A 57,671-nucleotide genomic window follows, 5' to 3' on the forward strand; every position below is an offset into this window, starting at 1 on the left:
CGGCTCCGGCGCCGAGACGAGCCAGAGTGCCGATCACCGCCTGGTTGGAGTTGGCCTTCAGCGCGTAGCAGACCAGTGCCCGTTCGTCGCCGAGCGCCTCCTTGAACACCCGGAAGTGGCGGGCGATCGTGGCCGAAGAATAGATATAGACGGGCGTCCCCACCGCCGCGGCAATGGCGGGCACTGCGACGTCCTCGGCGTGGAGCACGCCGCCGCGATAGTTGAAGTGATGCAACCGGACCCCCTCAGATGAGACCGTCGAGTACGAAAGGCTTGTCGGGCACCGCCTGTTTGGCGGCGGGCTGAACCGCCCCCGGGTCGCTGGTCGAGGAAACCACCGCCTCGGCCGTCGATCTGGGCGCCTCAAGCGACCCTTTTCGGCCGCAGCCGGCGAGCGCGAGCCCAATCATCAGCGATACAATCCCGAGACGCAGCACCATCATGTCCTCGATCCGTTTGCCCCGAAGCAGTTCTCAAGCCACCCTCAGCCGAGGAGCGCCGTCCAGCGCTTCACTTCCGCCCGCACATTGTCGGGCGCCGTGCCACCGTGCGACGTGCGACTGCGGACGGAGTTCTCGACGGTCAGCACATCGTAGACCGCTTCCGTGATGCCGTCATGCACCGTTTTCATGTCGGCGAGCGGGATGTCCGCCAGTTCGATGCCGCGCTCGGCGGCGACCGCCACCAGACGGCCCGTGACGTGATGGGCATCGCGGAACGGCAGACCGAGCACGCGCACCAGCCAGTCGGCGAGATCGGTCGCCGTCGAAAAGCCGGAGCCGGCGGCGGCGGCCATGCGGGCAACGTTCGGCACGAGGTCGTCGACCATGCCGGTCATGGCTGCAAGGACTAGTGACAGGTTCTCGAAGCAGTCGAACGCCTGTTCCTTGTCCTCCTGCATGTCCTTCTGGTAGGCGAGCGGCAGCCCCTTCATGATGATGAGCAGCGCGTTCATGTCACCGATGATCCGCCCAGCCTTGGCGCGCACCAGTTCGGCGGCATCCGGATTGCGCTTCTGCGGCATGATCGACGAGCCCGTCGAGAAGGCGTCCGACAGGCGCACGAAGCCGAACTGGGCCGACGACCAGATGACGATCTCCTCGGCGAGGCGTGACAGATGGACGGCGATGATCGATGCCGCCGACATCGCCTCAAGGGCGAAGTCGCGATCGGACACGCTATCGAGCGAGTTGGCCGTCGGGCGATCGAATCCGAGGCTCGTCGCCGTCATGTGGCGATCGATCGGGAACGAGGTTCCGGCCAGCGCCGCCGAGCCGAGCGGGCACTCGTTGAGGCGCCGACGCGCGTCCTGGACGCGGCCGCGATCGCGCGCCAGCATCTCGACATAGGCCATCAGGTGGTGGCCGAAGGTGACCGGCTGAGCCGACTGGAGATGCGTGAAGCCGGGCATCACCGTGTCGGCGTACTCGCCAGCGCGCTTGACCAGCGCCCGCATCAGGTCGGCGAGCTGGCCGTCGACGTGGTCGAGCGTATCGCGTACCCAGAGACGGAAACCCGTCGCCACCTGGTCGTTGCGCGACCGGGCCGTATGAAGACGGCCCGCAGCCGCGCCGATCATCTCCTTGAGACGCGACTCCACGTTCATGTGGATGTCCTCGAGGGCTCGCGAGAAGGTGAAGGTGCCGCCGTCGATTTCCGCCTTGATCGCATCGAGACCTTCGGCGATCTTGCCGGCGTCGTCCTTGGATATGATGCCGCGGGCGGCGAGCATTTCGGCGTGCGCCTTGGAGCCGGCGATGTCCTGGGCGTAGAGCTTCCGGTCGAAGTCGATGGAGGCGTTGATTTCCTCCATGATCGCGGACGGTCCAGCCGAGAACCGGCCGCCCCACATGCGGTTGCTCATTGCGTACACTCCAGGAACGAGGATCGGTCGATGCCGCTCAAGCCTTCCCGCCCCGTCTTCGCCGTGATTGCGATCGTCGCGGTGGCCGCCGGCCTTGCTGCGGTATACGTGACGGAGAGGGGCGCTGTCGAGAGTGGCGGCCGCTGCGCCGCGGCGGCGCCGAGGGCAGCAGCGCTGAAGCCGTTTGCCACCGGCGATCTTGCCGCCCTGCTGCCGGCCGACACCCCGTCCGACCTGTCCGATCTCGTCCTGCGCGCGCCCGATGACGGCGAACGCCGTCTGGCCGACTTCGCCGGTCAGACGCTGGTCCTGAACATGTGGGCGACATGGTGCGTGCCCTGCCGCACGGAGATGCCGCATCTCCAGGCGCTTCAGGAGAAGCGCGGTGGACCAGACTTCTCGGTGGTGGCGTTGAACGTCGATGTGGGCGGCCCGGACAAGCCGACGAGATTCCTGAGCGACATCGGAGCCACGTCGCTTGTCGATCTGCGCGATCCGGAGATGCGGACCTTCAACGACCTGAAGTCGCGAGGACTGGTGTTGGGTCTGCCAACCACATTCGTCGTGGATGGAAACGGCTGCGCGCTCGCCTCGCTGGCAGGTCCCGCCAAGTGGGACTCGCCGGCCGCGCTGGCACTGGTCGACGCTGTTGCGGAAACGAACGCAGGCCAGTCCGACACGCCATAGAGCCTGACTCGAAACTCGCTGGGGCGAGGCAGATGGCGATGATTTCGAGAACCGGAGCGGAGCGAACATGAGGTTCGTGAGCACCGGAAGCGCAGGAATTGAAGCTCAGGCATCCGCCCGAAAAGTTGCAGACTTTTCGGGCCAAGCGGATGCCCGGAGATGCCCGCCCCAGTAGAGTTTCGGGTCAGGCTCTCAGGCGTGGCTGCGACCAATGAGGCCGAGACGCGGCAGAAAGCGTTCGAACCACTCGGCGAAGCGCTCGAGGTGGTCGACGTCATGCCCTTCGACACGACTGACGATGGCCTTGCGGCGTTCGGTTGTGCTCATCGCCCGGAAACGAGCCACCGCCCGCTGGTGAGAGGCTTCCACGATACGGACGACCACGGCATGGTCTCCGTCCATCCAGGAAAACAGGAACGATTCCGGCTTTGCGAGGGTTGTCAGCACGTTTTCAATCCCGTCTTGATCGGGAGTTCGTAGCGCGGCCTAGGGCACCCGACCACTCCGGTTCCGAGGATCGAACCAATATGGTTAACGGAGCATTAACATCGTTTCACTGCAAGCGCGGCGTTATTAATTCGCATCGGAAAACATAACGAAAAAAGGTATTTACGCCAATGTTATAGTTAATTTTAACAGGAAACCGTCTTTTCGAAATTTGTGGATAAATTGTTAACGCCCTGCGCGTCAGCTTGAAATAGGAAACCTACGGCTTTCCGGGACAAGGCCTATTCTAAGGGAAAACACCAATGATCGGCACCTCAAGCGCGCTGCGACGGTGGCGTGAATCCCGATAGCGCCAGAGGGTTATCGGTCATCGCCTTGCGGTCGGGCGTGTCGGGAGCGAGAATTCCGGCGAAGGCGTCGAACAGACGCTTCACCTCTTCCTCGGCAAGATCACGGGTGATGAAGACGAGCCGTGTCCGTCGGTCGGCATCCGGCCAGGACGGAAGGCGCACCGGCGGGTGGAACAACTCCTGAACGGCATGGACCACCAGGGGATGATCGGGATCCTCGGCAAGCCGCACCACGCCCTTGAGCCGCAACAGCTTCGGACCATGAGCGGCGCGCAGGAGCTCGAGGAACATCTCGAGCGCGCCGGCCGGAAGCGCCCCATCGGACACCAGCGAAAAGGCTGAGACGCCGTCGTGCCGGCTACCCTCCGCGTGATGGTCATGCCCGTCGTGATGATGCCCATCATGATGATGGTGATGGCTCGGGTGATCGCAGTCATCACCGGAACACGCGTGGTCATGATGGTGATGATGATCGCCCCTACCGTCAAAGGCCTCAGCGTTGAGCCAGCGTCGGACGTCGGCCGTCTTGGTGGCGGGATCGTAGAGGCCGCAGCCGAGCACATCGGCCGGAGCGGCTGTGGCGGCGTCAACGAGTGGCGCGCCGGGGTTGAGCGCCGCCAGTCGCTGTCTCAAGGCAGTAAGGCGCGCCGCGCCCTCGGGAAGATCGGCCTTGGCGATGACCAACCGATCGGCAACGGCGACCTGCTTCACCGCCTCCTCGTGCTCGTCGAGCGTTCGGCTGCCATTGACCGCGTCGACCACGGTGATGACCCCGTCGATGGCGTAACGCAGCGACAGATAAGGATGGGCGGTCAGCGTGGCGAGCACCGGAACCGGGTCGGCAAGGCCGGTCGTCTCGATGACGATACGGCTCAGCGTCTCGATGCGACCGTTGTCGAGCCCGCGCAGGAAGTTTTCGAGCGTCGTCACCAGTTCGCCGCGCACGGTGCAGCAAAGGCAGCCCGACGACAGCTCGACGATGCCATCGTCGGCCGCCTCGACCAAGAGATGATCGATGCCGATCTCTCCGAACTCGTTGATGATGAAGCCGGTGCCTGCCAGTGCCGGGTCACGGACCAGCCGGTTGAGAAGGGAAGTCTTTCCAGCGCCGAGAAAGCCGGTGACGACAGTAACGGGAATGACGGGCTTGGGCCCGCGCTGACGATCGGCTTCCGACACGGCGTGAATTCCTCTTCTGGGAGCGTCAACGGGCGGGTTTGGGCAGCGGCAAGGGCACATCGACCGTCGCGACCGCCGGCTCCACCGGATCGGGCATGTCGCTGGCGCCGCCGAGGCTGATGGGGATCGGATCCATCACCTTGAAGCGCGGCACGAGATAGCTTGCCGGCTGATCGTCGCCATCGCCGAGATCCTCTCCGACTGGCTCCTTCGAGCCCTTCTTTCGCTTGGGACAGGCGAGCTCGCGAATATCGGCAACCGTCGTCGCCACAGGGCCGCGAGGCGCAAGCCGGTCCAGCGTCACCGACGCCGCCGCGGCGGGTGTTCGGAACGAAGCCTCAAGCAGGCTGGCCGCCAGTTCGTCGCGCTCCCGCGCCGTCTTGCCGCCAAGCACGATGGCGAGGATCTGTCGACCGTTTCGGGTCGCCGTCGCCACCACATTGAAGCCCGCCGAGCAGATGAAACCGGTCTTCATGCCGTCGGCTCCGGGATAGCGCTCAAGCAGGTTGTTGTGGTTCTTGATGATCTTGCCGCCGAGCGACAGTGCCGTCGTCCGGTAGAGCTCGCGATAGCCCGAGAAGTCCTTGAGCAGAACCCGGGCAAGCAGCGCGTAATCTCGTGCCGTGGTCCACTGGTTGGGGTCAGGCAGACCATTGGCATTGGAAAAGCGCGTGTTGACCATGCCGACCGACCGCGCCGCGGCGTTCATGCGGGCGACGAAGCCTTGCAGGCTGCCCCCGACCCGTTCGGCCAGCGCATAGGAAACGTCATTGGCTGACTTCACCATGATGATGCGGAGCGCGGTGTCGACGGTCAGCACGGTGCCCGGCTTGAATCCCATCTTGGACGGCTGCTCGCGCGTCGAGGCCGGCGTCATCACGACCCCCGAATCGCCTCTGATCTCGCCGGCCCTGATGGCCGACAGCGTCACGTAGACGGTCATCAGCTTGGTGATCGAGGCGGGGTACCACGGATCGAAGCTCTGGTTCTCGGCCAGCACCGCGCCGGTGGCGAGGTCGACGGCGAGATAGGGCGCCGCAGCCGCGCCTCCAGTCAGATTCAGGAGCAGCGGCAGCGCAACGGCGAGACGGAAAATGCGGCGGGCGCGGCCACACGGGTCGAAAATCGTCGGCAAGGCTTTCTTCCCGGAAAACAGTCGTCAACGGACGGATGAGTTTAGCCGAAGGTCGCGTTCTCCGCAAAGGCGCGAGATGACCGGCCCTCCCCGGATGGCCTCCGAAGGCGGCCAGAATGCGGCGACACTCTTATCTTCGACCCATTTCCCTTCTAGAGTGTCCGAAACCACACGGACGACAATGCCGCCGGGGAAAGGCTCGATGACAGAAGGACCGCAGCGGCTCAACACCCGCGAAGGCGACTTGCCGCCCGCCACCGCGCGTGCCGTCGGGCTTGCCGGGCTTTCGCTCGTCTGGGAACGTCTTTGGCCGCGCCTTGCATTGGCGTTCCTGTTGCTCGGCACGTTTCTGGCCCTCGCATGGCTCGGGGCTTTCGAGCGGCTTCCGGCCGTCCTCCGTCTTGCCTTGGCGGGACTGTTCGTTGCGGCCTTTCTGGCAAGTCTGGTCCATCTCCTGCGAACGCCTTGGCCCGACCGGCGACAGGCGGCGGATCGGCTCGAACGCGGTGTTCCGCATCGGCCGCTCAGCGCCTTCCTCGACCATCCTTCGACCACAGGCAACCCGTCGGCTGACGCCCTTTGGCAGGCCCATCGCCGTCGTCTCGCGGCAAGCATCGAAGGACTGAGGGCCGCCCCGCCGTCGCCACGCCTCGATCGCGCCGACCCCTATGCGGTCAGGGCGGCCGTATTCCTGATGGTGATTGTCGGCTTTTTCGCCACGCCGGACCATCTGGGATCGGTGACAGCCGTTTTCCGACCACCGGTCGTCGCGCCGCCGGACATCCGCGTCGATCTCTGGGCGAACCCGCCAACCTATACCGGCCAGTCGCCGCGCGCCCTGGTGACGACCACCAATGGCGCCGTTGCTCTGCCCGACACCGCCTCCGTGACTCTGCCGGCCGGAACAACGCTCGTCGCAAGACTGGCCGGGGTAGGGTTGCCAACGGTCACCTTCGCTCGCGAAGGGCAGCCGCCGCTACCGATCGAAGGGCGCGTGCCGGCGCAGGGACAGACCGCCTACGAGTATCGCCTCGCCAGCTCCGGCACCTTGTCGCTGGCCGGCGACGGCCTTCCGGCCATCGATCTGCCGATTGCCGTCCAGGCCGATGCGCCACCGACCATTCGCCTCGTCGAACAACCAGCCGCCACCGCGCGCGGTGCGCTTCGCCTCGCCTATTCGGTGACCGACGACTACCGGGTCGCCGCCGCCCGCGCCATTCTCTCGACCGACGCGGAAGACGGCGCCCGGCCGCTGGTGGCATTGCCCGACGTGTCGCTCGGCCTGCCTCGCCGTGGCGAAGACCGCGCCGTTGCAACCTCCGACCTCACGGCCCATCCACTGGCAGGCAGCCGGGTTCGCCTCGCGCTTGAAGCACGCGACGATGCGGGCCAGGTATCGGAGACGCCGCCGCTCGCCATCGATCTGCCGGCCCGCCCGTTCCGTAACCCACTGGCCGCCGCCATCGTCGAGCAGAGGCGCTTGCTGGCCTCGGATGCCCGGCAGGCGAAGACGGTGGCGGGAACTTTCGAGACAATGGGCGACCTCGGCGCCGCTTTCATCGACCGCCCCGGCGAGATCATCGGGCTTCGCGTTGCCCACAACCGCATCCTGCATGCGCGCGACGACGCCGAACTCAAGCCGGTGCTCGATTATCTCTGGCAGATGGCGCTCGCCATCGAGGCGGGCGACTCCTCACCCGCCGCGCAACGGCTTGCCGTAGCACGCGAGGCGCTGAAGAACGCACTGGAGAACGGCGCCTCGCCCGAGGAGATCGCCCGGCTGACCGAGGAGCTCAAGGCCGCTCTCGACGAGTACCTCAAGGCGATGGCCGAAGCGGCCGCCGGCAACCCCTCCCGGCTCGGCGACCTCAGCCAGAAAGGTGGCGAACGGATCACCAGCGAGGACCTCAAAAAGCTCGTCGACCGCATGCGGGAGCTCGGCGAACTTGGGGAACGCGATGCCGCCGCCGAGCTTCTGTCCCAGCTCGACGACATCCTCTCGGGACTGCAGTTCGCCCGTCCCCAGACTGGAGATGCCAGCGATCCGACGCTCGACGAACTGGCCGACATCATCCGGCGGCAGCAGGAGTTGCAGAACAGGACGCACAAACTGACGCCCGATGGTTACACCGGCGAGGAGTTCGGCGACGACAGCGGCGACCAGCAGGCCCTCCAGCAGCTCCAGCGCGAGCAATCGGCCCTGTCACGCCGCCTGGAGGAGCTGATGTCTCGCCTGTCCAAGGGGCCACAGAACGGCGGTGAAAGCGGCAAGGACGGGCTCGAAGGAGCCGGTCGCGCCATGCAGGACGCCGGACGCGATCTCGGTTCCGGCGATCCCGAGTCGGCGGTCGGCAGTCAGGGGGCAGCCCTCGATGCCCTTCGTCGCGGTGCGCGCGAAATGATGCGCGGGCAGGAACAAGGCACCGCCGGCGTTCGTGACGGCGGCACCGACCCGCTTGGCCGGCCGACCGGCCGGCGTGGTCCCGACTTTGGCGACGGCACCAAGGTGCCGGGCGAAATCGAGGTACAACGCGCGCGCCGTCTTCTGGAGGAGCTTCGCCGCCGCTACGCCGATCCGGACCGACCGGCTCTCGAGCTCGACTATCTCCGACGGCTGATCGCGCCCTTCTGAGGCAGCCCGGACCCTGCGCAGCCCGCCGTTGACGACGGCGCGGACGGTCGCTACGGTCACGCCTCGCGCCCCGAAATCCGCCCCTTGCGGGCCGTTTCGGCGTTCGTCCCGTTGGTCCGGAGAGATGGTCCCGATGAAGATTCTGGTGCCCGTGAAACGGGTGGTCGACTACAACGTCAACATCCGCGTCAAGGCCGACGGTTCCGGCGTCGATCTCGCCAACGTCAAGATGTCGATGAACCCCTTCGACGAGATCGCCGTCGAGGAAGCGTTGCGCCTGCGCGAAGCCGGCATCGCCAGCGAAGTGGTGGCCGTGTCCATCGGTCCCAAGGAATCTCAGGAAACGGTTCGCACCGCGCTTGCCATGGGCGCCGATCGCGGCATCGTCCTCGAGGCCGAAGGCATCGTCGAACCACTCGCCGTCGCCAAACTCCTGAAGGCGATCGTCGCCGAGGAAACCCCCGGCCTCGTCATCCTCGGCAAGCAGGCCATCGATGACGACAGCAACCAGACTGGCCAGATGCTGGCCGCGCTCCTCGGCTGGTCGCAGGGCACCTTTGCCTCCAAGATCATACTCGGCGACGGGGGGATCGAGGTAACACGCGAAGTCGATGGCGGCCTGCAGACCGTGCGGCTGGCACTGCCGACCATCATCACCGCCGACCTGCGCCTCAACGAGCCGCGCTATGCCTCTTTGCCGAACATCATGAAGGCCAAGAAGAAGCCGATCGACCTGAGGCCGGCCTCGCAGTACGGCGTCGACCTCACGCCCCGCCTGACGGTGTTGAAGACGGCCGAGCCGCCGGTCCGGCCGGCTGGCCGCCGCCTCGCCTCGGTCGCCGAACTGGTCGACTGCCTGAAGACCGAAGCCGGCGTGCTCTGAGAAAGGCCTTGCGAACATGACCACTCTTCTGCTCGCCGCCCACGACGGCGTCGCCCTCAAGGACGCCACCCTCAAGGCACTCACCGCTGCGCTGGCCATTGGCGATGACATTCATGTTCTGGTGGCCGGCAATGGCGTAGCCGGAGCCGCCGCCGAGGCCGCCAGGCTCAAGGGCGTCAGTCGCGTGCTGACCGCCGAGGCGGCCGCGCTCGAACATGGTCTCGCCGAACCACTGGCTGACCTGATCGTGGCGCTGGCGCCGAGCTATTCGGCCGTTCTGGCGCCGTCGACCTCCACCTTCAAGAATGCCCTGCCGCGCGCCGCCGCGCTGCTCGACGTGATGCAGATCTCCGACATCACCGCCGTGCTGGCGCCCGACACCTTCGAGCGGCCGACCTACGCCGGCAATGCCCTTCTCACGGTGCGGTCCGCCGACCCGATCAAGCTCATCACCGTCCGCACCGCCTCCTTCCGGGCGACGCCGGCCGAAGAACGCGCGCCGGCCTCGATCGAGACCATCGCCGTGCCGGCCGATCCGGGCCTTTCCACCTTTGTCGGCGACGTCTTCTCGGCGACGGACCGGCCAGAGCTCACCTCTGCGAGGGTGGTGGTATCCGGCGGCAGGGCGCTCGGCTCGGAGGAACAGTTCCAGGCGCTGCTGCTGCCGCTGGCCGACAAGCTCGGTGCAGCGGTCGGCGCCAGCCGCGCGGCGGTAGACGCCGGCTACGCCCCCAACGACTGGCAGGTCGGCCAGACCGGCAAGGCGGTGTCGCCCGAGCTTTACCTCGCCGTCGGCATATCCGGCGCGATCCAGCACCTCGCGGGCATGAAGGACGCCAAGGTGATCGTCGCCATCAACAAGGACGCCGAGGCGCCGATCTTCCAGGTGGCCGATTACGGCCTGGTCGGTGACCTGTTCGAACTCGTGCCGGAGCTGACGAAAGCCCTCGGTTGAGCTAGAATGATCTGAAACTTGTCACAGGGCGCGCCACAACAAGGTCGCGTTCCGGGAGGCTCGAGGACTTCAATGGTAGAAATCAGGTCGGTCGGCGTCATGGGCGCGGGTCAGATGGGCTCCGGCATCGCGCATGTCTGCGCTCTCGCGGGTCTCGACGTTGGGCTCTACGACATTGCGCGCGACCGGCTGGAGGCGTGCCTCAACGTCGTGTCCGCCAACCTCAGCCGCCAGGTTGCCTCCAAGAAGATCACCGAGGAGCAGCGTCGTGAGGCGCTCTCCCGCATCAAGCTGTTGCCCGACCTCGACGGATTCTCCGATACCGACCTCGTCATCGAGGCGGTGACGGAGAATGAGACCATCAAGCGCAAGGCGCTCTCGCAGCTCTGTCCCGAGCTGAAGCCCGAAGCGATGATCGGCACCAATACCTCGTCGGTGTCCATCACCCGCCTCGCCGCCTCCACCGACCGCCCGGAACGCTTCATCGGCATCCATTTCATGAACCCCGTGCCGGTGATGCAGCTGGTCGAGCTGGTGCGCGGCATCGCCACCGAGGACGAGACCTTCGAGGCGGCACGCAACTTCGTGTCGAAGCTGGGCAAGACGGTCGCGGTGTCCGAGGATTTCCCGGCCTTCATGGTCAACCGCATCCTGTTGCCGATGATCAACGAGGCGATCTACACGCTCTACGAGGGCGTCGGCACGGTGGACTCCATCGATACGGCCATGCGCCTCGGCGCCAACCACCCGATGGGACCGCTGCAGCTCGCCGATTTCATCGGCCTCGACACCTGCCTCTCGATCATGCAGGTGCTGCATGACGGCCTGGCCGACAGCAAGTATCGCCCCTGCCCGCTTCTGGTGAAGTATGTCGAGGCCGGCTGGCTCGGTCGCAAGACGCAACGCGGCTTCTACGACTACCGTGGGCCGACGCCGATGCCGACGCGCTGAGACGATTGGATCGCAGAAAAGCAGAACCCCTCGTCTCCTGCCGGAGACAAGGGGTTTTCTTTGCCCTGCCTTGTCGCCCTAAACTCGGCGGATGACGGTGTCGCTCGGCCGATAGCTCGAACGGAGATCACGCACCACGAGGCTTTCGACCGGATCGACATCGCCCGATCGCGAGGTCCAGACGAACTCGACCGGCGCGTCCGGCGTCACGAGAACGGCGTTGTTGGAAAACACGCCGTAAGGATCCGTCTCCAGCGACACGTAGAAGGCCGGCGCCTTGGCCGTAATGGTGAAGCACCACTCCCCGACGCCGCGCTTGGATGCTTCGACGACGAGTTCGGGATCGCGGAGACGCAACGCCTTGTAGGGCGACACCGCATGGTGGTCGAAATGCTCCCCAGCCGGATCTCGCCAGGTGAAGCCCAGGACCTCGTCGGGGCTGCCGTCGGCGGGAACCGACAAGAGCAGGATCGCCCGATCGGTCGGCACCGTCTTCATGAACTCGCCGGCCGGCCGGCGAGCACCATCGACGGCAAGCCAGAAGGCGTTGCCGGCGACCACCACCTCGGACGGCGTATCGTTGACGGCGAACAGGTCCACCGTCTTCGTGTCGGCCGACGGAATGGCTACCACGTTGATGGGCGCGAAGAAGCGCTTGGCCATCGAGTGCAACAGCTTCCAGCGACCGCCGTACTCGATCGACGACCAGGACGCCACCGGATAGGTGTCGTTGAGCTGCCAGTAGAGGGCGCCCATGCACTCCGGCTTGATCGACCGCCAGAAATCGATGCCGGTCTTCATCGCAAGGCCCTGCTGGACCTGGCTCAGATAGACGACGTTCTCGAAATTCTTCGGGAAGCGGAAATAGCGCGAGATGGTCTCGACGATGCGGGCGTTGCCGCCGGCGTTCTTCTGATGAAGCTCCATGGCCGGCGAGGCGATGTCGAGATCTTCCTCGTCGATGTAGCGACGCAGCGTCGACAGCGACACGAAGGACTGGAAGCCGAACTCCGAGGCGAAACGCGGCCGCACCCCACGATAGGCCGAAAACGACTTGCCGGCGTGCCAGACGTCCCACATGTGCTGGTCGCCGGAACCTTCGGCCTTCCAGGCGTCGCCAAAGTCCATCGGCCCCTTCGAGGGGGACGAGGGCCAGAACAAGCGATCCGGATCGGCGCGATTGACGGCCATCTCGATCGTCCGGCTCAGCCGATCGTAGGCGACGAGGTAACGATCACGGTTGGCCCGCGCCACCTCGAACCACGTCAGGGCGCCGATCACTTCGTTGTCGCCGCAATAAAGCGCAATCGAAGCATGGTGCGACAGTCGCCGCACCTGATGCTCGATTTCCCGGTCGACCTCGGCAAGGAAGGCGCTATCGGCCGGATAGAGCGCGCAGGCGAACATCATGTCCTGCCAGATCAGGATGCCCAGTTCGTCGCAAAGATCGTAGAACCACTCCGGCTCGTATTGGCCTCCGCCCCAGATGCGCAGCATGTTCATGCCGACGGCGACGGCGTCCTCGAGGAGAGGCCGCACCGTTTCCGGCGTGATGCGCGAAGGCAAGGCATCGCCCGGAATCCAGTTGGCGCCGCGGCAGAACAGGTCAAGCCCGTTGATGCGCACCGTCAGAGGCACGCCGATCTCGTCGCGCTTGGTTACCACCTCGATGCGACGAAGACCGATCCTCTGCCGATGCGTGGCGCCGCCCAATGTAACGACCAGATCGTAAAGGACCTGCTCTCCCGAACCGACCGGCCACCAGAGACGGGGATTTTCGATATGCAGCGTCGTCTCGGCGACGTTGGTGCCGGGTGAACAAGCGATTTGAAGGCTGGCCTTTTCTCTACCCAGCTCGATGGTGAGCAGCTCTTCGCAGGCCGTCGTTGCCTGGATCCGGACCTCGATATCGACATCGACAGCGCCGGTATCCGCGTTATGGCGCTGGCGATGTTGGACATAGGTGACCGTCGGCAGGTCGGCGCGCTCCAGACGGATGTCGCCATAGAGGCCGAAGGGCATCATGGCGATGTTCCAGTCCCAGCCCGCGTGACACTGCACCTTCCTCAGAAGGTTGATGTGCGGACTGGCCTGCATCTGCGCGCTGTAGGGCTGCTCGTACGGCTGCTGGGCGGCCGCCTCCGTCGCAGCGACGACGTTGGAGCGAAACATGATTTCGATCTCGTTGTCGCCGCTACGGAGCGCGTCGGCCACCTCGGCCCGATGTGGGCGGAACATATTGGCGGCGGCAAGCACCTTCTGGCCGTTGATCCGTATCTCGGCGACGGTGTCGAGACCATCGACGTAGATCGCCCAGGGGTGGCCAAGCTCATCGGCATCGATGGAGAAGCTGCGGCGGGCAATCCAGTCGCGTTCGGCCGGCCAGCGCACCTTCAGTTCGTTTTCGCCGACGTAAGGATCGGGCAGGATATCGGCGGCGATCAACGCCGAAAGCGCGTCGCCTGGCAGCGGCAGCGGCACGGAAATCGATTCATCTGCCGCATGGAGCGTCCAGTTTCCCGCGAGGTCCTTCGCGGAAGCGCGATTGACGAGATCAGCCATGAAAATCTCAAGAAATGTCGGAAGCCGCTGCTCCTCCGGGACGAAAGTCCCGTTCCCCGCAGAGCGGTGAATGCGAGGGAACCGCCGCAACATAGCCCGCCCTACCCTGACGGGCAACCGAAACGATTGCGTGGCCAAGCCTGGCTTGTCGGCCAGGACGCGCCATCAAAAGGCGCAACGGCTATCGCCGCCGCGTCGGCACATGCATCTCGGCGACGGCCAGTTCCTGGAGCTGCGTGATGTCGGTCTCGCCTTCGAGACGACGCAGCATAAGCCGCGTCAGCCGGCGACCGGCTTCCTGGAGCGGGAAGTAGAAGCTCACCGGCGTCGGCTCGACATACTCGATCAACCGGGTGGTCGTGGACGCGCAGAAGCCGAAATCGGCGGGATCGAGACCGATGTCGCGAAGGCCAGTCATCATGCCGAGCGAGGTGATGTCGTTGACGCAGATGAAGGCATCCGGAGGACTCTCCTGCACCATCAGGTCCTTGACCGAAGCGCGCGTCTTCCGGGCCGTAAGATCGAGATCGAGCATCAGACGCGGGTCGATCTCCATTCCGGCCTCGGACAACGCCTTGCGATAGCCACGCTGACGATACTGCGAGAACATGAACTCGGTCGGCGGATTGATGAGGCAGATGCGGCGATAACCGCTCGCCAGAAGGTGCCGCACGGCGCGATACGTGGCGTCTTCGTCGTCGATGTCGAACCAGGCATGCGGCGTGAACAGCTCGGTACGTCCGAAGCTGACGAAGGGGAAATCGCGCTCCAGAAGGAAGCGGACGCGCGGATCCATCGGCAGGGTGTGGTCGAAGATCAGCCCATCGGCGCGGCGACCGTCGATGATGGTCTTCAGCGCCTCGATCGGATCGGCACCGGGGGCAAGCGGGACGGCGGTCACCGCGTAGCCGGCCGCCTGGGCCACTTCATGGACCCCCTGCAGCAGACCGACCGAACCGGTGTCGGCAATGTCGTCCGGCGGCACCGCCGACATGAGCACGCAAATGGAATAGGAAAGGCCGGTCCTGAGAGTCAGACCGCCGACGTCCCGGACGTAGCCGAGCTCGGCCGCCGCCTTCTGAACGCGCTCGATCGTCTCCTTGCGGACCTCAGGTCCGTTCCGCAGAGCTCGACTGACGGTTGTAATCGACAGATCAAGGTGGCGGGCCAGACTTTTCAGGTTCAGCCGAGCACGATCATCGCCCACGTTGGATCAACTCCGGAGACTCCCAATTATTTCGGATCAATATCGATTCTGGCGAGTATGTCGATAGTTTTCTTGATTTTGAACTCCGCCCGTCCATCTCGCCGTGCCCGGAAAGCTGCCGTCCGCATGATTATTTGCGTGATAGTACTTACCGACGTGCACTACCTGTTGCCCGGATGGGCCGCGCTTTCCGGAGACGTCACAGGACGGTCCGCCGGAGTGGCATAGACATAGACCGCATAAAGGGAGGAGGTGGCGGTGATATAGAGACGGTTGCGCTTGCGGCCCCCAAAACAGAGGTTGGACACCGTCTCGGGAATGTTGATGCGGCCAAGCAAGGTGCCGTCCGCGGCATAAACGCGAACGCCGTCGCCACTCGACGTCCAGATGTTCCCCATGCGATCGAGCCGGAAACCGTCGAAGAATCCGGCGTCCGAAACTGCAAATATCCGCCCTCCGTCGACCATGCGTCCATCCTCCGCGATATCAAAGGCGTGGATGGCCGGCGTATCGGACAGGGAGGTGTTCGAGACAAAGAGAGTGCGCTCATCCGGCGAAAAGGCGAGGCCATTGGGGCGATCGAGACTTGTGACGACCGTCGTCGTCTCGCCGGTATGCGGATCATGTCGATAGACGTTGCAGGCGCCGATCTCACTTTTCGCGGCGCGCCCTTCATAGTCGCTGTCGATGCCGTAGCTCGGATCGGAAAACCAGATGCTGCCGTCGGATTTCACCACCACGTCGTTGGGGGAGTTGAGACGCTTGCCATCGAAGCGATCGACAATGGTCTCCCAATGGCCGTCGAAGCCGAGACGGGAAATGCGACGGCCGCCATGCTCGCAGGCGACGATGCGGCCGCAAGCGTCGAGCGTATGGCCGTTGTGATAACCGCAGGGATGCTCGAACACCGAGACGGCGCCGCTCGTCTCGTCGTAGCGCATGATTCGATCTTCGGGGATATCCGACCAGATCACGGCCTTGGCGGCCGGCACATGGATGGGGCCCTCGGTCCAACGTCCGCCTGTCCACAGACGCTCGACGGCGGCAGTGCCGATCACCAGCGACCTGAAACGGCCGTCGAACGTGTCGTAGTCGGTCATGCTGTCCCCCCGCGCATCGCCGCCTTGCAACTTCCGCTATTTCCCGTCTTGCGGGAAGGCACTATCGTCATACTAATGGATAACGTCAATGACGCCCGCCGCGTTGGAGGCGACCGCCGTTTGCCCCGAAACCGGAGTGAGTTCATGTCCGCCGTTCCGCCGCCGCGACCGAAGGTCTTGATGGTTTCGCCGATGCCCGAATGGGACATCGCGCCGATGCGCGAGGCGTATGACCTCATCGATCTGCCGGCCGACGGGCCGGAGGGGCTCGGTCTGGTCTCGGAAATCACGGCGCTGGTGACGTCGGGAGGTCGTGGCGCCGATGCCGCGCTGATCGAGGCGCTGCCGGCACTGGAACTGATTGCCGTCTACGGCGTCGGCTACGACAAGGTCGACCTCGCGGCCGCCGCGCGATGCAACGTCGCGGTGACCAACACGCCCGACGTGCTCACCGCCGATGTCGCCGACATGGCTCTGGCCCTGACCCTGGCGCTCGCCAGACGTATCGTCGATGGCGACGCCTTTGCCCGTTCCGGAGCCTGGAGGAAAGAGTCCATGCCGCTGACCGGCAGCGTTTCCGGTCGCAAGATCGGCATCGTCGGACTAGGTCGCATCGGCGAGGCGATCGGTCGCCGCTTCGCCGGCTTCGATACCGAGATCGGCTACTGGAACCGCTCGCCAAAGCCGCTGTCCGCCTGGCGGGCACTCCCGACGCCATCCGCCCTGGCCGCCTGGTCCGACATCCTCGTGGTGGCTGTGGCAGGTGGCGGTGATACCGTCGGCCTCGTGGATGCCGCCACGATCGCTGCCCTCGGCCCCGACGGCCTCCTTGTCAACATTTCACGCGGTACGACCGTCGATGAGGCGGCTCTGATTGCCGCTCTGGAAAGTGGAACGATCGCCGGAGCCGGGCTTGACGTGTTCCGGAACGAGCCCGCCATCGACCCACGCTTTTCCCGCCTGGGCAACGTTGTGCTGTCGCCCCACCAGGGCAGCGCCACCGTGGCGACGCGACAGGCGATGGGAGCGCTGGTCCGCGCCAACCTCGCCGCGCATTTCGCCGGAGAGGACCTGCCCACGGCGGTGATCCGCCGCCTGGGGTGAGGTCGATCAGCCTCGATTTATACATTGCAATATATGACAGTTGTCATTTGTTACGGTAAAAGACAACCGTACCGACCGATCTATTGTTTGGAAAACTTTAAGGGCGCTCCCTTATCATTGTCAGACACACATGGCCGCGTGCGGGCCGGGGATGCTCGATGCATCCCGGTCGGCGCGGTCGAACGGAATTTTCCGTGCACGCTGGGGGAAGAAGCGATGGCGCGTCTGTTCAACAATCTGTCCATCGGCTCCAAGGTATTCGTGGCCTTTTCGCTGGTCATTGCACTCCTCATTGCTTGCGCCGGCCTTTCGCTCTTCTCGCTCAGTTCCTTCGAGCGCTCCTTCGGCCAGCACCGCGATCGCGTCGACGAGGTCGAGCTGACCCGTGACATCGACTACGCCTTCCTCGATCTCACCGCCAAGGTCGACGCCTATCTGGCGGTCGGCAGCGAAACGGCCCTGTCAAACACCAAGACGGCCGCCGAAACAGCGCGGGCATCCATCGCCAATGCCGTTGGCAAGATCGACGAGGGCACCCGCAAGGACAACATGGTCGCCATCGCCACGCTGTTCGACGGCTATAACGCGGTGCTGACAAAGCTCGTCGCGCTCAAGGCCAGTCAGCAGAAGATTGTCCGCGAGAGCGTCGATCCGCTCGGCGACAAGCTGAAGAACGACATGCTGTTCTTCTCCTCCAAGGTCGACAAGCTCGGCAAGCCGGACATCATTCCCATCGCCACCAAGGCAACGGAGCAATACAACGCCGGCCGTCTGGCGGTTTACAAACTGCTGAACAACGGCACGGCCGATGACCTCAAGGCGGCCGACGCCGGTTTCAACGGCCTCGTTCAGCGGCTCAATCTGGTGATCAAGGCCGTTGGCGCCGGGCAGGAAGCCGCACAGCTCGGCAAGGTGCTGAAGTCCGCCACCGCCTATCAGGAAGCCTATCGTCAGGCCGACCAGATCTCGGCCGAACTTCGCAACCTGACATCGAAGGACCTGCTCAACGCCTCGACGGCCATCGCCGACAAAGTCGCAGCCGTTCGCGCCGCCGCCTCGGTCGAGTCGACGTCGATCGGCGTCGCCACCACCGGCCTCATCGAGACCATTCGACGGATGCTGCTCGCCGTGGCCGGCGTCTCCGTGGTCGGCGCCGTGGTGCTGGCCTTCGTCATCGGCCGCTCGATCTCCCGCCCCGTGGTCGCCATCTCGCGCGCCATGGAAAAGGTGTCGGACGGCGACCTCCAGACCGACGTCCCGGGCCGCGGCCGGAAGGATGAAGTCGGCGCCATGGCCGACGCGCTCGAAGTGTTCAAGACGAGCCTCGCGCAGGCCGCCGAGGCGCGCGCCGCCCGCGAAGCCGACGCGGCGGCACAGGCCGAGCTGAGGCGTGCCGAGGTGCACCAGCTTGCCGACATGTTCGAGCAGACCGTTGGCGGCATCGCCTCCTCGCTGGCCGCCGCCGCCGGACAGCTCAACGGGTCGGCGCAGACCCTGTCCCAATCCTCCACCGACGTGACGCAAAAGGCCTCGACGGTCGCCGCCGCCTCGGAAGCGGCTTCGGCCGGCGTCGGAACTGTCGCAGCCGCCGCCGAGGAACTGGCGTCGTCGATCACCGAGATCGGCCGGCAAGTGAACGAATCGACCGAAGTGGCCTCGAAGGCGGTGCAGGACGCTTCCGAGACCGCCGCCAAGGTGCGCGAACTGTCGGAAGCGGCGCGCAAGATCGGCGCCGTGGTCGACCTCATCAACACCATCGCCGGACAGACCAACCTTCTGGCGCTCAATGCCACCATCGAAGCCGCCCGCGCCGGCGAGGCCGGCAAGGGCTTCGCAGTCGTCGCCGCCGAGGTCAAGCAACTGGCCGACCAGACCGCGAAGGCCACCAGCGAGATTGGCGCCCAGGTCGCGGCGATCCAGGCGTCAACGGCCGATTCCAGCGATGCCATCATGCGCATCACCGAAACCATCGGTCACATTTCCAAGGTGTCCAACACGGTGGCCGGCTCGGTGCGCGACCAAGGCATGGCAACCCAGGAAATCGCCGACTCGGTCCAGAAGGCCGCCGAAGGCACCAGCACTGTGGCGAGCAACATCGTCAAGGTGGGCGAAGCCGCCGGCGATTCCTCGGCTGCCGCCCAGGAAGTGCTGCATGCCTCCGACGCGCTGTCGGCTCAGGCCGAGCGTCTGCAGGAAGAACTCCAGCGCTTCCTCGCCACCATCCGGGCAGCCTGACCGTCACCGGCTTCAATCGAGCCCATTCCTGAGCGCGGCGGCGGTGGCGATCGGCGAGATCGCCGCCGCCGTCAGCGTCAGGGCGACGATGAGAAGGAACGGCGTGCGAAAGGCGGCCGGATCGAAGGCGACTGCGTTCGCGGCGGCCACGCCGAAGATCAGCACCGGCACGGCGAAGGGCAGCACCAGGATCGGCAGCAGCAGGCCACCGCGCCTGAGCGACACCGTCAAGCCCGCGCCGATCGCCCCAAGCAGCGTCAGGGCCGGCGTACCGACAAGAAGCGTTGCCAGCGTTGCCAGCGTCACGTCTCCCGGCATGGCCAGGAGCAGCGACAGAAAAGGCGCCGCAACGACGAGCGGCAGGCCGGTCGCCGTCCAGTGGGCCGCGACCTTGACGATCACCAACAGCTCCAGCGACCGCCCCGAAGCGACCATCAGATCGAGGGCGCCGTCATCGCGATCGGCCTCGAACAGCCGGTCGAGACCGAGCAACGTGGCGAGCAGAGCCCCGATCCACAGGATCGCCGGGCCAAGGCGAGACAGGAGATTGAGATCGGGCCCGATGGCGAAGGGGAAGATCGTCACCACGATCAGGTAGAACAGGACGCCCATCAGGGCGCTGCCGCCGATGCGAACGGACAGACGCAATTCGCGAACGTAAAGCGCAACGAGCGGCGACATCACACGACCTCCTCGGCAACGAGGCGAAGCGGGCGGGCGCCGGCAAGGCCCAAGGCGAGGTGGGTGGCGGCGACAATCGCCCCGCCGCGCTCCAGGTGACCGGTCATCAACCTCAGGAGGTTCGCTTCCGAGGCGACGTCGAGGGCAGCGGTCGGCTCGTCGAGCAGCCAGAGCGGCCGTCGCACCGCGATGAGACGGGCAATGGCAAGCCGCCGCCGCTGCCCGGCCGACAGATAGGCGGCCGGCAGTGCCTCGAGATCGGCAAGCCCCACGGCGTCAAGCGCGGCATCCACCGGCGCGCCGCCTTCGGCACCCAGAAAATCCTGCCAGAAGGTGAGGTTCTCTCCGACGGTCAAGGCAGGCTTTACCGCGTCACGATGGCCGAGATAGTGGATATGGCGTCCGACATCTTCCGGATCGGCGATGCCGTCGGCCAGGAAACGCGCCGAACCCTTCGCCGGTCGCCCGAGCCCGGCCAGAGCCCTCAGCAACGTCGACTTGCCGACGCCGTTCGGACCGGTGACCAGCACCGCGTCGCCCCCGGCCAGCTCGCAGTCGATGTCCTCAAGCACCCGTCGACCGCCACGGTCGACGCTGAGCGCCTCGACCACGAGGCGGAAGGGCTTGAAAGGCTGGATCACGGGCGTCTCCGGCGCAAACGGCATTCCCTCCCAATAGAACATCGTGGCCAACGGTGTAAGCCGCTTTCGCGACGCGTTTGAATGAACCAGGCGCAGGACGCGGAATGAGACGTTATGTGGTAGAATTTCGTACACAAGGTCTGGTGAGCCGTCAGCTTATTCTCTATAAGGCGCAAGGAAGTCTCCGGTCGCCAACTGACCATTACGTAAACGTCAAACAGCTCGCCGGTGGCGAGGACCCTGCCTCGAACGGATACCGGTAATCGCCGTGTTCCGTCCCCGGCAAGGCGCCCCCGGCATTGAAAGGGGCCCGCGCATGCCGTCGCTCGACAGCTTCAAGTCCAGAAGAGAACTTCAGGTCGGTTCGAAGACCTACGTCTACTACGACCTGAAGGCGGCCGAGGAGAACGGCCTCGCCGGCGTCTCTCGTCTGCCGGCCTCACTGAAGGTGATCCTCGAGAACCTGCTTCGCTTCGAGGACGGTCGCTCGGTGACCCAGGACGATATCAAGGCCATGGCCGCATGGCTTGACAACAAGGGCAAGCTCGACAAGGAAATCGCCTACCGGCCTGCCCGCGTCCTCATGCAGGACTTCACCGGCGTTCCGGCCGTCGTCGACCTCGCCGCCATGCGCGACGCCATGGTCTCGCTCGGCGGCGATCCAGGCAAGATCAACCCGCTCGTGCCCGTCGACCTCGTCATCGATCACTCCGTGGTGGTCGACTATTTCGGAAGCGCCTCGTCGCTGGCCCAAAACGTCGCCCGCGAGTACGAACAGAACGTCGAACGCTACAACTTCCTGAAGTGGGGCCAGAACGCCTTCCACAACTTCCGCGTCGTGCCCCCGGGCACCGGCATCTGCCATCAGGTCAACCTCGAGTATCTCGCCCAGACGGTTTGGACAAACGACGAAGATGGCGTCACCTACGCCTATCCCGACACCTGCGTCGGCACCGACAGCCACACCACCATGGTCAACGGCCTCTCGGTGCTCGGCTGGGGCGTCGGCGGCATCGAGGCCGAGGCGGCCATGCTGGGCCAGCCGGTTTCCATGCTGATTCCCGAGGTGATCGGCTTCAAGCTGGTCGGCAAGGTAACCGAGGGTGTCACCGCCACCGACGTGGTGCTGACGGTGACGCAGATGCTGCGCAAGAAGGGCGTCGTCGGCAAGTTCGTCGAATATTTCGGCCCCGGCCTCGACAGCCTGACCCTGGCCGACCGCGCCACCATCGCCAACATGGGCCCGGAATACGGCGCCACCTGCGGCTTCTTCCCCATCGACGCCGAGACGATCCGCTATCTGAAGTTCTCCGGTCGCGCCGATGATCGCGTCGCCCTGGTCGACGCCTACGCCCGCGCCCAGGGCATCTACCGTACCGCCGAGACGCCCGATCCGGAGTTCACCGATATCCTGGAGCTCGACCTCTCCACCGTCGTTCCCTCGCTGGCCGGCCCGAAGCGCCCCGAGGGTCGAGTGTCGCTCAGTGCCGCCAAGTCCGGCTTCGCCGCCGCCATGGAAACCGAGTACAAGAAGCTCGCCGACATCGGCACGCGCTATCCGGTCGAGGGGGGCAATTTCGATCTCGGCCATGGCGATGTGGTGATCGCCGCCATCACCTCCTGCACCAACACCTCCAATCCGAGCGTGCTGGTGGCTGCCGGCCTCCTTGCGCGCAAGGCACGCGAGAAAGGCCTCGCCGTCAAGCCGTGGGTGAAGACTTCGCTGGCGCCCGGATCGCAGGTCGTCGCCGAGTATCTTAGCCAGTCCGGCCTGCAGAAGGATCTCGACGCCCTCGGCTTCAATCTGGTCGGCTTCGGCTGTACCACCTGCATCGGCAACTCCGGCCCGCTGCCCGAGCCCATCTCGAAGTCGATCAATGACAACGGCATCGTTGCCGCCGCCGTGCTGTCGGGCAACCGCAACTTCGAGGGCCGCGTCAGCCCCGACGTGCAGGCCAACTATCTCGCCTCGCCGCCGCTGGTCGTCGCCTACGCGCTGGCCGGCAGCGTGCAGAAGGATCTTTCGACCGAGCCGCTCGGTACCGGTTCCGATGGCGAGCCCGTCTATCTCCGCGACATCTGGCCGTCGAACAAGGAGGTGAACGAAACCGTCGCCACGTTCATAACCGCCGGCATGTTCAAGGAGAAGTATGCCGACGTGTTCAAGGGCGACGAGCGGTGGCGTGCCGTCGAGGCGGGGATCGGCCAGACCTACGGCTGGAACATCGGCTCGACCTACGTGCAGAACCCGCCCTATTTTGCCGGCATGACCATGACGCCGCCGCCGGTCACCGACATCGTCGGCGCCCGCATCCTCGGCCTGTTCGGCGACAAGATCACCACCGACCACATCTCGCCGGCCGGTTCGATCAAGGTGGCGAGCCCCGCCGGCCAGTATCTCACCGGTCACCAGGTGCGACCGGCCGACTTCAACCAGTACGGCACGCGACGCGGCAACCATGAAGTGATGATGCGCGGCACCTTCGCCAACATCCGCATCAAGAACAACATGGTGAAGGACGACGCCGGCAACGTGGTCGAAGGTGGATGGACGGTCCATCACCCCTCGGGAGACCGGATGTACATCTACGATGCCGCCATGCGCTACAAGGACGAGGGCGTGCCGCTGGTCGTCTTCGCCGGCGTCGAATACGGCAACGGCTCATCGCGCGACTGGGCGGCCAAGGGCACCAACCTTCTGGGTGTCAAGGCGGTGATCGCCGAGAGCTTCGAACGCATCCACCGCTCCAACCTCGTCGGAATGGGCATCGTTCCGCTGACCTTCGAGGAAGGGACCAATTGGCAGAGCCTCGGCCTCACCGGCGACGAGACCGTGACCATCGAGGGCATTGCCAACGTCAAGCCGCGCCAGACGCTGACGGCGAAGATCACCCGGACCGATGGCTCGGAGATCGACGTGCCGCTGCTCTGCCGCATCGATACGCTCGACGAACTGGATTACTACCGGAACGGCGGCATCCTGCACTACGTGCTGCGTCAGCTCGCCGCCTGACAAGTGAGACGGCTGGCTTCACCGGGCCGGCCGCACTTGTCGCAAGCAAACAGAAAAAGGCCCGTCCTTCAGGATGGGCCTTTTTCCATTCCAATACTGTGCCGCTTACCTAAGCCCGCTTCACGCCCTGCAGGAAACGATCAACGGTGGAGCGCAGGCCACCTGCCTCCCCGGACAGTGCCTTGGCCGATGTCAACACCGCCTCGGCCGCCTTGCGCGTCTCCACCGAGGCATGGGCAACGCCGCCCGTGTTGATCGAAACCTTCTGGCTGGCCACCGAGGCCTGCTGGATGTTGCTGGCGATGGCCTCGGTTGCGCGCGACTGCTGCTCCACGGCCGCGGCGATGGCGCTGGCGATCTCGTTGATCTCGCCGATGCGCGTGGCGATGCCGCCGATGGCCCCGACGGCCTGAGACGTTGCGGTCTGGACGGCGCCGATCTGCGCGCCGATCTCGTCCGTGGCGCGCGTCGTCTGGTTGGCCAGCGCCTTCACCTCCTGGGCGACGACCGCGAAGCCGCGCCCCGCCTCTCCGGCCCGCGCCGCCTCGATGGTAGCGTTGAGCGCGAGAAGGTTGGTCTGGCTGGCAATGCCGTTGATGAGGCTGATCACCTCACCGATCTTGGCCGAACTCTCGGCGAGCCCCTTGACGATCTCGTTGGTATGGCGCGCCTCGTCGTTGGCAGCGCTCGAAATGCTGCTCGACTGATGAACCTGCCGGCCGATCTCGGCGATCGACGCCGACAGTTCTCCCGCCGATTCGGCGACGATACCGATGGCGGCCGATACCTGTTCGGACGCAGCGGTGAGCTCGGTGAGCTGGCGGTTGGTCTGATCGGCCGAACCCGACATCGCCTGCGACGACGATTCAAGGTGATCGGCCACCTGCCCCACGGTGCCGAGCGCCGAGGAGACGTTGCGGTCGAACTCGGACGTGAGCTGTTGCAGGACCGAGGCCTTGGCGCTCCGGGCCTCTTCCTCGCGCCGCGCCTCGCGCTCGCGCAGGGCGTCCGAGAGATCGGCAAGATTGGTGAGCACCACCGGCCGACCATCGACCTTGGATAGGATCAAGGTCACCAGCACGGGAAACTCCGCCCCATCGGCTCGCTTGTGAAGCCACTCGAAGCGCTTGTAGCCCGTGGTCATCGCCTCACGGATCATCGCTTCGGACTTGATGCCCGACGGCTGGCCGTCCGGCTGCGTGGGAGGCGAGAGCGCCGCCGGCGTGCCGGCGGTCAAAGCGGCTTTCGACGGCAAGCCGAACATCTTGACCGCGGCGTCGTTGCACTCGATGAACTTGCCGTCAGCGATGACCAGGACGGCATCGGGTGTGCTGTCGAAGAAATTGATCTTGATCTTCTCTGAAAGAGCCCTGCGTCCGAACACCGACATGCTCGCCTCGCCTTGAATTCGTGTCGTTCCCTCACGCGGGAAACAACAACAGAAATACAACTTGTCGGTAAAGGATTGCTTGTTTTCCGGAGGGCGAGACCCCTGATCCGGCTAGGTATTAACCCGAGCGGACCGCCATCGATCGAAGAGTTGGCAACAAGGCGAAGACGTCGCTGGCAGGCTGCGAAGGCTCGGAAACCCGAAAAGGTCAAGGCCGATTCGCCTTGACCCGTCCGGCCCTTTCAGCCATAAAGCCCGACATTCGAGAGAGGAATGGTCCATGTTGCTCGCGAATGGTTTCCGTCAGGCCGTGTCGGCGCTGGGTATTGTCCCGGCGGGACTTGCCATGACGATAACGGCGACGACGAAAACGACCACGACGTAATCGACGCTTCCTCGCCCCGCATCGTCCTCCTCGGGGTCAGAGGAGGCGGAAGGTGGCCTCCTCGAACGTCTCCCTGACAGACTGAAGAGCGACCGGCCGCCAGACAAGGCGGGGGACGACTTTTTCGGCGCAGACGCCACACAATCAGAAGGTCAGTCCAACATGGGTTACAAGGTCGCTGTGGTCGGTGCCACCGGAAACGTGGGCCGCGAAATGCTTTCCATCCTCGCCGAGCGCGGCTTTCCCGCCGATGAGGTGATCGCCGTCGCCTCGCGCCGGAGCCAGGGCACCGAGGTATCGTTCGGCGACAAGACGCTGAAGGTGCAGGCTCTGGAGCACGTCGATTTCTCCGACATCGACATCTGCGTCATGTCGGCCGGCGGATCGATCTCCAAGGAATGGTCGCCTAAGATCGGCGCCCAGAAGTGTGTCGTCATCGACAACTCCTCGGCTTGGCGCTACGACGAGGACGTGCCGCTGGTCGTCCCCGAAGTCAATGCCGACGCCGCCGCCGGCTTCACCAAGAAGTACATCATCGCCAACCCCAACTGCTCCACCGCCCAGCTCGTCGTGGCCCTGAAGCCGCTGCACGACAAGGCCGGCATCAAGCGCGTGGTCGTGTCGACCTACCAGTCGGTGTCCGGCGCCGGCAAGGACGCGATGGACGAGCTGTTCACGCAGACCCGGGCGATCTTCGTGTCCGACCCGGTCGAGCCGAAGAAGTTTCCGAAGCGCATCGCCTTCAACCTCATTCCGCACATCGACGTCTTCATGGAAGACGGCTTCACCAAGGAAGAGTGGAAGATGACGGCGGAAACCAAGAAGATCCTCGATCCGAAGATCAAGCTGACCGCCACCTGCGTGCGCGTTCCGGTGTTCGTCTCCCACTCGGAAGTGGTCAACATCGAGTTCGAAAACCCGATCACCGCCGACGAGGCCCGTTCGATCCTGCGCGAAGCGCCCGGTTGCCTCGTCGTCGACAAGCACGAACCCGGTGGCTACATCACCCCGTATGAGGCGACCGGCGAAGACGCCACCTACATCTCGCGCATCCGCGAGGACATCACGGTGGAAAACGGCCTCACCATGTGGGTGGTCTCGGACAACCTTCGCAAGGGCGCTGCGCTCAACGCCGTGCAGATCGCCGAGGTGCTGCTCAACCGTGGCCTCTTGAAGCCCAAGAAGGCCGCCTGAGTCCCATAATCACCAGCTTTCAGGCCGCCGCGATCGTTTCGCGGCGGCTTTTTTCTGATCTCAGCCGCGCGAGAGTTCGCCCGGCGCCGAGTGCTCGCCATCGCCGAGCGCCCTCTGCATCAGAACCTGATCGAGCCAGCGGTCGAACTTGTAGCCGAGGGCCGGCGCGACGCCGACCAGCGTGAACCCAAGGGCAGCATGCAGCTTGCGCGAGCCGACGTTGCCGCTGTCGCCGATCACCGCCACCATCTGCCGGAAACCGCGCCGGGCGCATTCGTCGATGAGCGCCTGCAGAAGACGCTTGCCGATCCCCTGCCCTTGTCGGGCCGGGTCGATATAGATCGAGTTTTCCACCGTGTAGCGATAAGCAAGGCGCGGCCGATAGGCGCTGACGTAGGCGTAGCCGGCAAGACCGCCGGTCATCTCGGCGATCAGATAGGGGTAGCCACCGCTGGTGATGGCCTCGAAGCGCTTCAGCATCTCCGCCTCGGTCGGCGGTTCGAGTTCCCACGAAGCGGTGCCGGTACGAACGGCCTCCTGATAGATGGCGGCAATCGCCGGGATGTCGCTGGCGCGAGCGGGACGAATGGTCAGCATGGGGCGTATCCGGAAGAGCAAACGGCGCGGCAGTGCGCCGGCGCCCTAGATCGCATGCCACAGCCTTCGCCTCAAACGAAAACGGCGCCGGGAATGACCCGGCGCCGCGTTTCTGTAAGGACGTTCCGCTGTCGTCAGCGACGGTCGCCGATCAGGCGAAGCAGCATGATGAACAGGTTGATGAAGTCCATGTAGAGGTTGAGGGCGCCCATGATGGCCTTGCGGCCGGCGGTCGCGCGATCGTCACCCTCGTAATACATCTCCTTGATGGTCTGCGTGTCATAGGCGGTCAGACCGGCGAAGATGCCGACGCCGAGCACGGAGATGGCAAACTCCATCGCCGAGGACTGCATGAAGATGTTGACGAGGGACGCGATGATCAGGCCGAACAGGCCCATGATCAGGAACGACCCCATGGCGCTGAGGTCGCGCTTGGTCGTGTAGCCGTAAAGGCTGAGGGCACCGAAGGCGGCAGCCGAGATGAAGAACACCTGCGTGATCGACTGCTGGGTGTAGACCAGGAAGATCGACGACAGCGACAGGCCCATCAGCGCCGCGAAGGCCCAGAACAGGCCCTGCGCCACCGGCATGGACAGCTTCTGTATGCCGAAGGAGAACACGAGGACCAGACCGATCGGGGCGAGCATCACCAGCCACTGCAGCGGACTCGTGTAGAGCGCGGCACCGAACGAGGTGAGGGTGATCGGATCCCAGCTTGCCACGGAGGCGTTGGCGGCAAGCGCTGCGACACCGCCGGTCACGGCGAGGCCGATGGCCATGTAGTTGTAGACCGACAGCATATAGCTGCGGAGACCCTGATCGATCTCCGCGGAATAGGCCCGGGAACCGTAGCCCGAGGGGATGTTGCGTTCAGGGAATGCCATTGGGGCGTCGATCCTTCTCTGGAAATGCGAGGTCGCGAGGGAGGCGAGCCTCCCCTCGCTCGAAGATGCAATATGGGCGTAGCCCGATGAAAGCTCAAGGGCAGGCACGGCGAGTCCGTCAAACATGACGAAGATTTAAAGATTCCTGAGCACGGGCGCCGCCTTGGCCGAAAGAGCCCTGAAGGTGCCGAGCAGACCGAGACCGATGGTCAGAACAAGCGCGACGACTACGGCACCGAGGGCAACCCACGGATCGAGGTCGACCGGCACGTCCATGATGCCGCGAAGAACGCCCCAGGCGGCCATCGCTCCGGCGACCAGCGCGAACACGGCGGTAAGAAAGCCGAGCGCCGCGTACTCCAACGCGAAAGCCAGAAGAACCCGAGCCCGCGTCGCTCCGAAGGTCTTGAGCAACACGGCATCATAGACGCGCTGACGATGGCCGGACGCGAGCGCGCCGGCCAGAACGAGCACCGAGGCGGCGAGTGCGATGGAGGCGGCGGCGCGAATGGCCAGCGTCAGCGAGCCGACCAGATCGTTTACGGTGGCGAGCACATCCTTGACGCGGACCATGGTCGCCGTCGGGAAGTCGGCGACCACCGCCCTGATCAACCGCCCTTCGTTCTGCCGCTCGGCCGTACTGTCACCGTTCGTCGGTAGCGCCGCCGTTGAAAGCACCGAATAGGGGGCGCCGGCAAAGGTGTTAGGCGAGAAAACCATCACAAAGTTGATGGAGAGCGACTGCCATTCGACCTTGCGCGTGCTGGCCACCTTGGCCGTGATTTCACGGCCGAGCACGTTGACGGTGACCGTATCGCCGATCGACAGGCCGAACTCGCGCGCCAGCTCGTCCTCGAAGGAGACAAGCGGCTCGCCCTCGTAATCCCTAGGCCACCAGGCGCCCGACGCGATCGTCGAGTTGGCCGGCGGTTCGTCCGATATCGTGATGCCTCGGTCGCCGGAGAGCGCCCAGCGCGCGCTTTCGGGCGCATCGATCCTGTCAACCGGCGTTCCCTTCAGCGCGGTGATGCGGCCGCGCAGCATCGGCACCGTCTCGAGCGTGGTGCCGGGCACCGTCGCCTCGACCAGTCGGGCGAAAGCGTCGAGATCGTTCGAACGGATGTCGAGCACGAAGAAGGTGGGTGCCTTCTCCGGCAGGGTGGACGTGAGTTGCCGCCTGAGGCCGGTGTCGATCAGCGCCAGCGTCACCATCAATGTCAGACCGAGGCCAAGGGACAGCACGACCGACAGCGTCAGACCGCCGCGACGATGTATGTTGCGCAGCGCCAGCCGGAACTCCGCCGACCCGATCGCCGGCAATCGACCGGCAACTCGGCGGATCAGGGCGGCCACGCCGGTCAGCACGACGAAGATCGCCGCCATCGACAGGATGAACACCACCGCCACGAAGCGGTCGGCGGCGGTAGCGATGGCGAGCGCGGCGAGAAGCAGGACCGCGACCGTGGTTGCCAGGACATAGACACGACGCGGCAGCCGCCGCTCCGGCGCCACCTTGTCGCGGAACAGCGCGCTCACCGGCACGTCGTGAGCACGGCCAAGCGCCCAGATGGCGAAGGCAAAGGCCGTGAGAAAGCCATAGGCGGCAGCGAGCAGCAGCTCGCCGGGATAGACGCCAATCTCGATCGGCAGTTCGAGCGCTGCGGCGATCAGTCCGCCCGCGAAGAAGGGCGGTACGAGCCCGAGGGCAAGGCCCAGAACCACGCCGATGCCGGCAATGACGCCGATTTCGATCAGGTAGATGGCCACCACGAACCCGCCCGGTGCGCCCACGGCCTTCAGCGTGGCGATGGTGTCGCGCTTGCGATCGATGAACGCTTTCACCGCATTGGTGACCCCGACACCGCCGACGATCAGCGCGGTCAGGCCGACCAGCGTCAGGAACTGCGAGAAGCGGTCGACGTTGCGCTCCAGACCGGGAGCGGCATCGAGCCGCGAGGAAACGGTCCGGCCGCTGTCGGACTGGGCTGCCTTGAGCTCCGCCGCGACGGCGGCGACGGCATCGTCCGTCGTTCCATCGGGCAGGGCGATGCGAATGGTGTTGGCGACAAGGCTGCCCGGCTGGACGATGTCGGTCGCCGCGAGTGCCTCGCGGCTCATCATCACGCGCGGCCCGTAGGCGACGCCGGTGCCAACCTGGTCGGATTCCTTTTCGATCAATCCGCGCACTTCGGCGGTTGCCCGTCCGATCGCGATGCGGTCACCGACCTTCACGTCGAGACGGTCGGCGAGGATCGGCTCGATGACGACGCCGATCGATCCATCCGCTCCCGGCGCCAGGGCATCGGCAAGCCGACCGCCGCCTTCGAGGCGCAGTTCGCCCGCGAGCGGATAGGCAACGTCGACCGCCTTGATGCGGGCAAGCGCCTGCGCCTCACCGTCGAGGCGTCGTGCCATCGAGTTGACCAGCGTCACCGTCGACAGCCGGCCGCGCGTGGCAAGGGAGGCGCTCACCGCCTCGGGTGGGGTTTCGCCACCGAAACGCACCGCTATGTCGCCACCCAGAATCTCCCGCCCTTGCAAGGAAATGCCTTCGGTGATCGCCCGGCTGGTCGAACCGACGGCCGCGATGGCCGCGACACCGAGCGCGATGGCGGCGATGAAAATGCGAAAACCCGAAAGACCGCCGCGCGCCTCGCGGGCGGCGAGACGAGCGGCAACCCTCCAGCCCGGCGAGCGGCCGCTCACGGCGCCACCCCCGCTCGAACATCTTCGACGATTTCGCCCGAGCGCATGACGATGCGGCGGTCACAGGCGTCGGCGAGCGCCCGGTCGTGCGTGACCAGCACCAGCGTCGCTCCGCGCCGCGCCCGCGCCTCGAACATCAGGCGGATGATGTCGCGACCGGTGTCGGCGTCGAGATTGCCGGTCGGCTCGTCGGCGATCAGGATCGATGGCTCGGGCGCGAGGGCGCGAGCGATGGCGACGCGCTGCTGCTCGCCGCCGGAGAGTTCTGCCGGGTGATGGTCGAGCCTGTGGCCAAGGCCGACAGCTTCGAGTTCGACCCGCGCTCGTTCGAAAGCGTCCCGCCGGCCGCTGAGCTCCAGTGGCACCGCCACGTTCTCCAGCGCCGTCATGGTCGGCATCAGGTGAAAGGACTGGAAGACGATGCCGACCGAACGCCCGCGGAAACGGGCAAGGTCGTCCTCGTCCATACGATCGAGCCGCTCGTTGCCGACCGACACGGTGCCGCCATCCACACGCTCGAGACCGGCGAGCACCATCAGGAGCGTCGACTTTCCCGAACCCGAAGGGCCGACGATGCCGACGCTGGTGCCAGCCTCGATGGAGAAAGAAAGACGTTTCAGGATGTGAACACGGGCAGCGCCGCTGCCAAGACTGAGGTCGACCTGGGAAAGAGCAATGGCTGGATCTGGCAAGGGCGAGCTTTCGGTTCTGGCGCTTCGGGCAAACGTGACATCGGCAGGGCTTGCCGAAGAAAGCCCGAGCCTGTCATATGGTTGGCCCAGAAACCATTGCAAGCCGGGTCAAAAGGCCGTGAGACATCGCATCTTCGTGTTCGTTCTCGCCCTCTTCGCCGGACTTGCCGGCGCGGAGGCCAAGTCCATGCGTATCGTCGCGCTCGGCGACAGTCTTACCGCCGGCTACGGCGTTCTCGGCCAGGAGGCGTTTCCCGACCGGCTGGAGGCAGCGCTCGTCAAACGCGGCCATGACGTCGAGATCGTCAACGCCGGCGTCTCCGGCGATACGGTGGCCGACGGACTGGCCCGTCTCGACTGGGCGCTGGCCGACGGCGCCGACGGCGTCATCGTCGAACTCGGCGCCAACGACATGCTGCGCGGCCACGATCCGTCGCTCGTCCGCGAAAGCCTCGACGAACTTCTGTCCCGCATCAGCGAAACCGGGGCACCCGTGCTTCTGGCCGGCATGAGGGCGGCCCCCAATCTCGGCGTTGTCTATGGCGCCCGCTACGATCCGATCTTTCCCGACCTCGCCGAGAAGCACGGCACCCTGCTTTACCCGTTCTTCCTCGACGGCGTCGCCGGCAATGCCAGCCTAAACCAGGCCGATGGCATGCACCCGAATGCCGCTGGCGTCGACATCATCGTCGAACGGATCCTTCCATCCGTCGAGGCGTTGATCGAACGGATCAAGGACAAAAGCTAACGGACCGAGTTGGCATTCCGGGCCGAAGCGGCACGGCTCGATGTCGACCGGTCGAAGCAAATGTCGCTGGCGAAGCACTAGCCACGGAGGCCGCGCAACGGCATCCTGGCAAGACCGGTTGGGGAGAACCATCGTGAGCAGCCTCGATCATTTCCGCCTTATGGCGCCTTACAATGCCTGGATGAACGCCAAGGTCTACGATGCCGCCGAGCGACTGACGGCAGGCGAGCTGTCCCGCGACCGCGGCGCCTTCTTCGGTTCCATCCTGGGCACGCTCAACCACCTCGTCGCCACCGATCTCATCTGGTTCGGCCGTCTGGCCGGCCACCCACCCTTTGCCGGGCGCCTCGATCTGGCCGACTTGCCACGGCCGACGAGTGTCCGCTTCGTCGTGTCGGACGATCTCTCCCACCTGCGGCCGATCCGCGAACGCATCGACCGGATGATCGTCGGCTTTGTCGACGGCCTGACGGACGCCGACCTCGCCGGAGCATTCGCCTACACCCGGACCGACGGAACTCCGCAGCGCAAGCTGCTGTCGTCGGTGCTGTCGCACATCTTCAATCACCAGACCCATCATCGCGGTCAGGTCACCACACTGCTCACCCAGGCGAGCGTGGACGTCGGCGTCACCGACCTCCTGGCGCTCCTGCCCGACATCGACTGATCCCCGAAAAGGCAATCCCATGCAGAAACGTCGTCTCGGCCGCTCCGATCTCTTCGTCACGCCCATCTGCCTGGGCACGATGACCTACGGTGAACAAACGGGCCGGGACGAAGCCTTTGCCATCCTGGACCGCGCCGTCGGCTTCGGAATCGACTTCCTGGACGCCGCCGAAATGTACCCGATCCCGCCGAAACGCGAGACGCAAGGCGCCACCGAGGCGATCATCGGCGAGTGGCTGGCGGCGCGCGGCCGCCGCAACGACATCGTTCTTGCCACCAAGGTCTGCGGTCGCAGCGCCAGCGACTGGTTTCGCGACGACGGCTCGCCGACCCGCCTCACCCGAACGCAGATTTTCGAAGCCGTCGAGAAATCGCTTCGCCGGCTCAGGACAGATCATATCGACCTCTACCAGATCCACTGGCCAGATCGTGCCGTCTCCGACTGGGGCACCGTCCCCTCGCGCTTCAAGCCCTTTGTTCCCGCCGCCGACGAGACGGCCATCGAGGAGACGGCGGCCGTTTTCGCCGAGCTGATCGCTACCGGCAAGATCCGCCATTTCGGCCTTTCCAACGAGAGCCCCTATGGCCTGATGCGCTTCATTGCCGCCGCCGAGAAGGGCATCGGCCCTCGCCCTGTCTCGGTGCAGAACGCCTACAGCCTCGTCAACCGCACATGGGAGGGTGGGCTCGCGGAGATCGCGCTGCGGGAAGAGATCGGCCTCCTGCCCTATTCGCCGCTGGCGCAGGGTTACCTCACCGGCAAGTACCGAAATGGCGAGCTACCGGAGAACAGCCGAAAGGCCCTGTTCAACCGCCTGCAGCGTTATGAGAAGCCACATGCCGACGCGGCAATTGCCGCCTACGTCGATCTCGCCCGCCGCTTCGGCGCGGATCCGGTGACCTTCGCGGTCGCGTTTGCCATGAACCAGCCGACGGTTGCCTCGGTCATCATCGGACCGAGAGCCGAGGATCAGCTGGAAAGCAACTTCGCCGCCGCCGGGTTCGCATGGACCCAGGATATGCAGGCAGCCGTCGACGACCTGCATCAGCGCTTCGGCAACCCCTGTCCGTGACGTTCACTCGGCAACGGAAAGCCAGGACTTGTCGATGACCCGCAGCACACGGGCCAGCTCTCCGCCGCGTTTCAGGATCATGCCGGTCTGGGCGATCACCGAATAGGCGCCCTGCCGGCGCGCCAGCTTGGGGTTTTTCTCCACCCGGTAGAGCGGCACTTCGGAAGACCGGCGGAAGATCGAAAAGACGGCACGGTCGGAAAGATGGTCGATGGCATAATCGCGCCACTCGCCGGCCGCCACCATGCGACCGTAGACCTTCAGGATTTCGGAAAGCTCGTGCCGATCGAAGGCGACATACGGGACCTCCCGAACCGCCGGTCGGGATTCGGCTGGCGCCGGCGCAGTCCCACGCGCCAGCGCAACCAGATTTGCGGGTTCACCCGCCTCCTCGTTGATCTCGCCGCTCAAGCGCACCTCCGGCCGTGATCGTCACGTCACCGTCATGATTGCGCCTGCAGCCATCGAATGCAACGAGGAAACGGGAGCCGGAAGTCCGTCATTCGGCCAACTCGGCAACCAGACCCGCCGCCACCGTCAGTTTCGCCACCGTCGGGGGCCCGACGAGAAGATCGCCGACGAGCTGCCTCAGCCGCCCGATTCGCGCCTCGCGCGCCGTCGTCCACAGATCCGCCCCTCCCTCCGCTATCGCCCGTGCGACGATGCGGTGGCGTGCGATGGCAAAGGTGCGACGGGCAATTTCCGCTGCCTGCCCCTCATAGAGATCGGCCGGCCGTACGACCTCCGACAAATGATCGACCAGATCGGCAGCGATGGCCTCGTCGATCGCCGCCATCACGGGCATCACCTCGTCGACAGCCCTGCCGACCTCTTCGCCGATGACGATCAGGTCGAGACTTCCGAGTTCGGCCGGCAGGCTCGCAATGCGGGCCGCCAGTTGCTCCGGTACGCCTGCGGTGACAAGCTCGGTATCGACCTTGCTGGCCGGCGCGCTGTCGCGGAAGCGGCGGACGCCCTCGGCCAATCGCTCGATCGAAGTGGCAAGGTCTCCTTCGCCCTCCACGTTCTGGGCCACCCACAGCGCGGCATCGGTCAGGAAATCGGCGACGCGACGCCGGAGCTCCACCCAGACGGCACCGGTGACCTTGCCTTCCAGGGCATCGATCTCGGCCGTTACCGCATCGGTTCCGAAAGCCGCCGCCGCCACGACAAGGGCGCGCACCGCCGCCTCGGCGTCGACATCCGCTTCGTCCCCGAGGCGACTGACGAAGGTCGGGCCGGCCGCGTCGACCGCAGCGCCGGCAACGCGGGTGGCAAGGATGTCGCGGGCCAGGCGGTGCGCGGCGATGTCTTCGGCAAAGCGCGTCCGCATGGCCGGCGGAAACGCCAGGGTCAGCCAGTCGTTGAGCGCCGGATCGTCGATCAGGCGACCGTCCAGAAGCTCGTCGGACAGCATCAGCTTGGCATGCGCCATCAGGATGGCGATCTCCGGCCTCGACAGCGTTTCGCCGGTTGCCGCGAGGCGTCCGGCCGCCGCTTCGTCGGGCAACCCCTCACGGCGCGGGTCGAGCAGTCCCCGCTCGGCGAGCACGGCCGACAGGCGCATCAGGCGCGGCAGTTCCCCGGAACCGCGCGCACGCGTCACCGACAACGCCACCACCTGCCGACGACAGAGCCGCAAGACGCCAGCGGCGATGTCCTCGGTCATGGCGGAAAGCAGTTCGTTGCGCTCGGAAAGCGTCAGCCGGCCGGCGGCCATCGCCCGGACAAGCGCGATCTTGATGTTGACCTCGGCGTCCGAGGTGGCGACACCGCCGACATTGTCGATGGCGTCGGAGTTCACCCGACCGCCGCGCCGGGCAAAATCGACCCGCGCCCTCGGCGTCATGCCGAGGTTGGCGCCCTCGCCGACGACGCGGGCTCTGAGGGCGGCGGCCGGAATGCGAACTCCGTCGTTTATGCGGTCGCCGGCGTCGAGATTGCTCTCGTCATCGCCACGCACGAAGGTGCCGATGCCGCCGAAGAACAGAAGATCGGCCGGCGCCCTCAGGAGCGCCGAGACCAGTTCGTCGGGACTGAGGGCGGCAGCGTCTATGCCGAGCGCCCTGCGCGCCTCGGGGGAGAGTGCGATGGACTTCTGCGTTCGCGGGAAGATACCGCCTCCCGGTGAAAGCTTTGCCTGGTCGTAGTCGGCCCAGCTGGAACGCGGCAGGGCGAAAAGCCGCCGCCGTTCGGCAAGCGCGGCCTCGACGTCGGGCTCCGGATCGATGAAGATGTGGCGATGATCGAAGGCGGCGACGAGCTTCATCGAGGGTGACAGCAGCATGAAGTTGCCGAACACGTCGCCCGACATGTCGCCGACGCCAACCGCGGTGAAGGAATCGGATTCCGCGTCGAGGTCGAGCTCGCGGAAATGTCGCTTCACCGCCTCGAAAGCGCCGCGGGCGGTGATTCCCATCTTCTTGTGGTCGTAGCCGTCCGAGCCGCCGGAGGCAAAGGCGTCGGCCAGCCAGAAGCGGCGGGACAACGCGATGCGGTTGGCAATGTCCGAGAAGCTGGCCGTACCCTTGTCGGCCGCCACCACGAGATAGGGGTCGTCGCCATCGTAACGAACGGTTCCGACCGGCGGCACGACGACGTCATCGACGATGTTGTCGGTGAGATCGATCAGCGTCCCGACATAACGCTCATAGGCGGCAACGCCGGCCGCCGCCCGATCGGCGCCGATACGGCGGGCGACGAAGCCTCCCTTGGCGCCCACCGGCACGATGACCGCGTTCTTGACCTGCTGCGCCTTGACGAGGCCAAGGATCTCGGTGCGGAAATCCTCCGGTCGATCCGACCAGCGCAACCCACCCCGCGCCACCTTGCCGAAGCGGAGGTGAACGCCCTCGACATCGGGAGCGTGCAGCCAGATCTCGGCGAAGGGTCGCGGCGCCGACAAACCGTCGATCCTGGCGGCGTCGAACTTGAATGCCATCACCGGATGCGGATCGCCATCGACACCGATCTGGAAGAAGGTGGTGCGGGTCGCCGCCTCGATCAGGTTGGCAAGGCGCCTGAGGATGCGATCGTCATCCAGGATCGGCACTTCCCGGAACGCCGCCTCGAGCTCACCCCGCAAGGCCCGGAACCGAGCGGCACGATCGCCGGCGAAGGTCGGGTCGAAGCGAGCGGCGAACAGCGAGACGAGGAGCGTTGCAACGCCTGCGTTGCGCACCAGCGCTTCGGCGACATAGGCATGGCCGTGGACCATCCCGATCTGACTGAGATAACGGGCGAGGGCGCGGAGCATGGCAATCTCGCGCCAGCCGAGACCGGCAACCAGCGTCAGCGCATTGAGGCGATCGCTGTCGGCCCTTCCGAGCCAGACCGCCATGAACAGCGCCTTCAACCGGTTGCCATCGCGCCCCAGATCGACATCGACGCCGTCTGCACGACGGAGCGCCATGTCATGCAGCACGATGGTCTCGCCTGAACGTCCGATCTCGAAGGTCTTCTCCTCAAGGACGGTGAAACCCATCGCTTCCAGCACCGGCACACGGGCCGACAGCGGCACCGGACCGCCCCGGCTCATCAGGCGCATGGAGACGCGCGGAGACGGCAGGCTGCCGCCGATGAGATCGACCGCCGTCCCGCGATCGCCGACAAATAGTTCGAGCAACGCCACGTCGGCGACCGCCATTTCGGCAGAATAGCTTGCTCGGTAGGCGTCGGGAAAGGCGCGGCCATAGAGTTCGATCAGCTTGCGACCGCGCGCCGGGCCGAACTTCGCCCGACAAGCGTCGGCAAAGCCGTCGCACCAGTTGCGGGTGATGCGAGCGACGGCGGCTTCCAGTTCGGCTTGGGCGACGGCGGGCGTCGCCCCCTCGTCGCGTCCGATGATGTAGTGGACGCGAGCAAGCGGCCCTTCCGGGAACGCCGGGTAGACCGACGAGACGCGCCCGTCGAATGCATCCGCCAGATAGTCGCCGATGGCGAGCCGCGTGTCGGTATTGTAGCGGTCGCGCGGTACGTAAACCAGGAGGGAGACGAAACGGTCGAACTTGTCCCGGCGAGCCAGCACGCGGATGCGCGGCCGCTCGCCGAGCTCCAGGATGGCCAGCGAGAAATCGAGAAGCGTGTCGAGATCCACCTGGAACAGTTCGTCACGCGGATAGCTTTCCAGAATATTGCGCAGCGCCCGCCCCGAATGGCTTTCCGGATCGAATCCGGCGCGGGCCATGATCGTTCCCACCTTGCGACGAAGGTAGGGGATGGAATGCGTTGAACGGGTATAGGCCGATGCGGTGAACAGACCGAGCAGCCGGATCTCGCTGACGAGGCGACCGTGAGCGTCGTAACGCTTGATGCCGATGTAGTCGAGATAGGCGTGGCGGTGAACGCGCGCCTTGACGTTAGCCTTGGCGACGATCAGCGGTTCGGCCTGCCTGAGGAACTCGGTGATCTCCGGCGTCACCTGCACCATTTCGCGGCCGCGCCGCAGCACCCGGACCTCCGGATCGCGCAGAAGACCGTAACCGCCCGTCGGAATGAGCGAGGTGAGTTCGTCACCGCTTCCGTCGGCGCCGACGGCATACTCCCTGAGACCGAGAAAGGTGAAGTTGTCGGCATTGAGCCAATTCAGGAACTCGACCGCCTCGGCCACCGCCTCCGGCGGCAATGGCGGCGGCGTGTGCCGGTAGACGTTGATCACCGACTTGACCAGCGCCTGCATGCGCGGCCAGTCGTCGACGGCGGCGCGCACCTCGGTGAGCAGACCATCGAGCCGCGTTTCCAGCTGGGCGGCGGCGATGGCGTCGGGCAGCCGGGCGATGTGGATGTGGATGAAGCTCTCGCGGCTGGCGTCCGGATCGTCGCCGAGCGACAGGAGACGACCGCTCATGCCGCGCACGACGGAGAGAATCGGGTGCACCATCAAGCGCACCCCGATGCCGGCGTCGGTCAGTTCCTGCATGACCGAGTCGACGAGAAACGGCATGTTGTCGTTGAGAACGTCGACAACCGTCACTTCCCTGCGGTGGCTGGCCTCCTCATCCCATGTGGGGTTGTAGATGCGGATCGAGTGGATGCCCGGCACCCTCAGCGACAGGCTCGACATGGCCCCCTCGGCGAAGGCGACCAGCTCGTTCGCCGTATAGGCAACCACGTCCTCGGCGGCGCCCTTGCCGTAGAGGGTCTTCAAAAGGCTGGCAACTTCCGGCCTGCTGCCGCTGGCGGCCAGGTCAGCGGCCTCATCAAGGCGCGCCTCCTTCAGCACTTCCATCACGCGCTTCATCGACAACTCCCGCCGCCCCTGACGGGCTGGCGACGGCTATCGCGCCGCTCCGGCCGATCGGGGGAAGACGCAACCGGAAAGACGGCGGCCAAGCCGCCGTCCGAATGATCGGAGTATGCAGTCAACCCGGTCCGCGCGACGAATCCAATTCGCGCTGTTGCGGACTCGGGACCGACCACTTGCACGAAGGCCGACGTCATTCCTCCTCGTCGGCGAACTGATCGATATCGACGAGGAACATGATGTTGGCGCCCTCCCCGTCGAACTCGTCCCCCTCTTCGCCGTCGATTTCATCCTCGATGTCATCGATCTCGCTGAAAGCTTCGACCTCATCCTCGGTGGCCTGACGGATGACGAAGGCGGAAACGCCGTCCCAGACCGGGCTGCCGGCGCTCGTGAAGCCGCGAATGTCGTCGAGGAAATCCTCGCTTTCGAAGATCTCGCGCGCTTCCGCCTCGTCGGCGTCGGTGGTGGCGATCGCGATGCCGGCGATTTCGAGCGTGTACATGGCTGTCTCCCTGTTGTCCGGACGGGACGACCGGACGGGTAAGTCGAGGATTGGCATCGGTGGCCGCAGGCCAAGAACGGCCCGGCGGCATCACCGCAGCCTACGGCTTCCATCATGGCTCGGGGGATGTCAATGGTTCCTCCGACGAACCGATCTCGGCGGCACGCCGACGCCGCTCGGAGATCGCCGCGTTGAGCGTCGCGCCATAGAGCAGAATGAGGGCCATGAGGTAGAGGAAGACGATCGCCGTCATCACTCCGGCAAGGCCCGCGTATGTCGAGGCATAGTTGGCGAAATCGGCGAGATAAAGCGAAAAGCCGTAGGCGCCGGCAATCCAGGCCGCCAGCGTCAGACCGACGCCGGGCAGAATCTCCGTGATACTCCGGCGCCCCGCCGGCAACCATAGATGCGACGCGATGAGACCACTGCCGGCGATCAGCAGAGTGAGGCCGAAACGCAAGAACGTCAGGGGCCAGGCGAAGTCCTCTACCGCCGGGACCAGATGGACGAGCGCGGTCCAGGCCACCGGTGCCAGCACCACCAGGAAGGCGATGGTCAGGAAGGTGAGCGTGCCCAGCAGCACGAAGCCGATGCTCTCGAGCCGTAGCCACAGAAAGTTGCGGTTTTCAACCGTGCCGTAGGCGCGATTGAGACCAACACGCATCGCCTCGACGCCGGACGAAGCGAACCACAGCGCCAGCGCTACGCCGATGGTCAGCACGTCGCGGCGCGGTACCAGCAGCACGTCCTTCACCTCATCGGCGATCGGCGCGGCGATACTGGCCGGCACGCTCTCGAAGATCAGCGCCACCACCGTCTCCGAGAGGGCACTGAGATCGAAGAAGGCCGCGATGGCGGTGAGAAAGATCAAAAAGGGAAAGAGAGCCATCAGGGAGGACAGCGCCACATGCGAGGCGATCGCCCAGCCGTCAGCGGCGCTGAATGTCAGGGCGGCCCGCCAGAACGGGCCGATGAGGCGTCCGAAAACCCGCACGGCGTTTCTCCCTAATTCCTTGGAGAAGGTGGGCTAAGCGAGGCGAAATGCAAGGGTTGACCGACGCCTGCCGTCTTGCTCCCGTCGTCCTTTGGGTGCATTCCATGCTGCGCATAATCCGGAGTTCGCAATGACCGTCACCCGTCAGGACATCGATTTCCTCGTCGCTACCGCCCAGGCGGCGGCGGAGATCGAGATCATGCCGCATTTCGCCAACCTTACCGCCAACGACATCAAGACCAAGGCCCACGCCTCCGATTTCGTCACCGTCGCCGACATCGCCTCCGAGGCGTTGATCGAGAAGCGCGTGCGCGCCGCCTGGGGCAGTGATTTCCTGTTCGTCGGCGAAGAGGTCATGGAACGCGAGCCCACGCTGATCGGCCGGCTGATGGATGCACCGCGCGCAGTCGTCGTCGATCCCATCGACGGAACCTTCAACTACGCCAACGGTGTTCCCGCCTTCGCGGTAATCATCTCCATCATCGAGCACGGAGAGGTGAAGGCTGGCGTCATTTACGACCCGGTGCGGGGCGACGCGGCCTGCGCGATCGACGGCGGCGGCGCTTTCCTGACCGGCAAGGGCCGGCCGGACCGGCCGCTTCACGTGGCGCCGGCGGCTCCGCTCTCCGAGATGCAGGGCTGCGCCGGATGGTACTATGCCTCCCCCGAGGAGCGCGAGCGGCTGCTCAGCGGTTTCGGGCGCACCTGGGGCATCATGAACTACCGCTGCGGTGGCCAGGAGATGCGCCTGCTCGTCGATGGTCGCATTCATTTCTGCTACTACTTCAAGCTGTCGCCGTGGGATCACGCTGCCGGCTGGCTGATCCACCGGGAGGCGGGTGGATACTCCGCGTTGCTCGACGGCTCCCCCTACCGCCCCGACCTCAGGGCCGGAGGGCTTCTGATGGCGCCCGACAAGGCAAGCTGGACCGAGCTTGCGACCGCGCTTCGCGGTTAGGCTCCGCTCGCCGGAAATGTGAAATGGCCGGCTTTCGCCGGCCACCTCTTTCGCGCTTCACGTTGGGACGCAGCCGTGTCGACCGCACTTACTCTCCGAGCACGACCAACAGATCCTTGGCATCAATCTGCGCACCAGCGGCAACGAGAACCTCGGTGACGGTGCCGTCGCGCTCGGCGTGGATGGACGTTTCCATCTTCATCGCCTCGATCGACAACAGAACGTCGCCCGCCTTCACGACCTGGCCCGGCTTCACCGCCAGCGTCGACACGACGCCCGGCATCGGTGCCGCCACATGGCCCGGATCGCTCGCATCGGCCTTGCGGCGCTGCGCCTGCACCGACGCGGCGCTCGACCGGTCGGGCACGCGCACCATTCGCGGCTGGCCGTTGAGCTCGAAGAACACCCTGACCATGCCTTCGTTGTCCGGTTCGCCGATCGCCTGGCAGATCAGCACCAGAGACTTGCCGCGTTCGAGCTCGATGTTGAGCTCGTCACCGGCCTGCATGCCGTAGAAGTACACCGGGGTCGGCAGGACCGAGGTCGGCCCGTAGGTTTCCTGCGACTTGGCAAAGTCGAGGAACACCTTGGGATACATGAGATAGCTGGCAAGATCCTGGTCGGTCGGCGCCCAGGAGAGCTTCTCGGCCAGCTCGGTACGCGCAGCTTCGAGGTCGACCGGCGGAATCAGAGACCCCGGCGGCACGGTGATGGGTTCGGCACCCTTCAGGATCTTGGCCTGAAGGTCCTTGGGCCAGCCCCCCGGCGGCTGGCCGAGGTCGCCATGGAACATCTCGACGACAGAATCGGGGAAGGCGACATCCTTTTCCGGATCCAGCACTTCCGCCGGGGTCAGCGCCGAGGAGACCATCAAGAGAGCCATGTCGCCAACCACCTTCGACGACGGCGTCACCTTGACGATGTCGCCGAACATGCGGTTGACGTCGGCATACATCTTGGCCACCTCGTGCCAGCGCGTTTCGAGGCCGAGCGCGCGGGCCTGTTCCTTGAGGTTGGTGAACTGGCCGCCCGGCATCTCGTGGAGATAGACCTCCGACGCCGGTCCCTTCAGATCGTTCTCGAAAGCAGCATACTTGTGGCGCACCGCCTCCCAATAGAAGGAGATGCGGCGGATGGCCTGCTGGTCGAGACCGGTCGGCCGGGGCCCACCTTCGAGCGCTGCGACAATCGAACCGAGGCAGGGCTGCGAGGTGTTGCCCGAGAAGGCATCCATGGCGGCGTCGATGATGTCGACGCCCTCCTCCACCGCCGCCAGCACCGACGCGGCGGCGATGCCGGAGGTGTCGTGGGTATGGAAGTGGATCGGCAGGTCGGTGGCTTCGCGCATCGCCCGGAACAGCACGCGCGCCGCCGCCGGCTTCAGCAAGCCGGCCATGTCCTTGATGGCGATGATATGGGCGCCGGCATGCTCCAGCTCGCGCGTCATGCCGACATAGTACTTGAGATCGTACTTGGCGCGATCGGGATCGAGAATGTCGCCGGTGTAGCAGATGGCCGCCTCAAGCACCTTGCCCTGGTCGAGCACCGCATCCATGGAGACGCGCATGTTGTCGATCCAGTTGAGGCAATCGAACACGCGAAACACGTCGACGCCACCGGCGGCGGCCTGCTGCACGAAATGGCGAACGACGTTGTCGGCATAGTTCTTGTAGCCAACGCCGTTCGAGCCGCGCAGCAGCATCTGCATCAGAATGTTGGGCGCCTTGTCGCGGATCTTGGCGAGACGCTCCCACGGATCCTCGGTCAGGAAGCGCATGGCGACGTCGAAGGTGGCGCCACCCCAGCACTCCAGGCTGAACAGGCCCGGCAGACCGCGCGCATAAGCCTCGGCGATGTTGGCCATATCATGGGTACGCATGCGCGTCGCCAGCAGCGACTGGTGACCGTCGCGCATGGTGGTGTCGCTGACCAGCACGTTATTCTGCTCGCGGATCCACTTGGCGAGCGCCTCGGGCCCTCGCGAAGCCAGAAGGTCGCGGGTGCCCGGGGTGATTCCGCCGGAGAAGCTCGGCACCACGGGCTTCGGCCCCTCGCCCGGTTGTGGACGCTTGCGGGTCTCGGGATGGCCATTGACCGTGACGTCGGCAATGTAGGTCAGAAGCTTGGTCGCTCTGTCCTTGCGCTTCACCAGCTGGAACAGTTCCGGCGTCTCGTCAATGAACCGGGTGGTGTAGCGGTTCTGCTGGAACTTCGGATGCGAGATGATGCTCTCGAGGAAGGTCAGGTTGGTAGCGACGCCGCGAATGCGGAACTCGCGCAGAGCCCGCATCATGCGGTTGATCGCCTCGATCGGGGTCGGCGCCCAGGCGGTGACCTTCTCCAGCAGTGGATCGTAGAAACGAGTGATCACCGCGCCGGCATAGGCGGTGCCGCCATCAAGACGGATGCCGAAGCCAGTGGCCCCACGGTAGGCGGTAATGCGACCGTAGTCGGGAATGAAGTTCTGCTCCGGATCCTCGGTGGTAACGCGGCACTGCAAAGCGTGACCGTGCAGGCGAATCTCTTCCTGAGGAGGCACGCCCGATTCCGGCGTCCCGATCTTGAAGCCCTCAAGGATACGGATCTGGGCCCGCACCACGTCGATGCCGGTCACCTCTTCGGTAACGGTGTGCTCGACCTGAATGCGCGGATTGACCTCGATGAAGTAGAAGGCGCCGCTGTCGGCATCCATCAGGAACTCGACGGTACCGGCTCCGTAATAGTTAGCCGCCTTGGCGATGGTGACGCCATAGCCGGTGATTTCATCGCGCTGGGCATCGGTGAGGTAGGGCGCGGGGGCCCGCTCGACCACCTTCTGGTGGCGCCGCTGCACCGAGCAATCGCGCTCGAAGAGGTGGACGATGTTGCCATGGGTGTCGCCGAGGATCTGCACCTCGACGTGGCGGGCCCTCTCCACCAGCTTTTCGAGATAGACCTCATCCTTGCCGAAGGCCGCCATCGCCTCGCGCTTGGCGGTCACCACCTCTCGCAGCAGCGTCGCCTCGTCGCGAATGACGCGCATGCCGCGACCGCCACCGCCCCACGAGGCCTTGAGCATCACCGGATATCCGATGCGCTTCGCTTCCGCCTTGACGACTTCCATGTCGTCGGGCAGCGGGTCGGTGGCCGGCATCACCGGAACGCCAGCCTCGATGGCAAGATTGCGCGCCGCCACCTTGTTGCCGAGCTGCCGCATGGTTTCCGGCGACGGTCCGATGAAGATGATGCCGGCGTCGCGACAGGCCTCGGCGAACTCCGGGCTTTCCGACAGGAGGCCATAGCCCGGGTGAATGGCGTCGGCCTTGGACTCCTTGGCGACCCGCAAGATCTCGGGAATGCTGAGATAGGCCTCGATCGGCCCCAGCCCGGCACCGATCTGGTAGGCCTCGTCGGCCTTGAAACGGTGCAGCGCCAGCCGATCCTCCTCGGCAAAGACGGCAACCGTCTTCAGACCGAGCTCGTTGGCGGCGCGGAAAACGCGGATGGCGATTTCGGATCGGTTGGCGACAAGCACCTTGGTGATCGGCACGGCAAGCTCCATAAGGGAAACTACGTTGGTCGTTTCCCTAGCAGGCTTGGCGGCTAATGTCATATCCCGCCGACGCTTTTTGGCCTTGTCCTTTGGGCGAAGGCAAAAAGCGCCGATCGGCGAAACGACGATCAAACCGATTTAGATTTGCAAGGTTTCATCGTTACTTACGGCAGGTCGGCGTGGCTTCCTCCAGTCGAAAGAGGAATAGGCCATGCAGAACGCGCATGCCGGCCTCATCCAGCATGCATGGCGACGACGGCTGACCGTCATCGCCTCGCTCAGGCGGAACGCGCCGCCGCTTGCGTTGCCAAGGCGTTACGGTTGATCGGCTTCTGCGCCAGCGCTTCAAGAATGCGGGGCGTGGCGATCAATGTGGCCCGCTCCTTGGTATCAAGGAAGGAAACGCCTTCCTCGATGGTCTCGGCTTCGCCGACCTTGGCCAGCGCCAGGGCCGACACCGGGTCGACCCGTCCAGGCGGACGCGGCGCCATGCGATCGATCAGCGCCAGATGCTGCATCAGAAGGTCGGAATCGGCGACGATGTCGACCAGACTTGGTGTGGCGGCGACCGCCTCGATGTAGGCCGGGCGTGCCTCGTCCATGCGTCCCTGAATACCGGGGCGAAGACGCTCTTCCGGGATCCGAAGCAGACCCAACCACTTCACGAAGCGACCGACGGCGGTCGATCCGGTAAGGCCGGAGATCGGCACGGCGAACACCATGCCGAGAATGGCCGGCGACAACCAGGCGAACAGCACCCAGCTGTCGGCAATGGCCGCCCAGGCCAAGGCGAGGCCGGCCAGCACGTGCCAGCGATGGCGGACCATCAGGTCGCCGATCGGTAGGCCGCCATCGTCGCGTCGCTGCGGTTTCCAGCCGGCGTCGCGGTGAAGCACGATCTCGGTGACGGCCCCGGTCTGGATCAGCATCATGATCGGGGCGACCAGTGCCGACACGATCACCTCGAAGACGAAGGACAGCGTGAGACCCAAAAAGCCGCCTGCGGCCTTGCGGTCCCTGGAGTTGAAGAAGAAGGCAAGAAGCCCGAGAACTTTCGGCAGGAACAGAACGCCCATCGTCAGCGTGAACAGGGCAAGGGCTCGTTCGGCGTCGATGCGCGGCCAGGACGGGAACAGCTGGAACTCGTCCTTGAAATACTCAGGCCGAATGTAGTGGGCCTGCAAGGTCAGGGCGAGACCTGACAGGATCAGGAGCAACCAGAGCGGCGAGGCGAGATAGCTCATGATGCCGGTAAGGATATGCGAGCGCGACACCCAGTGCAGACCGCGCCCTCCGATCACCTTCAGGTGCTGCAGGTTGCCCTGGCACCAACGGCGATCGCGGATGGCGAGATCGACCAGCGACGGTGGGCTTTCCTCGTAGGATCCCGAAAGGTCGTCGGCGATGATGACGTTCCAGCCGGCGCGACGGATCAGAGCCGCCTCGACGAAATCGTGGCTCATGATGTGGCCACCGAACGGCGGCTTGCCGGAAAGCTCTGGCAGGCCGGCCGATGTCAGGAAAGCCTCCGTGCGGATGATCGCATTGTGACCCCAGAAATTGCCTTCCTTCTGCACCCACCAGGACAGGCCGGTGCCGACCACCGGTCCGTAAACCCGGCCGGCGAACTGCTGCAGCCGGGCCATCACCGTCGTGCCGTTGACCAGCGCCGGAATTGTCTGGATGAGGCCAGCGTCGGGGTCGGCCTCCATCCGGCGCGCCAACTCGATAATGGTCCGCCCTTCCATCAGGCTGTCGGCGTCGAGCACCAGCAGGTGATCGTAGGCACTGGCCCACCGCTTGCAAAAATCGGCGACGTTGCCGGCCTTCTTGGCAGTGTTGTTGCGCCTGCGGCGGTAGTAGACGCGGGTGAAACCGCCGATGCGATCGCGCGCGGCCAGGAGCGCCGCCTCTTCCTGCAGCACCACCTCGGGGTCTGTGGTGTCGGCCAGCACGAACCAGTCGAAGGCGTGGCTCTGACCGAGCGCCTCGACGTCGCGGGCCATGGCCTCGATGGCTGCGAAGATGCGCGAGGGATCCTCGTTGTAGGTCGGCATCAGCATCGCCGTCCGCTTGCGCAACGGCTCGTCCGACCAGGGCGCGGGCCGGGCAAAACGCCGGCCGACCAGCTTGAAGAAGCCGAACACCGCAGCCACGGATGACAGGGCGATCCAGGCGAAGGTCACGGTGAAGAGAACCAGCACGACGCGCTCGATCGGCGTGAGATCGCCGAGAGCAAGCACCGCATACATCTCGTTGAAGGCATAGCCGAGCAAAGCCGCCGTGCCGCCGATCACCGCAAAGCGCTTCAGGAACGACGACCGGCTCTGCGGATTGACAAGACGGCGCCGGCTTTTCCGGCTGAAGCGACGAAGATCCTGAGCGGGCATGTCCGCCGGCTGTTCGGGCGGCATGCCCGATGCGTATCGCCCGCTGACGGCGACATCGCGAACTATGCTGTCCATCGGAACGCCCAGGTTTCGGCCGTCTGCCCGGCATCGAAGGCAAGCGTCGCGGTCAGCTCGATCAACGTCTCGTTCTGCGGATCCAGCTCGAAGCTGAGCCGCATGCCCCCGGTTTCGGGATTGGCGACGACGACGACATTCTTCACCGTTCCCTTGGAGGCCTGCACCGATGCCTTGGCAACGCCGAGCTTGGCCGGATCGACGCCTTCGAAGAAGCTGTAGTCGATGACGAACAGCCGGACCGGCGTCGGACCGCCGATACCCGCCCTGCCCGACCGGGTCGCGGTGACGTAGGCCGCGTCGGCTTCCAGCGCGGGATCGCCACCCCAGAACAGGCGATAGGCGAAGAAGAATTCGGTGCCGGCCGGGATCTTGTCCTGCGGCGCCCAGTAGGCGACGATGTTGTCGTGAATCTCCGAGTTGGTCGGGATCTCGACAAGTGTCACCGCGCCCGCGCCCCAGTCACCCACCGGCTCGATCCAAAGCGACGGCCGCTTCTGATAGGCGGCCTCGAGATCCTGATAGGATCCAAAGCTGCGATTGCGCTGAATGAGGCCGAAGCCGCGCGGGCTGCGATCCTGAAAGGCGGAAATCTGCAGCTCCTTCGGGTTGGCGAGCGGACGCCACCAGCGGTCGCCGCGGCCGGTCACCATCAGCAATCCGTCGGAATCGTGCACTTCCGGCCGGAAGTCATCGATGTCGGTGCGGCCATTGGCCGAAAAGAAGAACATCGACGTTCCCGGAGCCAGACCGACCTTGTCGAGATCGGCGCGCGGAAACAGCTGTGCCTCGACGTCGATGGTGGTCGGCAGACCGGGCCGGATGGTGAACCGGTAGGCGCCCGAAACCGAAGGACTGTCGAGCAATGCATTGACGACACAGGTATCCGAGCCAGCCGTCGGCGTTTCCACCCAGAAGGCGCGGAACAAGGGAAACTCTTCCCCTTCGGGATCGGCGGTCTTGAGGGCAAGGCCGCGCGCCGACAGGCCGTAGACCTCGTCCTTGCCCAGCGACCGGAAATAGCTCGCCCCCTGGAAAACCAGAACCTCGTCGAACACGTCGGGCTTGTTGAGCGGCGAGTGCAGGCGGAAGCCCGAGAAACCGATGTCCTCGGCCGGAATCGGCTGGGGCACCAACGGTCCGTAGTTGAACAGGTTCGGGTCGTAGGGAACGTGAGTCGCCTGGCCGTTCTCGACGAGCGCTATCTCGACCGGCTCCTTGAAGTAGGAGCCGCGATGGAACAGCTGCATCTGGTAGGGCAAGCCCTTGTCGGCCCAGATGGCCGTTTCCGGACGGAAGCGGATGTCGCGATACTGATCGTAGGTGAGGTTCTCGAGGATTGGAGGCAGGCTGGTATCGGGCGCCTCGTAAGGCTTCTTGGAAAGCGCGCGGGCGATCTCGGCCACGGTCGATCGGGTGAACGGTCCGGTCACGGCGAACTGATGCTGCAGGGTTGCCGCCCGCGCCGCAGCCGGAACCCCGGTCGCAACCACGACGGCACCCACCGCCGTCAGCGTCCGGGCAAGAAAATCACGGCGATCAATCATGGGATTCCCGTCAGAAAGGTCCACAGCGGCTCCACTCATCATTCACTACGGGCGCGGGAACAGGGGACGAAACACATAGTTCCGTCACGCCGCCAAACGTGCGGCGCCAACTCGTCCGATGTCCCGAAAATGCCCTCTTACCCGTTGGTTTCCAACATGTCATGTGGATACCAGACCGGCACGTTGGTGCATAGAACCATACGCTGCCGGCCATCGAAATTATACAGCCTCGCCCGCATGCCCGCCATGACGGGACGCGGTTTCAACCAGCTCGACTTCAGCCTCAGCGCAGAGGCGTCGCACGCCCTCACGCGGACAACGATCGGTCACGAACACGTCCACCTGATCGACCGAACCGATCCTGACCGGCGCCGTGCGCTCGAACTTGGTCTCGTCTGCCACCAGGATCACTCGGCGGGCATTGGCGATGATCGCCTGAGCCACCTTCACCTCGCGGAAGTCGTAATCGAACAGCGCGCCATCCTCGTCGATGGCCGACGTGCCGATAATGGCGAAATCCACCTTGAACTGGCGGATGAAGTCGACGGCCGCCTCGCCGACGATGCCGCCGTCGGAGTGGCGCACCTGACCGCCGGCGATCACTACCTCGATGCCCGAATAGGCGCGCATCAGGTTGGCGACATTGATGTTGTTGGTAATCACCATCAGCCCGGAATGCTGCAGGAGCGCCTGCGCCACCGCCTCCGTGGTGGTGCCGATGTTGATGAACAGCGACGCATCGTTGGGGATGAGCGCGGCAGCCGCCTCGCCGATTGCCCGCTTTTCGGCGGCGGCGATCTGGCGCCGCGCCTCATAGCCGACATTCTTCACCGTCGACGCCAGCACGGCTCCGCCATGCACGCGAGCCAGCAGGCGGCGGTCGCAGAGCTCGTTGAGATCCTTGCGGATGGTCTGCGGCGACACCTCGAAGCGTGTCGCGAGGTCATCGACCAGCACGCGGCCGACCTCGCGGGCGATATCAAGGATGGCGTGTTGGCGATCGATCAGCATGGGGTTCTCAGGACGGGCGTTTCACAGGCGCAGTCTAGCGACGAATGGGGAAATCTCACGGCGACATGATGGCAGAGCGGGCGCCGAGCTTCTGATAACGCTTGAGCAGCCTCTCCCTTTTAAGGCGCGACAACCGGTCAATCCAGAAGATGCCGTCGAGCTGTTCGATCTCGTGTTGCAGCACGGCGGCGTGGAAACCTTCCGCCTCCTCGACGCAACGGCACCCCTCAAGATCGGAGTAGACGACACGTACCGCGCGCGGTCGCTCGACCTCGGCGCTGACACCGGGCATGGCAACCGATCCTTCCTCGTTGACCATGGTCTCGGTCGAGGACCACTCGACCAGAGGATTGACGTAGACGCGGATCGCAGCCTGCCCTGTCGGCCGCACCGCGATCAGGCGCCGGAGAACGCCGAAGTGGGGCGCGGCAAGACCGATGGCGGGAGCGCTCTCGACCGCGGCGACGAGATCGTCCGCGAGCGCGGCGAGCCCATCATCGAAGACTGCCACCGGATCGGCAACCGATCGAAGCCGTGGATCGGGGTAGGTCAAAAGTGTCGACGGCTTCATGGCCGGAAATCTCGGGATAGAGTCAACAAAGCCTTACCACCACTGGCGAGGGAGAATTCATACGTAGTAATATTTAATCCGAGTGAATTATTCAGAATTCCTAACGCCTGTTCACCGCAAAAAGCGCGCAGACCCGCCATTTCCATCAAGTTATTGTAAATTCGATTCATGCATGGTGAACAAAGCGTAAATAAGGACGCGAGGCGGGTTAACGAAAACCTGCCGAAAAGGAAAAAATTGCCGTTCATCTCGGAACGAGGCCTTCAATCGGCCCTGATAGAAAGCAGGCAATCGCGTTCCGGAGTCCTGCAATATGAAACGCCTTCTCGTCGCCGCGGCTTTCGCCTCCCTCCTCGTGGCCGCCTCCTCCACCGGCGCTTCCGCCTTCAGCATGAACGTTCCCAAGTCGGTCGTCATGGCCGCCGTGTCGGCGCCGACCGTCAGTTCGACCGAACGGACCTTCGTGTTCCCGCCGCTCACCTTCCTGTCGGCCGCCGGCGACTACGCCGCCCGGGTTCGCTCGGAAGTGATCGACGTTTTCGCACCCGGCATCATCAGCGGCATCGGCGCCGCCTACTCCCGCGCACTCGGAGTCTCGGCTCCGACCTCGGCCGTGCCGAACCTTGTCGCCATCTGAGGCTCTGGTCTGGCCGTCGGAACGCGGACGACCAGACACGATGCCCACAAAACGCTCCGGTCGTAAAGTGGCCTCGACGGCGCCCCCGTCGGGGCCATTTTCGTAGGCTTCATGGCCCAAAACCGAGAATGCAACGAACGCAGGTTTCAGCGTGGAGGCTTTCGATCGAACGGTTCCATCCGGCCGGGAAATGCTCTAGGGTCCGCCTCAGTCCATCGTCCGCATTCGAGGCGAACCATGCATTACATCGTCAGCTGCATCGACAAGGTCGGACACCTGCCCGTCCGGCAGGCCAACCGCGCCGCCCATCTCGAGTATGTCAAGGCCAACGCCGACACGATCCTGGTAGGCGGTCCCTATCTCGATGACGCCGGCAACATGATCGGCTCGCTGCTGATCACCGAGGCCGTCGATCTCAAGACCTTGCAGACGGTGCTTGCCGAGGATCCCTATGCTCGCGCCGAGCTGTTCGAGAGCGTCGATATCAAGCCGTGGAAATGGGTGATCGGCGCGCCGGGCTGACGCCTGGGGACGCCGCGCAGGAGAGCGCCCATGGCCCACTGGCTGTTCAAGTCCGAGCCTTTCAAATTTTCATTCGCCGACCTCAAGGCGAGAGGCTCTGCCGGTACCGAATGGGACGGCGTGCGCAATTACCTTGCCCGCAACAACATGCGGGCGATGCAAGTGGGCGACCAAGGCTTCTTCTATCACTCCAATGAAGGCCTCGCTGTCGTCGGCATCTGCGAGGTGATCGCGCTATCCCATCCCGACAGCACGACCGACGATCCGCGTTGGGACTGCGTCGACGTGCGCGCCGTTGGCGATCTCAAGCGTCCCGTCACGCTTGCCGAGATCAAGGCGGAGCCGTCGCTTTCCAAGATGAGCCTCGTCACGTCGATGCGCCTTTCGGTACAGCCAGTCACGGACGAGGAATGGGCCACCGTTCTCGCCATGGCCGAAAGGTGAGCGAGCCTTCCCGCGAGCACCTGTTCGTTCTGCGGGAAACACGGCCGCAATCACCGCCGCTGATTCCGGAAATGCGGTTGCGGCTCGCCGATGAGGCGATGAGCCTCTGGCAGGCGACCGAGGCAGATCTCGGTCGCATGGGATTGCCCCCGCCCTTCTGGGCCTTCGCCTGGGCCGGTGGTCAGGCGCTGGCCCGTCATCTGCTCGATCATCGCGAGATCGTACGCGACAAGCGCATATTGGATTTCGCCTCCGGCTCCGGCATCGTCGCCATCGCCGCCGGCCTGGCCGGCGCCCGCAAGGTCGTGGCCGCCGACATCGACCCCTATGCCCGCGCCGCCATCCTGGTCAACGCCGCCGACAACGGCGTCGAGGTGGAAGCGTCCGAGATCGACTACCTCGACCGGGGCGCCGGCGACTTCGATGTGGTGCTGGCCGGTGACGTTTTCTACGAGCGGCCGATGGCCGCCCGCGTCGAGCCATTCCTGCGCGCGTCGCAAATGGCGGGACTGGCGGTTCTGTTCGGCGATCCAGGGCGAGCCTATCTACCTACGACGGGCGTCGCCCCCCTGGCCACCTACGACGTGCCGGTTTCGCGCGCCATCGAGGACCGCGACATCAGGACCACGCGCGTCTGGCGCTTTACCTGATCCGGATTCACCAACTTGGCGTTGCCGATTAGCCGGGCGGCTAATGGATTTACGTGTTTTGACGGACCATACTGGAATCGATTGGCGCGTGGCCGAGGAGGGCCCGACGCGAGGAGGATTTCAGATGACCGGTGAGGTGTTTGAGGTGCCGGCGGCTCTTGCTGCTTCGGCCTTCATCGACAACGACAAGTACCAGGAGCTCTACAAGCGCTCCATCGAAGATCCCGATGGCTTCTGGGCGACCATGGCCGGCAGGCTCGACTGGATCAAGCCGTTCACGCGGGTGAAGAACACCTCCTACGATCCACACCATGTATCGATCCGCTGGTATGAGGACGGCATCCTCAACGCCGCCTACAACTGCGTCGATCGCCATGCCGATCGCACGCCGGACAAGGTGGCGATTCTCTGGGAAGGCGACGACCCCGCCGAGCAGCGCGCCATCACCTATCGCGAGCTGCAGGAAGAGGTCTGCCGCTTTGCCAACGTGCTGAAGGGGGCGGGCGTCCGGCGCGGCGACCGCGTCACCATTTATCTGCCGATGATTCCCGAGGCCGCCTTCGCCATGCTGGCCGTCGTCCGCATCGGCGCGGTTCACTCGACGGTATTCGCGGGCTTCTCCCCGGACAGCATCGCCGGCCGCATTCGCGACGCCGGCAGTTCGGTGATCATCACCGCCGACGAGGGTATACGCGGCGGCCGTCGGGTTCCTCTCAAGGCCAACGTCGACGCCGCGCTCGAAAAGTGCCCCGGCGTGTCCAAGGTGCTGGTGGTGCGCCGCACCGGCAAGCCGGTCAACATGCTGGAGGGGCGAGACGTCTACTACGACGATGCGGCGGAAGGCGTCGCCACGGATTGCCCGGTATCGCCGATGGGTGCCGAGGATCCTTTATTCATCCTCTACACATCAGGCTCAACCGGCAGCCCCAAGGGTGTGCTGCACACGACGGGCGGCTATCTCGTCTACGCCTCGCTCACGCATCAGTGGGTGTTCGACTGCCATGAAGACGATATCTACTGGTGCACCGCTGATGTCGGCTGGGTCACAGGCCACTCCTACGTAATCTACGGTCCGCTGGCCAACGGCGTCACGACGCTGATGTTCGAAGGCGTGCCGAGCTATCCCAACCCGTCGCGCTTCTGGGAAGTGATCGATCGCCACAAGGTGACGATCTTCTATACGGCGCCGACGGCCATCCGCTCGCTGATGGCCCATGGCGAGGAGGCGGTAAAAAGCACGTCGCGCGCGTCGCTGCGCATCCTCGGCACGGTCGGCGAGCCGATCAACCCGGAAGCCTGGCTTTGGTACCATCGTGTGGTCGGCGACGGTCGCTGCCCCATCGTCGACACATGGTGGCAGACGGAAACCGGTGGCATCCTGATCACGCCGTTGCCCGGCGCCACCCGCCTCAAGCCGGGATCGGCGACGCGGCCGTTCTTCGGCGTAGAGCCGGCCATCGTTGACGCGCTCGGCAACGTGCTGGAAGGTCCCACCGAGGGCAATCTCGTGCTCCTGACCAGCTGGCCCGGGCAGATGCGCACCGTCTACGGCGATCACGACCGCTTCGTGCAGACCTATTTCTCCGCCTACAAGGGCATGTACTTCACCGGCGACGGCGCTCGGCGCGACGAGGATGGCTACTACTGGATCACCGGGCGCGTCGACGACGTCATCAACGTCGCCGGTCATCGCATGGGCACGGCGGAAGTGGAGAGCGCGCTGGTCGCCCATCCGAAGGTGGCCGAGGCCGCCGTCGTCGGCTACCCGCACGACATCAAGGGACAGGGCATCTACGCCTATGTCACACTGATGGAAGGCGAAATGCCCACCGACACGCTCGCCTCCGAGCTGACCCAGTGGGTGAGAAAGGAAATCGGTCCCATCGCCTCGCCCGACAAGATCCAGTTCGCCGTTGGGCTGCCGAAAACGCGCTCGGGCAAGATCATGCGCCGTATCCTGCGCAAGATCGCCGAGGACGATTTCGGCTCGCTCGGCGACACCTCGACACTGGCCGATCCATCCGTGGTGACCGACCTCATCGATCACCGTCAGAATCGCCACGCCTGACAAGACAAAGGGGCGGCCTGTGCCGCCCCGATCGCTTCGAAAAGCCTTTTCGCCGAATAGGTCAGCCGCCGCCGATCAGGATGCCGGCGGCAAGCACCAGCGCTCCGCCGATGACCACCTGGATCACCGCCCGGAAGAACGGGGTTTCCATGTAGCGGTTCTGAATGCCGGCGATGGCCCACAGTTCGATGAAGACGATGACCAGTGCGATCACCGTGGCGAGGTGGAAGTTCGGCACCAAATAGGGGAGCGCATGGCCGAGACCACCGATCGCCGTCATGACGCCGGAGGCAAGGCCTCGCTTGATCGGTGAGCCGCGACCCGAGATGACGCCGTCGTCGTGGGCCGCTTCGGTGAAGCCCATGGAAATGCCGGCGCCGACCGAGGCGGCGAGCGCCACCTGGAAGGTGGTCCAGGAGTCCTGCGTGGCGAAGGCGGTGGCGAAGATCGGCGCCAGCGTCGACACCGAACCGTCCATCAGTCCGGCGAGACCCGGCTGCACATAGGTGAGGATGAACTGGCGACGGGCGACCATCGCCTCTTCCTGCTCGTCCGACGGCCCGACATTCTCCTCGCGGGCTACCTCCGCGCCTTCCATGTGGTGGCGCTCCTGCTCGGCAAGATCGCCGAGCAGACGGCGGGCGCCAGCATCCGAAACGCGCTTTGCCGCCTCCGTATAAAAAGCGTAGGCCTGCGCCTCCATGCGCGCCGCCTCTTCGCGGATGCGCTCGATGCCGAGATTCTCGACGAGCCACACCGGCTGGCGGGCATAATAGCCGGCGACGTGTTCGCGGCGGATCAGCGGGATCACCGGTCCGAACAGCCGTTCGTGCTCGGCGATCAGGAAACGGCGGTGGCCGTCCTCGTCCTTGACCATCTCGTCGAACATCGCTGCCGTTGCCGGATAGTCCTTGCGCAGCTTCTCGGCATAGTTGGCGTAGATGCGGGCGTCGTCTTCTTCGCTGGAGATGGCCAGCGCCAGAATCTCCTGCTCGCTGAGATCGGAAAAGCGGCGGCGATTGCCAAGTGAGTTGAACATCATTCCCTCATGAACGAACGAAGACGATGCGGGCGCAGGTCCCCTCGCCCGGTGCGGACTGGATCGACAGCGTCGCGCCATGCAGTTTGGCGATCCGCTCGACGATGGTCAGGCCGAGGCCGAGCGAGCCCGACGCCTTCACTCGGCCGAACTCTCCCCGCACCTCGCCTGGGACAAATCCCGAGCCGTTGTCGGAGACAGCAAGACTGCCATCCTCACCGACCGCCACGACGACATCGACGCCGCGACCGGCATGCTTGAGGCTGTTCTCTATCAGATTTCTCACGATGTTCTGTATCAGCGAAGGTACCAATCTCACCATCACCGGACCGTCGCCCTCGTAGGCAATGGTGGCACCCCTGTCGATCACGAGAGGAGCCATGTCGGCCACCACGTCCGCAGCAAGAGCCGCAAGGTCGGTCCTGATGAAGGCGGCCTCATCGACGACGTCGAGCCGAGCGAGCGCCGTCAGCTGTTCCAGGATGTGCAACAGGCGCTCGATGTCGGCTTCGGCCTGGCGCGCGCGCGGGCCGGCGATCCGGTCGAGTTCAAGGCGCAAGACCGCCAGCGGCGTCCGGATCTCATGGGCGACGGCGGCCGAGAACACTTTTTGGGCCGATATGATCTCCGCCATGCGGGCAAACAGCCTGTTGATCGCCTCGACGAGGCCAGCGATTTCCTGGGGCATGGCGGCGTCGATCGACAAGGCCTTGGGGGATCTCGGATCCAGGGCGTCGGCGGCCCGCGCGGCGGCGGAAACGGGACGGAGCGCCGCGCCGATCGACAGGATGCTGGCGCCGATGGTCAGCGCCAGCACCAGCCCCATCGGCACCAGCATGTGATCGATCATCTCGTAGGCGAGGATCGAGCCGAGGAAGTTGCCGGGGTCATGCAGCACCGCGACGTCGATGAGCACCCGCTCGCCTTCGATGACGAAGGCGCGGCCGCCGGCGACGCTGAGCGGTTTGCCGGGCTCGATCGCCCGTTGCCAGAAATCGGGCGCATTACCCGGCGGAGGCAGGAAGTGCTCCTCGCACTCCTCGCCGCAGTTGGAGTAGATGGTGCGGCCGTCGCCATCGCGGATACGAACGAAGGTGGCCGGCGGCAGATGGCCAACGGCGGCTTCGTCGTCATCGGCATGGCCGGCGTCGTCCCAGTCGTCGATGTCGCCCACATAGCGGCTGAGCACAGGCGCTCCGGGATCGAGCGTCAACACACCGGCCACGCGATGGACGGAAGTCGCGATGGCCTCCGTCTCGCGTTCAACGAGGATATGGCCGAGCTCCTCGTCGTCGAGCCAGTAGCGGGTAAAGACCATGGCTATCTGCAACACCATGGCCAGCAGCGCGAAGATAAGGATGCGCCGGGCAACCAGCCCGGCCAGCCGCTTGCGGCGATGTCCGCTCATGACCGCCCCTCGGCGGCATTTTCCGACACGCACTCCCGCATCAGGTAGCCGAGACCGCGCACCGTGGCGATCTCGACACCGCTGCCGATCCCGTCGAGCCGCTTGCGCAGGCGGGAG

46 protein-coding genes (2 of these 46 only partly in view) are annotated in these 57,671 nt (G+C 65.0%); 18 read left to right on the plus strand and 28 right to left on the minus strand.

Annotation, left to right across the window (positions count from 1 at the left end):
* The 3 genes in view from lysA to argH are tightly spaced (at most 41 nt apart) and all read right to left on the minus strand, a layout consistent with a single transcriptional unit that may run on beyond the window.
* On the minus strand, nt 1-235 hold the 5' portion of the coding sequence (lysA, locus tag M4J39_RS14710) for a diaminopimelate decarboxylase (RefSeq protein WP_251729157.1). 1,034 nt of this gene lie to the left of the window's left edge; 235 of the gene's 1,269 nt are visible here — the first part of the coding sequence; it begins with the start codon at nt 233-235; its stop codon lies off the left edge, out of view.
* 10 nt (nt 236-245) lie between these two features.
* Nucleotides 246-443 carry a lipoprotein gene (locus tag M4J39_RS14715; protein WP_251729158.1) on the minus strand — a complete coding sequence of 66 codons (198 nt, stop codon included), beginning with the start codon at nt 441-443 and terminating at the stop codon, nt 246-248.
* A 41-nt stretch (nt 444-484) separates the two neighbouring features.
* Nucleotides 485-1,864 carry an argininosuccinate lyase gene (gene argH, locus M4J39_RS14720; protein WP_251729159.1) on the minus strand — a complete coding sequence of 460 codons (1,380 nt, stop codon included), beginning with the start codon at nt 1,862-1,864 and terminating at the stop codon, nt 485-487.
* Between the two features lie 30 nt (nt 1,865-1,894).
* Between argH and M4J39_RS14725 the strand changes: the two genes are divergently transcribed.
* Nucleotides 1,895-2,551, plus strand: a complete 657-nt coding sequence (locus M4J39_RS14725; RefSeq protein ID WP_251729160.1) for a TlpA disulfide reductase family protein — start codon at nt 1,895-1,897, stop codon at nt 2,549-2,551.
* 192 nt (nt 2,552-2,743) lie between these two features.
* Here M4J39_RS14725 and M4J39_RS14730 read toward each other — a convergent pair whose 3' ends face one another.
* The 3 genes from M4J39_RS14730 to M4J39_RS14740 form a co-directional block, all read right to left on the minus strand.
* Nucleotides 2,744-2,998, minus strand: coding sequence for a hypothetical protein (locus tag M4J39_RS14730; protein WP_251729161.1), 255 nt, complete (start codon nt 2,996-2,998; stop codon nt 2,744-2,746).
* Nucleotides 2,999-3,312: 314 nt separating this feature from the next.
* Entirely contained in the window at nt 3,313-4,527 is a 1,215-nt protein-coding gene (locus M4J39_RS14735; RefSeq protein WP_251729162.1) for a GTP-binding protein, read from the minus strand.
* A gap of 25 nt (nt 4,528-4,552) precedes the next feature.
* Entirely contained in the window at nt 4,553-5,662 is a 1,110-nt protein-coding gene (locus M4J39_RS14740) for a D-alanyl-D-alanine carboxypeptidase family protein (RefSeq protein ID WP_251729163.1), read from the minus strand.
* A gap of 202 nt (nt 5,663-5,864) precedes the next feature.
* Here M4J39_RS14740 and M4J39_RS14745 point away from each other — a divergent pair, with 202 nt between their 5' ends.
* The 4 genes from M4J39_RS14745 (at nt 5,865) to M4J39_RS14760 (ending at nt 11,083) form a co-directional block, all read left to right on the plus strand.
* Nucleotides 5,865-8,294: a TIGR02302 family protein gene (locus tag M4J39_RS14745; protein ID WP_251729164.1), complete on the plus strand. Its 2,430-nt coding sequence runs from the start codon at nt 5,865-5,867 to the stop codon at nt 8,292-8,294.
* Between the two features lie 133 nt (nt 8,295-8,427).
* Nucleotides 8,428-9,177: an electron transfer flavoprotein subunit beta/FixA family protein gene (locus M4J39_RS14750; protein ID WP_251729165.1), complete on the plus strand. Its 750-nt coding sequence runs from the start codon at nt 8,428-8,430 to the stop codon at nt 9,175-9,177.
* Nucleotides 9,178-9,193: 16 nt separating this feature from the next.
* Complete coding sequence (locus tag M4J39_RS14755) at nt 9,194-10,132, plus strand: electron transfer flavoprotein subunit alpha/FixB family protein (protein WP_251729166.1); 939 nt, start codon at nt 9,194-9,196, stop codon at nt 10,130-10,132.
* Between the two features lie 72 nt (nt 10,133-10,204).
* Nucleotides 10,205-11,083, plus strand: coding sequence for a 3-hydroxybutyryl-CoA dehydrogenase (locus M4J39_RS14760; RefSeq protein WP_251729167.1), 879 nt, complete (start codon nt 10,205-10,207; stop codon nt 11,081-11,083).
* Between the two features lie 78 nt (nt 11,084-11,161).
* Here M4J39_RS14760 and M4J39_RS14765 read toward each other — a convergent pair whose 3' ends face one another.
* From M4J39_RS14765 to M4J39_RS14775, 3 genes are all read right to left on the minus strand, one after another.
* Nucleotides 11,162-13,645, minus strand: a complete 2,484-nt coding sequence (locus M4J39_RS14765; protein ID WP_251729168.1) for a glycoside hydrolase family 2 protein — start codon at nt 13,643-13,645, stop codon at nt 11,162-11,164.
* A 181-nt stretch (nt 13,646-13,826) separates the two neighbouring features.
* Nucleotides 13,827-14,852: a substrate-binding domain-containing protein gene (locus M4J39_RS14770; RefSeq protein WP_251729169.1), complete on the minus strand. Its 1,026-nt coding sequence runs from the start codon at nt 14,850-14,852 to the stop codon at nt 13,827-13,829.
* 161 nt (nt 14,853-15,013) lie between these two features.
* The gene (locus M4J39_RS14775) at nt 15,014-15,952 is read right to left on the minus strand and encodes an SMP-30/gluconolactonase/LRE family protein (RefSeq protein ID WP_251729170.1); all 939 of its coding nucleotides are present in this window, start codon (nt 15,950-15,952) and stop codon (nt 15,014-15,016) included.
* A gap of 144 nt (nt 15,953-16,096) precedes the next feature.
* Between M4J39_RS14775 and M4J39_RS14780 the strand changes: the two genes are divergently transcribed.
* Nucleotides 16,097-17,056 (plus strand): 2-hydroxyacid dehydrogenase, encoded by a 960-nt coding sequence (locus M4J39_RS14780; protein WP_251729171.1) that lies wholly within the window; start codon nt 16,097-16,099, stop codon nt 17,054-17,056.
* A gap of 216 nt (nt 17,057-17,272) precedes the next feature.
* Nucleotides 17,273-19,291: a methyl-accepting chemotaxis protein gene (locus tag M4J39_RS14785; RefSeq protein WP_251729172.1), complete on the plus strand. Its 2,019-nt coding sequence runs from the start codon at nt 17,273-17,275 to the stop codon at nt 19,289-19,291.
* Nucleotides 19,292-19,303: 12 nt separating this feature from the next.
* Here M4J39_RS14785 and ccmB read toward each other — a convergent pair whose 3' ends face one another.
* Together ccmB and ccmA are read right to left on the minus strand one after the other, a co-directional pair.
* Nucleotides 19,304-19,972, minus strand: coding sequence for a heme exporter protein CcmB (ccmB, locus tag M4J39_RS14790; protein WP_251729173.1), 669 nt, complete (start codon nt 19,970-19,972; stop codon nt 19,304-19,306).
* On the minus strand, nt 19,972-20,637 hold the full coding sequence (ccmA, locus tag M4J39_RS14795) for a heme ABC exporter ATP-binding protein CcmA (RefSeq protein WP_371875455.1): 666 nt from the start codon (nt 20,635-20,637) through the stop codon (nt 19,972-19,974). The genes ccmB and ccmA overlap by 1 nt, the downstream gene beginning before the upstream one ends.
* Before the next feature lie 292 nt (nt 20,638-20,929).
* Here ccmA and acnA point away from each other — a divergent pair, with 292 nt between their 5' ends.
* Nucleotides 20,930-23,626: an aconitate hydratase AcnA gene (acnA, locus tag M4J39_RS14800; RefSeq protein ID WP_251729175.1), complete on the plus strand. Its 2,697-nt coding sequence runs from the start codon at nt 20,930-20,932 to the stop codon at nt 23,624-23,626.
* Nucleotides 23,627-23,735: 109 nt separating this feature from the next.
* On the opposite strand, the gene M4J39_RS14805 is transcribed toward acnA, so the two are convergent.
* On the minus strand, nt 23,736-25,016 hold the full coding sequence (locus tag M4J39_RS14805) for a methyl-accepting chemotaxis protein (RefSeq protein ID WP_251729176.1): 1,281 nt from the start codon (nt 25,014-25,016) through the stop codon (nt 23,736-23,738).
* Nucleotides 25,017-25,563: 547 nt separating this feature from the next.
* Between M4J39_RS14805 and M4J39_RS14810 the strand changes: the two genes are divergently transcribed.
* Nucleotides 25,564-26,595, plus strand: coding sequence for an aspartate-semialdehyde dehydrogenase (locus tag M4J39_RS14810; protein WP_251729177.1), 1,032 nt, complete (start codon nt 25,564-25,566; stop codon nt 26,593-26,595).
* Between the two features lie 60 nt (nt 26,596-26,655).
* Here M4J39_RS14810 and M4J39_RS14815 read toward each other — a convergent pair whose 3' ends face one another.
* The 4 genes from M4J39_RS14815 to M4J39_RS14830 all read right to left on the minus strand — a co-directional run bounded on the left by M4J39_RS14815 (nt 26,656) and on the right by M4J39_RS14830 (nt 31,474).
* A complete protein-coding gene (locus M4J39_RS14815; RefSeq protein WP_251729178.1) occupies nt 26,656-27,192 on the minus strand; it encodes a GNAT family N-acetyltransferase in 537 nt (178 codons plus the stop codon).
* A gap of 134 nt (nt 27,193-27,326) precedes the next feature.
* Entirely contained in the window at nt 27,327-28,076 is a 750-nt protein-coding gene (locus tag M4J39_RS14820; protein ID WP_251729179.1) for a Bax inhibitor-1/YccA family protein, read from the minus strand.
* Nucleotides 28,077-28,211: 135 nt separating this feature from the next.
* Nucleotides 28,212-30,782, minus strand: coding sequence for an FtsX-like permease family protein (locus M4J39_RS14825; RefSeq protein WP_251729180.1), 2,571 nt, complete (start codon nt 30,780-30,782; stop codon nt 28,212-28,214).
* The gene (locus M4J39_RS14830; protein WP_251729181.1) at nt 30,779-31,474 is read right to left on the minus strand and encodes an ABC transporter ATP-binding protein; all 696 of its coding nucleotides are present in this window, start codon (nt 31,472-31,474) and stop codon (nt 30,779-30,781) included. The genes M4J39_RS14825 and M4J39_RS14830 overlap by 4 nt, the downstream gene beginning before the upstream one ends.
* A 118-nt stretch (nt 31,475-31,592) precedes the next feature.
* Here M4J39_RS14830 and M4J39_RS14835 point away from each other — a divergent pair, with 118 nt between their 5' ends.
* The 3 genes from M4J39_RS14835 (at nt 31,593) to M4J39_RS14845 (ending at nt 33,961) form a co-directional block, all read left to right on the plus strand.
* Nucleotides 31,593-32,222, plus strand: a complete 630-nt coding sequence (locus M4J39_RS14835; RefSeq protein ID WP_371875456.1) for an arylesterase — start codon at nt 31,593-31,595, stop codon at nt 32,220-32,222.
* 133 nt (nt 32,223-32,355) lie between these two features.
* Complete coding sequence (locus tag M4J39_RS14840) at nt 32,356-32,889, plus strand: DinB family protein (RefSeq protein WP_251729182.1); 534 nt, start codon at nt 32,356-32,358, stop codon at nt 32,887-32,889.
* A gap of 19 nt (nt 32,890-32,908) precedes the next feature.
* On the plus strand, nt 32,909-33,961 hold the full coding sequence (locus tag M4J39_RS14845; protein ID WP_251729183.1) for an aldo/keto reductase: 1,053 nt from the start codon (nt 32,909-32,911) through the stop codon (nt 33,959-33,961).
* Nucleotides 33,962-33,964: 3 nt separating this feature from the next.
* Here M4J39_RS14845 and M4J39_RS14850 read toward each other — a convergent pair whose 3' ends face one another.
* From M4J39_RS14850 to M4J39_RS14865, 4 genes are all read right to left on the minus strand, one after another.
* Nucleotides 33,965-34,372, minus strand: a complete 408-nt coding sequence (locus M4J39_RS14850; RefSeq protein WP_371875457.1) for a DUF2794 domain-containing protein — start codon at nt 34,370-34,372, stop codon at nt 33,965-33,967.
* Between the two features lie 88 nt (nt 34,373-34,460).
* Entirely contained in the window at nt 34,461-39,200 is a 4,740-nt protein-coding gene (locus tag M4J39_RS14855) for an NAD-glutamate dehydrogenase (RefSeq protein WP_251729184.1), read from the minus strand.
* 196 nt (nt 39,201-39,396) lie between these two features.
* Nucleotides 39,397-39,708 (minus strand): hypothetical protein, encoded by a 312-nt coding sequence (locus tag M4J39_RS14860; RefSeq protein WP_251729185.1) that lies wholly within the window; start codon nt 39,706-39,708, stop codon nt 39,397-39,399.
* Between the two features lie 112 nt (nt 39,709-39,820).
* A complete protein-coding gene (locus M4J39_RS14865) occupies nt 39,821-40,702 on the minus strand; it encodes a YhjD/YihY/BrkB family envelope integrity protein (RefSeq protein ID WP_251729186.1) in 882 nt (293 codons plus the stop codon).
* A gap of 130 nt (nt 40,703-40,832) precedes the next feature.
* Here M4J39_RS14865 and M4J39_RS14870 point away from each other — a divergent pair, with 130 nt between their 5' ends.
* Nucleotides 40,833-41,660, plus strand: a complete 828-nt coding sequence (locus M4J39_RS14870; RefSeq protein WP_251729187.1) for an inositol monophosphatase — start codon at nt 40,833-40,835, stop codon at nt 41,658-41,660.
* 88 nt (nt 41,661-41,748) lie between these two features.
* Here the strand turns inward: M4J39_RS14870 and pyc are convergent, their stop codons facing one another.
* The 5 genes from pyc to M4J39_RS14895 form a co-directional block, all read right to left on the minus strand.
* Complete coding sequence (pyc, locus tag M4J39_RS14875; protein WP_251729188.1) at nt 41,749-45,189, minus strand: pyruvate carboxylase; 3,441 nt, start codon at nt 45,187-45,189, stop codon at nt 41,749-41,751.
* Between the two features lie 281 nt (nt 45,190-45,470).
* Entirely contained in the window at nt 45,471-47,657 is a 2,187-nt protein-coding gene (gene mdoH, locus M4J39_RS14880) for a glucans biosynthesis glucosyltransferase MdoH (protein ID WP_251729189.1), read from the minus strand.
* A complete protein-coding gene (locus tag M4J39_RS14885) occupies nt 47,645-49,204 on the minus strand; it encodes a glucan biosynthesis protein (protein WP_251729190.1) in 1,560 nt (519 codons plus the stop codon). The genes mdoH and M4J39_RS14885 overlap by 13 nt, the downstream gene beginning before the upstream one ends.
* A gap of 219 nt (nt 49,205-49,423) precedes the next feature.
* Nucleotides 49,424-50,215, minus strand: coding sequence for a DeoR/GlpR family DNA-binding transcription regulator (locus tag M4J39_RS14890; protein ID WP_251729191.1), 792 nt, complete (start codon nt 50,213-50,215; stop codon nt 49,424-49,426).
* Nucleotides 50,216-50,270: 55 nt separating this feature from the next.
* A complete protein-coding gene (locus tag M4J39_RS14895; protein WP_251729192.1) occupies nt 50,271-50,786 on the minus strand; it encodes a peptide deformylase in 516 nt (171 codons plus the stop codon).
* Nucleotides 50,787-51,099: 313 nt separating this feature from the next.
* Here M4J39_RS14895 and M4J39_RS14900 point away from each other — a divergent pair, with 313 nt between their 5' ends.
* From M4J39_RS14900 to acs, 5 genes are all read left to right on the plus strand, one after another.
* Nucleotides 51,100-51,423 carry a hypothetical protein gene (locus tag M4J39_RS14900; protein ID WP_251729193.1) on the plus strand — a complete coding sequence of 108 codons (324 nt, stop codon included), beginning with the start codon at nt 51,100-51,102 and terminating at the stop codon, nt 51,421-51,423.
* Between the two features lie 237 nt (nt 51,424-51,660).
* Entirely contained in the window at nt 51,661-51,945 is a 285-nt protein-coding gene (locus M4J39_RS14905; protein ID WP_251729194.1) for a YciI family protein, read from the plus strand.
* Between the two features lie 30 nt (nt 51,946-51,975).
* Nucleotides 51,976-52,389, plus strand: a complete 414-nt coding sequence (locus M4J39_RS14910; RefSeq protein ID WP_251729195.1) for an EVE domain-containing protein — start codon at nt 51,976-51,978, stop codon at nt 52,387-52,389.
* Complete coding sequence (locus tag M4J39_RS14915; RefSeq protein WP_251729196.1) at nt 52,386-53,039, plus strand: 50S ribosomal protein L11 methyltransferase; 654 nt, start codon at nt 52,386-52,388, stop codon at nt 53,037-53,039. Before M4J39_RS14910 ends, M4J39_RS14915 begins: the two co-directional genes overlap by 4 nt.
* 124 nt (nt 53,040-53,163) lie before the next feature.
* On the plus strand, nt 53,164-55,107 hold the full coding sequence (gene acs, locus M4J39_RS14920; protein WP_251729197.1) for an acetate--CoA ligase: 1,944 nt from the start codon (nt 53,164-53,166) through the stop codon (nt 55,105-55,107).
* A gap of 61 nt (nt 55,108-55,168) precedes the next feature.
* Here the strand turns inward: acs and mbfA are convergent, their stop codons facing one another.
* The 3 genes in view from mbfA to M4J39_RS14935 are tightly spaced (at most 7 nt apart) and all read right to left on the minus strand, a layout consistent with a single transcriptional unit that may run on beyond the window.
* Entirely contained in the window at nt 55,169-56,146 is a 978-nt protein-coding gene (gene mbfA / locus M4J39_RS14925; protein ID WP_251729198.1) for an iron exporter MbfA, read from the minus strand.
* Nucleotides 56,147-56,153: 7 nt separating this feature from the next.
* Complete coding sequence (locus tag M4J39_RS14930) at nt 56,154-57,554, minus strand: HAMP domain-containing sensor histidine kinase (RefSeq protein WP_251729199.1); 1,401 nt, start codon at nt 57,552-57,554, stop codon at nt 56,154-56,156.
* On the minus strand, nt 57,551-57,671 hold the end of the coding sequence (locus M4J39_RS14935; RefSeq protein ID WP_251729200.1) for a response regulator transcription factor. The gene runs 581 nt beyond the window's last position; the window shows 121 of its 702 coding nt (coding positions 582-702); its start codon lies off the right edge, out of view; the stop codon is at nt 57,551-57,553. The genes M4J39_RS14930 and M4J39_RS14935 overlap by 4 nt, the downstream gene beginning before the upstream one ends.

Origin of the sequence: Pleomorphomonas sp. NRK KF1 (assembly GCF_023721755.1) — a bacterium.
In the GTDB taxonomy this organism is placed as follows: Bacteria; Pseudomonadota; Alphaproteobacteria; order Rhizobiales; family Pleomorphomonadaceae; genus Pleomorphomonas.

Excerpts from the sequence above, each read along its gene's own strand:
- M4J39_RS14780 (WP_251729171.1), top strand. The coding sequence starts at position 16,097 with ATGTCCGCCGTTCCGCCGCCGCGACCGAAGGTCTTGATGGTTTCGCCG.
- M4J39_RS14870 (WP_251729187.1), top strand. The coding sequence starts at position 40,833 with ATGACCGTCACCCGTCAGGACATCGATTTCCTCGTCGCTACCGCCCAG.
- M4J39_RS14765 (WP_251729168.1), bottom strand. The coding sequence starts at position 13,645 with ATGGCTGATCTCGTCAATCGCGCTTCCGCGAAGGACCTCGCGGGAAAC.
- M4J39_RS14805 (WP_251729176.1), bottom strand. The coding sequence starts at position 25,016 with ATGTCGGTGTTCGGACGCAGGGCTCTTTCAGAGAAGATCAAGATCAAT.
- M4J39_RS14725 (WP_251729160.1), top strand. The coding sequence starts at position 1,895 with ATGCCGCTCAAGCCTTCCCGCCCCGTCTTCGCCGTGATTGCGATCGTC.
- M4J39_RS14755 (WP_251729166.1), top strand. The coding sequence starts at position 9,194 with ATGACCACTCTTCTGCTCGCCGCCCACGACGGCGTCGCCCTCAAGGAC.
- M4J39_RS14900 (WP_251729193.1), top strand. The coding sequence starts at position 51,100 with ATGAAACGCCTTCTCGTCGCCGCGGCTTTCGCCTCCCTCCTCGTGGCC.
- M4J39_RS14775 (WP_251729170.1), bottom strand. The coding sequence starts at position 15,952 with ATGACCGACTACGACACGTTCGACGGCCGTTTCAGGTCGCTGGTGATC.
- mbfA (WP_251729198.1), bottom strand. The coding sequence starts at position 56,146 with ATGTTCAACTCACTTGGCAATCGCCGCCGCTTTTCCGATCTCAGCGAG.
- M4J39_RS14750 (WP_251729165.1), top strand. The coding sequence starts at position 8,428 with ATGAAGATTCTGGTGCCCGTGAAACGGGTGGTCGACTACAACGTCAAC.
- M4J39_RS14820 (WP_251729179.1), bottom strand. The coding sequence starts at position 28,076 with ATGGCATTCCCTGAACGCAACATCCCCTCGGGCTACGGTTCCCGGGCC.
- ccmA (WP_371875455.1), bottom strand. The coding sequence starts at position 20,637 with ATGCCGTTTGCGCCGGAGACGCCCGTGATCCAGCCTTTCAAGCCCTTC.
- M4J39_RS14895 (WP_251729192.1), bottom strand. The coding sequence starts at position 50,786 with ATGAAGCCGTCGACACTTTTGACCTACCCCGATCCACGGCTTCGATCG.
- mdoH (WP_251729189.1), bottom strand. The coding sequence starts at position 47,657 with ATGGACAGCATAGTTCGCGATGTCGCCGTCAGCGGGCGATACGCATCG.
- M4J39_RS14860 (WP_251729185.1), bottom strand. The coding sequence starts at position 39,708 with ATGTACACGCTCGAAATCGCCGGCATCGCGATCGCCACCACCGACGCC.
- M4J39_RS14885 (WP_251729190.1), bottom strand. The coding sequence starts at position 49,204 with ATGATTGATCGCCGTGATTTTCTTGCCCGGACGCTGACGGCGGTGGGT.
- M4J39_RS14760 (WP_251729167.1), top strand. The coding sequence starts at position 10,205 with ATGGTAGAAATCAGGTCGGTCGGCGTCATGGGCGCGGGTCAGATGGGC.
- M4J39_RS14745 (WP_251729164.1), top strand. The coding sequence starts at position 5,865 with ATGACAGAAGGACCGCAGCGGCTCAACACCCGCGAAGGCGACTTGCCG.
- M4J39_RS14910 (WP_251729195.1), top strand. The coding sequence starts at position 51,976 with ATGGCCCACTGGCTGTTCAAGTCCGAGCCTTTCAAATTTTCATTCGCC.
- M4J39_RS14890 (WP_251729191.1), bottom strand. The coding sequence starts at position 50,215 with ATGCTGATCGATCGCCAACACGCCATCCTTGATATCGCCCGCGAGGTC.
- M4J39_RS14930 (WP_251729199.1), bottom strand. The coding sequence starts at position 57,554 with ATGAGCGGACATCGCCGCAAGCGGCTGGCCGGGCTGGTTGCCCGGCGC.
- M4J39_RS14905 (WP_251729194.1), top strand. The coding sequence starts at position 51,661 with ATGCATTACATCGTCAGCTGCATCGACAAGGTCGGACACCTGCCCGTC.
- argH (WP_251729159.1), bottom strand. The coding sequence starts at position 1,864 with ATGAGCAACCGCATGTGGGGCGGCCGGTTCTCGGCTGGACCGTCCGCG.
- M4J39_RS14815 (WP_251729178.1), bottom strand. The coding sequence starts at position 27,192 with ATGCTGACCATTCGTCCCGCTCGCGCCAGCGACATCCCGGCGATTGCC.
- M4J39_RS14855 (WP_251729184.1), bottom strand. The coding sequence starts at position 39,200 with ATGAAGCGCGTGATGGAAGTGCTGAAGGAGGCGCGCCTTGATGAGGCC.
- acs (WP_251729197.1), top strand. The coding sequence starts at position 53,164 with ATGACCGGTGAGGTGTTTGAGGTGCCGGCGGCTCTTGCTGCTTCGGCC.
- M4J39_RS14810 (WP_251729177.1), top strand. The coding sequence starts at position 25,564 with ATGGGTTACAAGGTCGCTGTGGTCGGTGCCACCGGAAACGTGGGCCGC.
- M4J39_RS14845 (WP_251729183.1), top strand. The coding sequence starts at position 32,909 with ATGCAGAAACGTCGTCTCGGCCGCTCCGATCTCTTCGTCACGCCCATC.
- M4J39_RS14785 (WP_251729172.1), top strand. The coding sequence starts at position 17,273 with ATGGCGCGTCTGTTCAACAATCTGTCCATCGGCTCCAAGGTATTCGTG.
- acnA (WP_251729175.1), top strand. The coding sequence starts at position 20,930 with ATGCCGTCGCTCGACAGCTTCAAGTCCAGAAGAGAACTTCAGGTCGGT.
- ccmB (WP_251729173.1), bottom strand. The coding sequence starts at position 19,972 with ATGTCGCCGCTCGTTGCGCTTTACGTTCGCGAATTGCGTCTGTCCGTT.
- M4J39_RS14715 (WP_251729158.1), bottom strand. The coding sequence starts at position 443 with ATGATGGTGCTGCGTCTCGGGATTGTATCGCTGATGATTGGGCTCGCG.